General features: G+C 32.3%; 52 protein-coding genes, 3 tRNA genes and 1 other RNA gene (1 of these 56 only partly in view). 30 read left to right on the top strand and 26 right to left on the bottom strand.

What is annotated here, in order from left to right:
- Window positions 1-57 precede the first annotated feature (57 nt).
- The 3 genes from Q0739_RS07820 to Q0739_RS07830 are packed head-to-tail and all read left to right on the top strand — an operon-like array spanning window position 58 to window position 3,043.
- Window positions 58-603, top strand: coding sequence for a hypothetical protein (locus Q0739_RS07820; RefSeq protein ID WP_298238157.1), 546 nt, complete (start codon window positions 58-60; stop codon window positions 601-603).
- 25 nt (window positions 604-628) lie between these two features.
- A complete protein-coding gene (locus Q0739_RS07825; RefSeq protein ID WP_298238158.1) occupies window positions 629-2,503 on the top strand; it encodes a Xaa-Pro dipeptidyl-peptidase in 1,875 nt (624 codons plus the stop codon).
- A gap of 3 nt (window positions 2,504-2,506) precedes the next feature.
- Window positions 2,507-3,043: a pyridoxamine 5'-phosphate oxidase family protein gene (locus tag Q0739_RS07830; RefSeq protein ID WP_298238159.1), complete on the top strand. Its 537-nt coding sequence runs from the start codon at window positions 2,507-2,509 to the stop codon at window positions 3,041-3,043.
- Between the two features lie 27 nt (window positions 3,044-3,070).
- Here the strand turns inward: Q0739_RS07830 and Q0739_RS07835 are convergent, their stop codons facing one another.
- Complete coding sequence (locus tag Q0739_RS07835) at window positions 3,071-3,712, bottom strand: protein-L-isoaspartate(D-aspartate) O-methyltransferase (protein ID WP_298238160.1); 642 nt, start codon at window positions 3,710-3,712, stop codon at window positions 3,071-3,073.
- Window positions 3,713-3,869: 157 nt separating this feature from the next.
- Between Q0739_RS07835 and Q0739_RS07840 the strand changes: the two genes are divergently transcribed.
- The 7 genes from Q0739_RS07840 (at window position 3,870) to Q0739_RS07870 (ending at window position 10,479) form a co-directional block, all read left to right on the top strand.
- Window positions 3,870-4,829 carry a Gfo/Idh/MocA family oxidoreductase gene (locus tag Q0739_RS07840; RefSeq protein WP_298238161.1) on the top strand — a complete coding sequence of 320 codons (960 nt, stop codon included), beginning with the start codon at window positions 3,870-3,872 and terminating at the stop codon, window positions 4,827-4,829.
- 115 nt (window positions 4,830-4,944) lie between these two features.
- Window positions 4,945-5,835 carry a 3-hydroxybutyryl-CoA dehydrogenase gene (locus Q0739_RS07845; protein ID WP_298238162.1) on the top strand — a complete coding sequence of 297 codons (891 nt, stop codon included), beginning with the start codon at window positions 4,945-4,947 and terminating at the stop codon, window positions 5,833-5,835.
- Window positions 5,836-5,930: 95 nt separating this feature from the next.
- On the top strand, window positions 5,931-6,599 hold the full coding sequence (locus tag Q0739_RS07850) for a YggS family pyridoxal phosphate-dependent enzyme (protein ID WP_298238163.1): 669 nt from the start codon (window positions 5,931-5,933) through the stop codon (window positions 6,597-6,599).
- 80 nt (window positions 6,600-6,679) lie between these two features.
- Window positions 6,680-8,062 (top strand): exonuclease domain-containing protein, encoded by a 1,383-nt coding sequence (locus Q0739_RS07855; protein ID WP_298238164.1) that lies wholly within the window; start codon window positions 6,680-6,682, stop codon window positions 8,060-8,062.
- Between the two features lie 21 nt (window positions 8,063-8,083).
- Window positions 8,084-8,917: an ion transporter gene (locus tag Q0739_RS07860; protein WP_298238165.1), complete on the top strand. Its 834-nt coding sequence runs from the start codon at window positions 8,084-8,086 to the stop codon at window positions 8,915-8,917.
- Window positions 8,907-9,812 carry a tRNA (adenosine(37)-N6)-dimethylallyltransferase MiaA gene (gene miaA / locus Q0739_RS07865; protein WP_298238166.1) on the top strand — a complete coding sequence of 302 codons (906 nt, stop codon included), beginning with the start codon at window positions 8,907-8,909 and terminating at the stop codon, window positions 9,810-9,812. The genes Q0739_RS07860 and miaA overlap by 11 nt, the downstream gene beginning before the upstream one ends.
- Window positions 9,802-10,479, top strand: coding sequence for a GNAT family N-acetyltransferase (locus tag Q0739_RS07870; RefSeq protein WP_298238167.1), 678 nt, complete (start codon window positions 9,802-9,804; stop codon window positions 10,477-10,479). The genes miaA and Q0739_RS07870 overlap by 11 nt, the downstream gene beginning before the upstream one ends.
- Here the strand turns inward: Q0739_RS07870 and Q0739_RS07875 are convergent.
- The 5 genes from Q0739_RS07875 to Q0739_RS07895 all read right to left on the bottom strand — a co-directional run bounded on the left by Q0739_RS07875 (window position 10,476) and on the right by Q0739_RS07895 (window position 16,667).
- Entirely contained in the window at window positions 10,476-13,097 is a 2,622-nt protein-coding gene (locus tag Q0739_RS07875) for a DNA gyrase/topoisomerase IV subunit A (RefSeq protein WP_298238168.1), read from the bottom strand. The genes Q0739_RS07870 and Q0739_RS07875 overlap by 4 nt on opposite strands.
- Complete coding sequence (locus Q0739_RS07880) at window positions 13,097-13,582, bottom strand: hypothetical protein (protein ID WP_298238169.1); 486 nt, start codon at window positions 13,580-13,582, stop codon at window positions 13,097-13,099. The genes Q0739_RS07875 and Q0739_RS07880 overlap by 1 nt, the downstream gene beginning before the upstream one ends.
- A 49-nt stretch (window positions 13,583-13,631) precedes the next feature.
- On the bottom strand, window positions 13,632-13,775 hold the full coding sequence (locus tag Q0739_RS07885; protein WP_298238170.1) for a hypothetical protein: 144 nt from the start codon (window positions 13,773-13,775) through the stop codon (window positions 13,632-13,634).
- Between the two features lie 13 nt (window positions 13,776-13,788).
- Window positions 13,789-15,645, bottom strand: a complete 1,857-nt coding sequence (locus Q0739_RS07890) for a DNA topoisomerase IV subunit B (protein WP_298238171.1) — start codon at window positions 15,643-15,645, stop codon at window positions 13,789-13,791.
- 125 nt (window positions 15,646-15,770) lie between these two features.
- Window positions 15,771-16,667 carry a DMT family transporter gene (locus Q0739_RS07895; protein WP_298238172.1) on the bottom strand — a complete coding sequence of 299 codons (897 nt, stop codon included), beginning with the start codon at window positions 16,665-16,667 and terminating at the stop codon, window positions 15,771-15,773.
- A gap of 191 nt (window positions 16,668-16,858) precedes the next feature.
- Here Q0739_RS07895 and Q0739_RS07900 point away from each other — a divergent pair, with 191 nt between their 5' ends.
- Window positions 16,859-17,542 carry a hypothetical protein gene (locus tag Q0739_RS07900; RefSeq protein WP_298238173.1) on the top strand — a complete coding sequence of 228 codons (684 nt, stop codon included), beginning with the start codon at window positions 16,859-16,861 and terminating at the stop codon, window positions 17,540-17,542.
- A gap of 120 nt (window positions 17,543-17,662) precedes the next feature.
- Entirely contained in the window at window positions 17,663-18,613 is a 951-nt protein-coding gene (locus Q0739_RS07905) for a S41 family peptidase (RefSeq protein WP_298238174.1), read from the top strand.
- Between the two features lie 86 nt (window positions 18,614-18,699).
- On the opposite strand, the gene Q0739_RS07910 is transcribed toward Q0739_RS07905, so the two are convergent.
- Window positions 18,700-19,857 (bottom strand): class I SAM-dependent RNA methyltransferase, encoded by a 1,158-nt coding sequence (locus Q0739_RS07910; protein WP_298238175.1) that lies wholly within the window; start codon window positions 19,855-19,857, stop codon window positions 18,700-18,702.
- Window positions 19,858-20,094: 237 nt separating this feature from the next.
- On the opposite strand from Q0739_RS07910, the gene Q0739_RS07915 reads away from it, so the two are divergent.
- The 5 genes from Q0739_RS07915 to Q0739_RS07935 all read left to right on the top strand — a co-directional run bounded on the left by Q0739_RS07915 (window position 20,095) and on the right by Q0739_RS07935 (window position 24,407).
- A complete protein-coding gene (locus tag Q0739_RS07915) occupies window positions 20,095-20,826 on the top strand; it encodes a class I SAM-dependent methyltransferase (protein ID WP_298238176.1) in 732 nt (243 codons plus the stop codon).
- Window positions 20,827-20,871: 45 nt separating this feature from the next.
- The gene (locus Q0739_RS07920; RefSeq protein ID WP_298238177.1) at window positions 20,872-21,546 is read left to right on the top strand and encodes a ZIP family metal transporter; all 675 of its coding nucleotides are present in this window, start codon (window positions 20,872-20,874) and stop codon (window positions 21,544-21,546) included.
- 92 nt (window positions 21,547-21,638) lie between these two features.
- Window positions 21,639-22,067, top strand: a complete 429-nt coding sequence (locus Q0739_RS07925; protein ID WP_298238219.1) for a DUF4268 domain-containing protein — start codon at window positions 21,639-21,641, stop codon at window positions 22,065-22,067.
- A gap of 66 nt (window positions 22,068-22,133) precedes the next feature.
- Window positions 22,134-23,222: an AI-2E family transporter gene (locus Q0739_RS07930; RefSeq protein WP_298238178.1), complete on the top strand. Its 1,089-nt coding sequence runs from the start codon at window positions 22,134-22,136 to the stop codon at window positions 23,220-23,222.
- A gap of 9 nt (window positions 23,223-23,231) precedes the next feature.
- The gene (locus Q0739_RS07935; RefSeq protein WP_298238179.1) at window positions 23,232-24,407 is read left to right on the top strand and encodes a class I SAM-dependent methyltransferase; all 1,176 of its coding nucleotides are present in this window, start codon (window positions 23,232-23,234) and stop codon (window positions 24,405-24,407) included.
- A 41-nt stretch (window positions 24,408-24,448) separates the two neighbouring features.
- On the opposite strand, the gene Q0739_RS07940 is transcribed toward Q0739_RS07935, so the two are convergent.
- From Q0739_RS07940 to Q0739_RS07960, 5 genes are all read right to left on the bottom strand, one after another.
- A tRNA-Arg gene (locus Q0739_RS07940) sits at window positions 24,449-24,522 on the bottom strand.
- 29 nt (window positions 24,523-24,551) lie between these two features.
- Window positions 24,552-24,626: transfer RNA gene (locus Q0739_RS07945), tRNA-Pro, on the bottom strand.
- Window positions 24,617-24,757, bottom strand: a complete 141-nt coding sequence (locus Q0739_RS07950; protein ID WP_298238180.1) for a hypothetical protein — start codon at window positions 24,755-24,757, stop codon at window positions 24,617-24,619. Before Q0739_RS07950 ends, Q0739_RS07945 begins: the two co-directional genes overlap by 10 nt.
- Before the next feature lie 259 nt (window positions 24,758-25,016).
- Window positions 25,017-25,104 (bottom strand) — tRNA-Ser (locus Q0739_RS07955).
- A 99-nt stretch (window positions 25,105-25,203) separates the two neighbouring features.
- Complete coding sequence (locus Q0739_RS07960; RefSeq protein WP_298238181.1) at window positions 25,204-27,255, bottom strand: HDIG domain-containing metalloprotein; 2,052 nt, start codon at window positions 27,253-27,255, stop codon at window positions 25,204-25,206.
- A gap of 128 nt (window positions 27,256-27,383) precedes the next feature.
- Between Q0739_RS07960 and Q0739_RS07965 the strand changes: the two genes are divergently transcribed.
- Window positions 27,384-28,562: an acetyl-CoA C-acyltransferase gene (locus Q0739_RS07965; RefSeq protein ID WP_298238182.1), complete on the top strand. Its 1,179-nt coding sequence runs from the start codon at window positions 27,384-27,386 to the stop codon at window positions 28,560-28,562.
- A gap of 8 nt (window positions 28,563-28,570) precedes the next feature.
- Window positions 28,571-29,320 carry a C40 family peptidase gene (locus tag Q0739_RS07970; RefSeq protein ID WP_298238183.1) on the top strand — a complete coding sequence of 250 codons (750 nt, stop codon included), beginning with the start codon at window positions 28,571-28,573 and terminating at the stop codon, window positions 29,318-29,320.
- Window positions 29,321-29,476: 156 nt separating this feature from the next.
- On the opposite strand, the gene Q0739_RS07975 is transcribed toward Q0739_RS07970, so the two are convergent.
- A complete protein-coding gene (locus tag Q0739_RS07975) occupies window positions 29,477-30,724 on the bottom strand; it encodes a tetratricopeptide repeat protein (RefSeq protein WP_298238184.1) in 1,248 nt (415 codons plus the stop codon).
- A 17-nt stretch (window positions 30,725-30,741) separates the two neighbouring features.
- Window positions 30,742-33,282 carry a DNA gyrase subunit A gene (gene gyrA / locus Q0739_RS07980; RefSeq protein WP_298238185.1) on the bottom strand — a complete coding sequence of 847 codons (2,541 nt, stop codon included), beginning with the start codon at window positions 33,280-33,282 and terminating at the stop codon, window positions 30,742-30,744.
- Window positions 33,283-33,531: 249 nt separating this feature from the next.
- Between gyrA and Q0739_RS07985 the strand changes: the two genes are divergently transcribed.
- The 4 genes from Q0739_RS07985 to Q0739_RS08000 all read left to right on the top strand — a co-directional run bounded on the left by Q0739_RS07985 (window position 33,532) and on the right by Q0739_RS08000 (window position 38,076).
- A complete protein-coding gene (locus Q0739_RS07985) occupies window positions 33,532-36,081 on the top strand; it encodes an ATP-dependent Clp protease ATP-binding subunit (RefSeq protein WP_298238220.1) in 2,550 nt (849 codons plus the stop codon).
- Between the two features lie 117 nt (window positions 36,082-36,198).
- Entirely contained in the window at window positions 36,199-36,768 is a 570-nt protein-coding gene (locus Q0739_RS07990; protein WP_298238186.1) for an RNA polymerase sigma factor, read from the top strand.
- A gap of 3 nt (window positions 36,769-36,771) precedes the next feature.
- Window positions 36,772-37,308, top strand: coding sequence for a hypothetical protein (locus Q0739_RS07995; RefSeq protein WP_298238187.1), 537 nt, complete (start codon window positions 36,772-36,774; stop codon window positions 37,306-37,308).
- Window positions 37,309-37,350: 42 nt separating this feature from the next.
- A complete protein-coding gene (locus Q0739_RS08000) occupies window positions 37,351-38,076 on the top strand; it encodes a head GIN domain-containing protein (protein ID WP_298238188.1) in 726 nt (241 codons plus the stop codon).
- 56 nt (window positions 38,077-38,132) lie between these two features.
- On the opposite strand, the gene Q0739_RS08005 is transcribed toward Q0739_RS08000, so the two are convergent.
- The 3 genes from Q0739_RS08005 to Q0739_RS08015 form a co-directional block, all read right to left on the bottom strand.
- Window positions 38,133-39,116: a hypothetical protein gene (locus Q0739_RS08005; RefSeq protein ID WP_298238189.1), complete on the bottom strand. Its 984-nt coding sequence runs from the start codon at window positions 39,114-39,116 to the stop codon at window positions 38,133-38,135.
- A gap of 122 nt (window positions 39,117-39,238) precedes the next feature.
- A complete protein-coding gene (locus Q0739_RS08010) occupies window positions 39,239-40,573 on the bottom strand; it encodes an MFS transporter (RefSeq protein ID WP_298238190.1) in 1,335 nt (444 codons plus the stop codon).
- 67 nt (window positions 40,574-40,640) lie between these two features.
- A complete protein-coding gene (locus Q0739_RS08015; protein WP_298238191.1) occupies window positions 40,641-41,459 on the bottom strand; it encodes a M48 family metallopeptidase in 819 nt (272 codons plus the stop codon).
- 169 nt (window positions 41,460-41,628) lie between these two features.
- Here Q0739_RS08015 and msrB point away from each other — a divergent pair, with 169 nt between their 5' ends.
- Together msrB and Q0739_RS08025 are read left to right on the top strand one after the other, a co-directional pair.
- A complete protein-coding gene (msrB, locus tag Q0739_RS08020) occupies window positions 41,629-42,102 on the top strand; it encodes a peptide-methionine (R)-S-oxide reductase MsrB (RefSeq protein WP_298238192.1) in 474 nt (157 codons plus the stop codon).
- An 8-nt stretch (window positions 42,103-42,110) separates the two neighbouring features.
- A complete protein-coding gene (locus tag Q0739_RS08025) occupies window positions 42,111-42,662 on the top strand; it encodes a DUF1572 family protein (RefSeq protein WP_298238193.1) in 552 nt (183 codons plus the stop codon).
- Window positions 42,663-42,715: 53 nt separating this feature from the next.
- Here the strand turns inward: Q0739_RS08025 and Q0739_RS08030 are convergent, their stop codons facing one another.
- On the bottom strand, window positions 42,716-43,645 hold the full coding sequence (locus Q0739_RS08030) for a nuclear transport factor 2 family protein (RefSeq protein WP_298238194.1): 930 nt from the start codon (window positions 43,643-43,645) through the stop codon (window positions 42,716-42,718).
- A gap of 82 nt (window positions 43,646-43,727) precedes the next feature.
- Window positions 43,728-45,011 (bottom strand): NAD(P)/FAD-dependent oxidoreductase, encoded by a 1,284-nt coding sequence (locus Q0739_RS08035; protein WP_298238195.1) that lies wholly within the window; start codon window positions 45,009-45,011, stop codon window positions 43,728-43,730.
- 176 nt (window positions 45,012-45,187) lie between these two features.
- Here Q0739_RS08035 and lpdA point away from each other — a divergent pair, with 176 nt between their 5' ends.
- On the top strand, window positions 45,188-46,564 hold the full coding sequence (lpdA, locus tag Q0739_RS08040; protein WP_298238196.1) for a dihydrolipoyl dehydrogenase: 1,377 nt from the start codon (window positions 45,188-45,190) through the stop codon (window positions 46,562-46,564).
- Between the two features lie 157 nt (window positions 46,565-46,721).
- Here lpdA and aroQ read toward each other — a convergent pair whose 3' ends face one another.
- The 3 genes from aroQ to Q0739_RS08055 all read right to left on the bottom strand — a co-directional run bounded on the left by aroQ (window position 46,722) and on the right by Q0739_RS08055 (window position 48,626).
- A complete protein-coding gene (gene aroQ, locus Q0739_RS08045) occupies window positions 46,722-47,135 on the bottom strand; it encodes a type II 3-dehydroquinate dehydratase (RefSeq protein WP_298238197.1) in 414 nt (137 codons plus the stop codon).
- Between the two features lie 83 nt (window positions 47,136-47,218).
- Entirely contained in the window at window positions 47,219-47,716 is a 498-nt protein-coding gene (locus Q0739_RS08050) for an outer membrane beta-barrel protein (protein ID WP_298238198.1), read from the bottom strand.
- 301 nt (window positions 47,717-48,017) lie between these two features.
- Window positions 48,018-48,626 carry a porin family protein gene (locus tag Q0739_RS08055; RefSeq protein WP_298238199.1) on the bottom strand — a complete coding sequence of 203 codons (609 nt, stop codon included), beginning with the start codon at window positions 48,624-48,626 and terminating at the stop codon, window positions 48,018-48,020.
- A gap of 150 nt (window positions 48,627-48,776) precedes the next feature.
- Here Q0739_RS08055 and xerD point away from each other — a divergent pair, with 150 nt between their 5' ends.
- On the top strand, window positions 48,777-49,673 hold the full coding sequence (gene xerD / locus Q0739_RS08060) for a site-specific tyrosine recombinase XerD (protein ID WP_298238200.1): 897 nt from the start codon (window positions 48,777-48,779) through the stop codon (window positions 49,671-49,673).
- A gap of 92 nt (window positions 49,674-49,765) precedes the next feature.
- Here the strand turns inward: xerD and rny are convergent, their stop codons facing one another.
- The 4 genes from rny to Q0739_RS08080 form a co-directional block, all read right to left on the bottom strand.
- Window positions 49,766-51,340, bottom strand: a complete 1,575-nt coding sequence (gene rny / locus Q0739_RS08065) for a ribonuclease Y (protein WP_298238201.1) — start codon at window positions 51,338-51,340, stop codon at window positions 49,766-49,768.
- Between the two features lie 57 nt (window positions 51,341-51,397).
- Window positions 51,398-51,506, bottom strand: a non-coding RNA gene (gene ssrS / locus Q0739_RS08070) — 6S RNA.
- Between the two features lie 55 nt (window positions 51,507-51,561).
- Window positions 51,562-51,855: a cell division protein ZapA gene (locus tag Q0739_RS08075; protein ID WP_298238202.1), complete on the bottom strand. Its 294-nt coding sequence runs from the start codon at window positions 51,853-51,855 to the stop codon at window positions 51,562-51,564.
- A gap of 14 nt (window positions 51,856-51,869) precedes the next feature.
- A complete protein-coding gene (locus Q0739_RS08080) occupies window positions 51,870-52,160 on the bottom strand; it encodes a hypothetical protein (protein WP_298238203.1) in 291 nt (96 codons plus the stop codon).
- A gap of 176 nt (window positions 52,161-52,336) precedes the next feature.
- Between Q0739_RS08080 and Q0739_RS08085 the strand changes: the two genes are divergently transcribed.
- The 3 genes in view from Q0739_RS08085 to Q0739_RS08095 are tightly spaced (at most 12 nt apart) and all read left to right on the top strand, a layout consistent with a single transcriptional unit that may run on beyond the window.
- Window positions 52,337-54,022: a M23 family metallopeptidase gene (locus Q0739_RS08085; protein ID WP_298238204.1), complete on the top strand. Its 1,686-nt coding sequence runs from the start codon at window positions 52,337-52,339 to the stop codon at window positions 54,020-54,022.
- 12 nt (window positions 54,023-54,034) lie between these two features.
- Window positions 54,035-56,497, top strand: coding sequence for a TonB-dependent receptor plug domain-containing protein (locus tag Q0739_RS08090; RefSeq protein ID WP_298238205.1), 2,463 nt, complete (start codon window positions 54,035-54,037; stop codon window positions 56,495-56,497).
- Window positions 56,498-56,504: 7 nt separating this feature from the next.
- Window positions 56,505-57,671: the 5' portion of a retropepsin-like aspartic protease gene (locus tag Q0739_RS08095; RefSeq protein WP_298238206.1), read on the top strand. 21 nt of this gene lie beyond the right edge of the window; only the first 1,167 of its 1,188 coding nucleotides appear in the window; the start codon lies at window positions 56,505-56,507; the stop codon falls past the right edge of the window.

A 57,671-nucleotide genomic window follows, 5' to 3' on the forward strand; every position in this document is an offset into this window, starting at 1 on the left:
GTCTGTTAACGCTTATAATCTGTTTTAATTTCTATTTTTCAATTTTTATATAATAAGATGAAGAAACTATTAATTCTTTTATTTGTAAGCTCCCTTGCTACAAATTTAAATGGACAAAATAATACTGATGAGGAAGTTGTAGAATTTACTATTGATTCTTCAGCTGTACTAACTTTAGATAGTACATTAAAGAATTTATATGGGGTTATTTCAGGTGAAAAAGGCGAAAAAAGAAATTGGAAACAGTTTAAATTTCTCTTTAAACCTGACGCTAAGTTAATTCCTTCTGGAAAAAATAATGCGGGTGTTTATCAAGTCCGCTACATGTCTCCAGACGATTATATAAAAAATTCAGGGAAATGGTTAGTCGAAAATGGTTTTTTTGAAAAGGAAATTAGCAGACGTGTCAATAACTTTGGTGCTATTACACAAGTATTTAGTACCTATAAATCTTATTATAGTAAAAAAGATACCGAACCATTTATGCGTGGCATTAACAGTATTCAACTTCTAAATGATGGAGAACGTTGGTGGATCATCAACATATACTGGACCCAAGAAACCGATGAAAACCCAATTCCTAAAGCGTATTTACCAGACTAAAATTAAAACAAAATCATTTTTCAATATGATCAATAAACATTCATTATTATCTGCCTTCATATTCTTGCTAGCACTTTATAGCTACTCACAAACAAAAGCAAAACCCATTTTTAAAGATGGAGAAGCACAAATAGTTGAAGCTTTTAATACTCCAGAAAAATGGATTAGACATGACTTATTTGTTGAAACTGAATTTGACACAGATGGAGATGGAAAACTAGACCGTGTACATGTAGATGTTACCAGACCTTATCAAACTGATACCGAAGGTTTAAAGCTACCCGTAATTTATGAATCTAGTCCCTATTTTGCTGGAGTTGCTCCAAATGTTGCTGGTGTTTTTTGGAATGTAAAACATGAATTAGGAGAAATGGCAAAAGAACGCGTGCACCCAGAAGTAACCCGATTAGGTAAACGCCCAATTATTTCAAATTCAAAAATTCAAAAATGGGTGCCTCGTGGCTATATTGTAGTACATTCATCTTCTCCTGGCACAGGCTTATCACAAGGGTCTCCAACTGTTGGAGGCGATAACGAATCTTTAGCGCCTAAAGCTGTTATCGATTGGTTATGCGGTAGAGCAAAAGCTTATACTGAACCTTATGGAAATGAGGAAGTTAAAGCATTTTGGAGTACTGGAAAAGTAGGTATGACAGGTACCTCATACAACGGTACAATTCCTCTTGCAGCTGCAACAACTGGTGTTGAAGGTTTAGAAGTTATTATTCCTATTGCCCCAAACACATCATACTATCATTACTACCGTTCAAACGGATTAGTACGTTCTCCTGGTGGTTATTTAGGTGAAGATATTGATGTTTTATATGATTACATACATAGCGGTGGAGAAGAACCTCTTATTATTGGCAATTCAAAAAAAGTAAATGATTCTGATATACCTAAAGCTTTTAAAAACAAAAGAGCTTATAGTAATGCCATGGTTAGAGATTCTGAGATGAAAAATGGAATGGATAGAATTACTGGCGATTATAACAAGTTTTGGGCAGGTCGGGATTATTTAAACGATATGGCACCTATGAAGGCAGCGATGTTAATGTCTCATGGGTTTAACGATTGGAATGTGATGCCAGAACACAGTTACCGTATTTACAAAAAAGCTAAAGAAATGGGCTTAGAAACTGCGATTTATTACCATCAATACGGCCATGGTGGACCACCACCTGTGAGCATGATGAACAAATGGTTTACACATTATTTGCATGGTGTAAAAAACGGAATAGAAAATGAAGAAAACAAAGCTTGGATTGTTCGAGAAGAAGACAAAATGGAATCTCCAACAGGATATAAAGATTATCCAAATCCTGATGCAGAGTTTGTAACATTATACCTAACTTCTGGCACACCAGAAACTGGCGGTTTAACTACTACAAAGACATCAAAACAAGGCAAAGAAACAATAATTGATAATTACTCGTTTTCTGGTGAAGCCTTAGCACGAGCAGAAATTACAAATCACCGCTTATTATATGTAACGCCTAAGCTTAAAAAAGATGTTCATATATCTGGCGTAGCAAAAATTACTGTAAAACTAGCAAGTAATAAACCTGCAGCAAATTTATCAGTTTGGCTAGTTTCACTTCCATGGAATAATGGTAGAAAAACAAAAACTACTGATAATATCATCACACGCGGTTGGGCAGACCCACAAAATTATAAATCGTTAACAGAAAGTAAACCTTTAAAACCAGGTAAATTTTACGATGTTACTTTTGATTTACAACCAGATGACCAGATTATTGAAGCGGGACAACAAATTGGTTTGATGATTTTTTCAAGTGATAAAGAATATACTTTACATCCAGAACCAGGGACTGAGTTAACCATTGATTTGGATGGGACAAGCTTAACATTACCTGTTGTTGGTGGACTAAAGCTTTAAAATATGAGCAAATTTCTTCCAGAGATAAGTACAGCATTAAAAACCTTTATTGAAGCGCAACAAATTTTCTTTGTTGCTACAGCTGCTGCCGAAGGAAGAATCAATTTATCACCTAAAGGATTAGATACTTTTAGAGTTATCGATTCTAATAAAGTTATATGGTTAAACTTAACAGGAAGCGGTAATGAAACAGCGGCTCATTTATTAAAAAATGACCGAATGACTATCATGTTTTGTTCTTTTGAAGGAAAACCACTTATTCTTAGGCTCTACGGAAACGCAAAAATCTATCATGATAGAGATGCTAAATTTCAAGAATATATCCATTTGTTTCCTGAAATTGCAGGTACTCGACAAATTGTAGAAATGCATGTTGATTCTTTACAAACCTCATGCGGATACGCTGTTCCTTTTATGAATTTTAAAGAAGAACGACAACAATTAAATTCTTGGGCTGAAAAACAAGGAGAAGAACGTTTACAGAATTATCGCAAAGAAAAAAACTCTAAAAGTATCGATGGGTTCGATACTGGGCTTTAATAGATTGGTTATTAAAAACTAACAAATTTAATTTTTATCCTCCAACAAAGGCACAAACCTAAATTCACCATATTCATGCTGTTCAAATTCTTTTGGTCCTTTTCTAATAAATAAAGTCATCATTTGGACATCATCACCAACTGGAATCACTAATCTCCCTCCTATTTTTAATTGACTCAATAAAGGTTTAGGAACAAAAGGGGCACCTGCAGTTACAATAATACCATCAAAAGGTGCTTCTTCTTCCAGACCAATGTAGCCATCACCAAAAACAAACTTCTTTGCACGATACCCTAATTTTGGAAGAAATTTACTTGTTTTTTTAAACAACTCATTTTGGCGTTCAATACTATATACTATTGCGCCTAATTCACATAAAACTGCCGTTTGGTAACCACTACCAGTACCTATTTCAAGTATTTTATCTCCAGTTTTTATTTGAAGTAATTCTGTTTGAAATGCAACAGTATAAGGTTGCGAAATGGTCTGGTCTGCAGCAATAGGAAACGCTTTATCTTGATAAGCATGGTCTAAAAAACTAGAGTCCATAAACAAATGTCGGGGTATATGACCTATAGCTTTTAATACAGCTTTATTAGTTATTCCTTTGTTTATTAAAACTTTAACTAGCTTTTGCCTTAATCCTTTATGCTTAAAAGTATCGTTCAATTTTTATTGGTGTTTAGCTGGTTAAAATTAGGGAAACATTTTAAGTAAGAAACCAATTATTTAAAATTTATTTTTCCACAATTAAACCACAAAAAATTAGCTTGAAATAAACAAAATCGTCCTTTAAATATGTTATTTTTGTTGAAAACGTGATATTATGCTAAAAGCTGGTGTACTTGGTGCTGGCCACCTAGGGAAAATTCATTTAAGACTACTTAATCAATCTGAAAAATATAACCTTGTTGGTTTTTTTGATGCCGATGAAACTAACGGTAAAAAAGTTGAAGCTGAATTTGGATACAAATTTTTCAATTCTATTGACGCGTTAATTGATGCCGTAGACATGGTTGATATTGTAACGCCTACATTATCTCATTATAACTGCGCTAAACAAGCCATTGCAAAAGGCAAACATATTTTTATTGAAAAGCCAATTACAAATACGGTTGAAGAAGCAGAACATATTAGAGAACTTTTAGCAGAACATAATTTACGAGGTCAAGTTGGTCATGTAGAGCGTTTTAATCCTGCCTATATAGCTGTAAAAGATGAAATAAACTCACCTATGTTTATTGAAACCCATCGTTTAGCAGAATTTAACCCTAGAGGTACCGATGTCCCTGTGGTTTTAGATTTAATGATTCATGATATTGATATCATCTTAAGTGTGGTTAAATCAAAAGTAAAAAATGTTTCAGCAAGTGGTGTTTCGGTAATTAGTGATACTCCAGATATAGCCAATGCTAGATTAGAATTTGAAAACGGATGTGTAGCAAACTTAACAGCTAGTAGAATTTCGCTTAAAAAAATGCGTAAAGCCCGTTTCTTTCAAAAGGATGCTTATATCTCGGTGGACTTTTTAACTAAAAAATGTGAAGTAGTTAAAATGAAGGATGCTCCTGAAAACCCAGGTGATTTTGATATGATTTTACAAAATGCTGAAGGTGTAAAAAAACAAATTTATTTTGACAACCCTCCTATTCCTGATAATAATTCAATTTTAGATGAATTAGAAACTTTTGCTGATGCTATAAATAATAACACAACACCTATTGTTACGCTTCATGATGGTACAGAAGCACTTCGTGTTGCTACTCAAATAATAAATAGTTTTTGATAAAAAAGACAGGATACTGTTAACCGAAGACAAAGAGGTTCTTGAAAAATATTCGTGTATTCGTGGCAAAAAAGAAAATCTTCTTTCTATAAATGAATTATAAAAATAAGTTCTAATGAAAAATATAGCAGTCATAGGAGCTGGCACCATGGGAAATGGTATTGCTCATTCTTTTGCTCAAAGTGGTTTTAAAGTTAATCTTATAGATATTAGCGAAGCTTCTTTAGAAAAAGGCATAGCAACTATTACTAAGAATTTAGACAGAATGATTGCTAAAGAAAAGATTTCTGAAACAGATAAAACAGAAACTTTAGCAAAAATTACCACTCACATTACTATTGATAGTGGTGTTAAAAATGTTGATTTAGTAGTTGAAGCCGCCACAGAAAACATAGATTTAAAACTAAAAATTTTTAAAGAATTAGATAACATTTGTAATAAAAACACTATTCTAGCTACCAACACCTCCTCTATTTCCATTACGCAAATAGCAGCAGTAACTTCTAGACCAGACAAGGTGGTTGGGATGCATTTTATGAATCCAGTGCCCATTATGAAATTGGTTGAAATTATAAGGGGCTATAATACAAGTAACGACGTTACAAATACCATTATGGAACTCTCTAAAACTTTAGGTAAAGTCCCTGTAGAAGTAAATGATTATCCTGGTTTTGTGGCAAATCGAATATTAATGCCAATGCTTAATGAATCTATTGAAACACTATATAACGGCGTAGCTGGAGTAGAAGAAATCGACACTGTTATGAAATTAGGAATGGCGCACCCAATGGGACCGCTACAACTGGCAGATTTTATTGGTCTGGATGTTTGCTTGTCAATTCTAAATGTCATGTATGAAGGATTCAAAAACCCAAAATATGCGCCCTGCCCTTTATTAATTAATATGGTTAGAGCTGGTAAACTTGGTGTTAAATCTGGCGAAGGTTTTTACGATTATTCCGAAAGCAGAAAGGCTGAGAAAGTGGCTAAACAGTTTTTAAATTAAATAGTCGTAGTTACAATTAACTATAAAAATGTATTTTGTTAGTTGTTAAGCAGTTTAGAATAAACAACTAACAACTTAACAACAAACAATAATAAATGAGCATTCAACAAAATATTCAACATATAAAATCCCAATTACCAGAACACGTTACATTAGTAGCGGTTTCAAAAACAAAACCAGTGAGTGATCTAATGGAAGCTTACAATGCTGGTCAGCGTAGTTTTGGAGAGAATAAAATTCAAGAAATGGTTGAAAAACATGAAGTTATGCCTAAAGATATTGAATGGCATATGATAGGTCATGTACAACGGAATAAAGTAAAATATATGGCTTCTTTTGTTAATTTAATCCATGGTGTAGATAATATAAAACTATTAAAAGAAATTGATAAGCAAGCGAAAAAGCATGATAGAATTATTGATTGCTTACTTCAAATAAAAATAGCTTCAGAAGATTCAAAATTTGGTATGTCTTCAAGTGATGCATTAGAAATTATTCAATCTAATAGTCTTTCAGAATTAAAAAACATTAAAGTAACTGGTGTTATGGGAATGGCAACATTTACTAATAACAAATCACAAATAGAAAGAGAATTTCAGTTTTTAAAAAGCACTTTCGATGATTTAAAAGCTACGCAATCTAAAAACTGTACATTAGAGATTATTTCTATGGGCATGAGTAGCGATTATTTATTAGCTATAGAATTTGGTAGTAATATGGTTCGTGTAGGAAGCAGTATATTTGGTAGCAGAAATTATAATTAGAAAATTACAGATACCGCTTTCTTAAAAATTCTTCAATGATAATACAATATAACAAAAACAAATAAACGCATAAACACTTTTTGTACGCAATACTAGACATAGAAACTACTGGAGGCAAATATAACGAAGAAGGCATTACTGAAATAGCAATATATAAGTATGATGGTCATGAAGTAGTAGACCAATTTATTAGCTTAATAAATCCAGAGCGTGAAATTCAACCATTCGTAGTTAACCTAACAGGTATAAACAGTAATATGCTTCGTAATGCTCCTAAGTTTTATGAGGTAGCAAAACGCATAGTTGAAATTACAACAGAATGTATTTTAGTGGCACATAATGCTCAATTTGATTATAGAATATTATGCACAGAATTTAGGCGGTTGGGGTTTGATTACGAACGCAAATCGCTTTGTACAGTCGAGCTAGCAAAAGATTTAATTCCAGGACAACCATCTTATAGTTTAGGTAAATTAGTACGTTCTCTAGGCATTCCTGTAACAGATAGACATCGGGCTTCTGGAGATGCTTTAGCTACTGTTAAGTTGTTTAAAATGTTAATAGACAAAGACACAACTAAAAGTATTATTCAGCAATCTATTAGATTAAATCCAAAGCATCAATTAGAACCACGACACATAGATATTATTGCAAAACTACCAGCAATAACGGGAGTTTATTATATACATAAATCGGATGGTGAAATAATTTATATTGGTAAAAGCAAAAACATAAAGAAGCGCATCAATCAACACTTTACAGGAACAAACCCAAAGTCGAAAAAAATTCAAGTGTTGGTAGGCACAGTTACTTATGAAGCTACTGGTAGCGAACTTGTTGCTCTTCTTAAAGAAAGTGAAGAAATAAAACGAAACAAACCTATATTCAATCGAGCATTAAGGCGTACTACTTTTACACATGCTTTATATAGTTTTACAGACGAAAACAATTACATCAATCTAAAAATTGATGTAGCCGATTATAGAAAAAATCCGATTACCACCTTTAGTAACCGACAAAGCGGAAAGAGTTTTATTGAAAAATCTATTGATGATTTTAAACTTTGCCAAAAATTAACAGGTGTTTACAAAACTAAAACTAGTTGTTTTAATTATGACATTAAAACTTGCGAAGGAGCCTGTATTCAAGAGGAATTACCCGAAAATTATAACCAAAGGGTTTATGCTCTTATAGAGAAAAACAGCTATAAAAATAAAAACATGGTTATTATTGATAAAGGTCGAGAGGTAGATGAAAAAAGTGCCATCTTAATTGAAAACGGGCTTTTTAAAGGCTTAGGTTTTTTCAACTTAAATTATCAAATAAATAATATAGAAGTTTTAGAATCTATTATTACTCCAATGGATAATAATAGAGATACGCAACATATTATTCAGAGTTACTTAAGACGAAAAAAAGGGTTTAAAATAGTAGAATTAAATACCAATTCAACAAATACCTAATCTTTTATTACATTTGATAACATGGATAAACCCAAAAAACATAGTTGGAGATTTAGGCTTCATGAAATTATTTACGAAGCTGATACCCCTGCGGGTAAGGTTTTCGATATCATACTCTTTATTGCCATTATTGTAAGTATCATTTTTGTAATGCTTGAGAGTATAGAAGAAATTGATAACAAATATCATACACTTTTAAATACAGCAGAATGGGCAATTACAATCTTATTTTCAATAGAATATATTGCTAGAATTATAGCAGTTAAAAAACCTAGCAAATACATTTTTAGCTTTTATGGAGTTATTGATTTACTTTCTACAATACCAAAATACTTGTCGTTCTTTTTAGTTGGATCTCATTCTTTAGTAGCATTGAGAGCTTTAAGGCTTCTTCGAGTTTTTAGGATTCTTAAACTCACAAGATATATTGGGGAGTCTACTAATCTTATTAGAGCTTTAAAATTAAGCCGAGCGAAAATCATATTGTTTATGATGTTTGTTTTTATTCTTTGTGTAATTTTAGGAACCGTCATGTATTTGGTTGAAAGTGGACAGGATAGTGGTTTTACAAGTATTCCTAGAAGCGTTTATTGGGCTATTGTAACACTAACTACAGTGGGCTATGGCGACATTGCTCCAGCTACGGCATTAGGTCAATTAATAGCCTCGGTTATAATGTTAATGGGTTATGCAATTATTGCGGTGCCTACAGGTATAGTGTCTGCAGAAATGGTAAGAACAAATAAACGTTCAATTGAAACCAATACGCAAACTTGTCAATATTGCATGGCTAGAAAGCATCGCGACAATGCAAAATATTGTTACAATTGTGGTGAATTACTAAATGAAGACTAAATACCTTATTTCCATAGTTGGTCCAACCGCAATAGGTAAAACGGCACTCAGCATTAAGTTAGCGCAACATTTTAATACTGAAATAATTTCGGCAGATTCAAGGCAATTTTTTAAGGAAATGCATATAGGTACTGCCGCTCCAACTCCAAATGAGTTAGCAGGCGCAAAACACCATTTTATTCATCATAAATCTATTCATGATACTTATAATGTTGGAGCTTTCGAAAAAGACGCACTTCAAAAATTAAGTTTTTTATTTGAATTAAATGATACGATTATTATGGTTGGAGGTTCTGGACTTTATGTCGACGCAGTTACCCATGGTTTAGATGATTTTCCTGAAATTGACAAGAATATACGAGAGTCTTTAAATAAGGATTTAAAAACCAAAGGCCTTGAACATCTTCAGAATCAATTACAATCCCTAGACATTGAAGCTTTTAAAACCATAGCTATAGATAACCCACATCGTGTTATTAGAGCATTAGAAATTTCAATGGGTACTGGCAAGCCTTATTCTTCTTTTTTAAATCAAGGAAAAGCAAAGCGAAACTTTAAAACGATAACTATTGGCTTAACGGCAGAAAGGGAAGCGATTTATAATCGCATCAATGAACGCGTCGATATAATGATACGTGATGGCCTTATAAATGAGGTGAAAAATCTATTCGAATATAAACACCTGAATGCTTTAAATACAGTGGGTTACAAAGAAATATTTAATTATATTGATGGCTCATGGGAATTAGATTTTGCTATTTCAGAAATAAAAAAAAATACCCGACGTTTTGCAAAACGACAGCTCACTTGGTTCAAAAAAAACAACAACACTTTTTGGTTTGATTATAAAACTCCAATAAATAACATTATAAAAACTATTGAAGATGTTATATAATGAAACACCGCTTGACAATCCTGTTTGGTATGCATTAACAGAACACCAGTATAATGAAGCTATAGATTATGGGAATGTGAAGTTTTATCATCCAAATTATGCGCCATTTGGAGCTTTTATAAATAATGAAGATACCAGTGAAGCTATTGATGCCCATTCTAAACTAATTAAAGATTTTTTTATCGTAGGCGATAAACCAAAATTACCTTCACATATAAATTCTATTAAAGAATACATAGGATTGCAAATGATTGTGTATAATAAAATAGACTATGCAATTACAGAAAACATTATAGAGCTTACCAAAAAGCATTATGATGACTTAATGGTTTTAATAAAATTAGTATATCCAGATTTTTTTAAAGAGAAAACACAAAAATTAGGACAATACTTTGGTATTTATAAAGATGGAAAACTGGTAGCAGCAGCTGGTGAACGTATGCAAACCAAAAATTTTATTGAAATAAGTGCCGTTATAACTCATCCTGACTATACAGGAAATGGTTACGCTAAACAACTTATTACACATACTGCAAATGGTATTTTTACAAAGAGTAAAATACCGTTTCTACATGTTGACCAAACCAACATTAATCCTATTCAGCTTTATAAAAAATTAGGATTTCAACTAAGAAGAACATTTAGCTTTTGGAGAATTCGAGTTTAAAATAATGTAATCTGTCCCTCTTCATCAATTTCAAAATTATCACTAGAACCATTTTCTGAAGTAATCTCAGTTTCATCAATTACTTCTAATTCGTCAGCATGCACTACTTCTGGTGCTTCATAAGGCAAAGGATCTAGTAAGTTTACTTGATTTACTTTATCCTTAGTTAATTGATTTCCTAAAGCAGCAATACCCTTAACCGAAATAAATTCTTCTAGATTTATTTCTAGGTTATCTTTTCTCTCTTTACCGCGTTCTTTAGCATAAACTACTTCTGCCATTGGTTTCCAATCGGTAGAAACAATCTCTAATTGCGAATTAGGATGATCTGGGATAAAAGACTCTTCGCGTCCTTCATTATCAATTAAAAAACGTTTAACATAATACAGCGCCTTTTCTCCATTAAAATATACCGCAGAAATTGGTTTCTTAGGAACCCATTTCTCCAGAACTATCATATCATTATCAAAATGCATGGTAACTTCTGGTGTCACCGTTTTAACTATCCCAGATTGAGTGATAATAAGTAATTTGTCCTCACCTCGAAACTCGCCAACTAATTCCCCTCTCCCATCTACATTAAGTCTTTGTACGTTATCATCAAACCAGATTTTACGTGGTTTTAAAGTAGAAACACCTTTCTCCTTTAATTCTACACGCTTAATAGAATATTTAGTAACTAAATTTCCTTTGGAGGTACGACCTTTAATAAGAATATCTGCAAAATCAATATCCCATTTTAATTTTTTAATACTTCCTGCTTGTCGTAAATTAATACTAACGACTTCTGCTTCGCCATTAGGGTTTGCTGAAAAATATAAAGCGACGGATCCTTTGCTATCATTAGTTAAGTCGTATTCTCTGTCTCTTGTTATAGAGGTAACTGCAAACCTTTTAATATATGAAGGTCCAGATTTTCCATCGCGATAAATCATGTTATATATAGTACGCTTATCCTTCTTTTTAAAGACAGCTACATGGATAATATCCTTACCAATAAAGGTTTTAGAGTCTACTTTCGTAACCATCATTTTACCTTCTTTTGTAAAAACAATAATATCATCAATATCGCTGCAATCTCCAACATATTCATCTCTTCTAAGCGAGGTACCAACAAATCCTTCTGCTCTATTTACATAAAGTTTCGTATTTCTAATAACCACTTTAGTTGCGTCTACATCATCAAAAACTCTTATTTCAGTTTTGCGTTCTCGCCCTTCTCCATATTCTTTTTTAAGTCTTGTAAAATAAGCAATCGCATAATCAATTAGGTTTGCTAAATGATGTTTTATCTCTGCTATTTGATCTTCTAATGCATCAATTTTCTGCTGTGCTTTATCTATATCGAACTTCGAAATACGTTTAATTCTAATTTCAGTTAAACGGACAATATCATCTTCAGTTACGCCACGTTTTAAATGCTTTATGTGTGGCTGTAACCCCTTGTCTATAGCACTTATTACACCTTCCCATGTTTCTTCTTCTTCAATATCGCGATAAATCCTATTTTCTATAAAAATCCGTTCCAAAGAAGCGAAATGCCATTGTTCTTCAAGTTCGCTAAGCTTAATCTCTAATTCTTGCTTTAATAGTTGAACCGTGTTATCTGTACTTCTACGCAACATTTCGGTAACACCAATAAATAATGGTTTATTATCCTCAATAACACAACCTAAAGGTGAGATAGAGGATTCGCAACTAGTAAAAGCGTAAAGGGCATCAATTGTTTTATCTGGAGATAAACCAGAAGGTAAATGCACTAGAATTTCAACTTCTGCAGCTGTATTATCTTCAATTTTTTTGACTTTAATTTTCCCCTTGTCATTAGCCTTTAGTATAGAATCTATTAAAGATGATGTGGTTGTCCCGAAAGGTAGTTCGGTAATGACCAATGTATTCTTATCGAGCTGCGATATCTTAGCACGTACACGTACCTTACCACCTCGATTACCATCATTATAATTTGAGAAATCTGCAATTCCTGCTGTTGGAAAATCTGGAAGAATGGTAAACCTTTTTCCTTGTAAATGTTTTATTGAAGCATCAATAAGCTCTAAAAAATTATGAGGCAATATTTTTGTTGACAAACCAACAGCTATCCCCTCGCCTCCTTGTGCTAATAATAGTGGAAACATGACTGGTAAGTTAACTGGCTCTTTACGACGACCATCATAACTTGCTTGCCACTCCGTAATTTTAGGGTTGAAAACAACGTCTAATCCAAACTTAGAAATGCGAGCTTCAATATAACGAGATGCTGCTGCTCTATCCCCAGTTAAAATATTTCCCCAGTTTCCTTGGGTGTCTATTAACAAATCTTTTTGTCCAATTTGAACCATAGCATCTGCTATACTCGCATCTCCATGCGGATGGTACTGCATAGTATGCCCAACAATATTGGCTACTTTGTTATAGCGTCCATCATCTAAATCTTTCATGGAATGCATGATACGACGCTGTACTGGCTTAAAACCATCTTCAATTGCAGGTACCGCACGCTCCAAAATAACATAAGACGCATAATCTAGAAACCAATCTTTATACATACCTGTTACGCGGGTAATGGTTTCTTGTGGTTCGTCTTGTTGGTTTATTAAATCGTCGCTTTCTTCTGTCATTAAATAGTTTCTTTATTTCTATTAGCTTTTACCATTTTTCGTAAAGACTGTCTTATATATTTTCTTTTTTTTCTATTAACTAGTGTCACATTAAAATTTGCTCGTTTTGTATTACCAGAAGGTTTTTTAATATATAAAGTCAAACTTTTGTATACCAAATAATTGCTAAACTTATAGGAAATTAAATCTGCTTTTTCAAATTCTACTTTGTATTCTCTATAATTTAAATAATCGGTTAAAAGTAAGCCGCGATTTATCAAAACCACTTTCATTCCATCGCTATCATATTCGAAATATTTGGCAATCCAATGTACTAGAAACAATAGGCCAACAAATCCAAGTAAAAGCATTAAAAAAGTATAGGTAGCATTCCCTGTTAAATCTTTGAAAGCACTAAAAACTGTTGCCATAATAATGGCTATAACAATAAGAATAAAATATACCGAAATAATTACATTTCGAATTTTACCATTATTTGTTCTCATAGATTTTTCTAATTATTTACTCTATACTTTGAAGCCATAAAATTCTCTTTTAAGTAACTCTTTTTTTTGGTTTACCGTTAAGCATTACTCTTCCTTTTTTAGGGCGTTTTTTTGCATTGTCTTTCACATTGTGGGCATGCAAATAATCATAAGATCTTTTTTTTGCCACTTTCTTGTCTTTATTATACAACATATCTAGTTTAATTTTAGTTTTCTTCTATTAAGTCCAATTCAACTTTAAGATTATCAATTATAAATTCTTGACGTGATGGTGTATTTTTTCCCATATAAAATGCTAATAACTCTTCAATGGACATATTATCGTCTAGCATTATTGGATCTAAACGAATATCGTCCCCTATAAAATGTTTGAACTCATCTGGCGAAATTTCACCAAGTCCTTTAAATCGTGTTATTTCTGGTTTTGGTTTTAATTTTTCTATGGCATTACGTCTTTCTTCTTCAGAATAGCAATAAATAGTTTCCTTTTTATTTCGAACTCTAAAAAGTGGTGTTTGGAGTATGTAGAGGTGACCTTCTTTAATTACTTCAGGAAAAAATTGAAGAAAAAATGTAATGAGCAGTAGACGAATATGCATTCCATCTACATCAGCATCTGTAGCAATTACAACATTATTATAGCGTAAATCTTCTAATGTTTCTTCAATATTTAATGCAGCTTGTAAAAGATTAAATTCTTCGTTTTCGTAAACTATTTTTTTGCTTAAACCGTAACAATTTAAAGGCTTTCCTTTTAAACTAAAAACAGCTTGTGTATTAACATCGCGCGATTTGGTTATGCTTCCAGACGCCGAATCTCCCTCGGTAATAAACAAAGTTGTTTCTAGGTTACGTTCGTTTTTAGTATCTCCAAAATGAACACGACAATCGCGCAATTTTTTATTATGTAAACTCGCTTTTTTTGCCCGATCTTTTGCGAGCTTTCTAATTCCAGAAAGTTCTTTACGCTCTCTCTCGGCTTGTAATATTTTACGCTGAATCCTCTCTGCTGAATCTGGATTTTTATGTAAAAAATTATCTAAGTTTCTTTTTATAAAATCATTAATATAGGTTCTTACGGTTGGCAAATCACCTCCCATATCTGTTGAACCTAGTTTTGTTTTTGTTTGACTTTCAAAAACAGGCTCCATTACTTTAATTGCTATGGCACTTACAACCGATTTTCGAATATCTGAAGCATCATAATTTTTTCCATAAAACTCTCGAATGGTTTTAACCAAAGATTCTCTAAAGGCATTTAAATGTGTTCCCCCTTGGGTTGTATTCTGCCCATTTACAAAAGAATGATACTCTTCGCTATACTGCGTTTTACTATGCGTTAAGGCTATTTCTATGTCGTCGCCTCGTAAATGTATTATTGGGTACAACCTGTCTGATTCATTAATATTTTCACTTAATAAATCTTTTAGTCCGTTTTCGCTATAATATTTTTCGCCATTAAAAACTATGGTTAAACCTGGGTTTAAATACACATAGTTTTTAAGCATCTTAACAATGTATTCACTTCTATATTTATACTTTTTAAAAATGAGATCATCTGGAACAAAAGATACTTTGGTTCCTTTACGGCGAGAGGTATCATCAAGTAAATCTTGACTCATTAAATTACCTTGCTCAAATTCCGCAGAAGCACTCTTGCTATCACGGGTTGATTCTACCCTAAAATAAGATGACAAGGCATTAACTGCCTTTGTACCCACGCCATTTAATCCTACAGATTTTTTAAATGCTTTGGAATCGTACTTTCCACCAGTATTCATTTTAGAAACAACATCTACCACTTTTCCTAATGGGATACCACGACCATAATCGCGTACAGTAACTTTAGTACCTTGAATAGAAATTTCAATGGTTTTACCAGCACCCATAACATACTCGTCAATCGAGTTGTCAATTACTTCTTTTAGAAGAATATAGATACCATCATCTGGGGACGATCCATCTCCGAGTTTCCCAATATACATACCTGGTCGCATACGAATATGCTCTTTCCAATCGAGTGAACGTATATTATCTTCGGTATAATTAGATTGTACAGCCATAAAAACTCGTAAAAATTTGTGATAGAATGCTAATATAGTATTTCAATAGAAAAAATGAAATAGCTCCTAAACAAAGTAATTAACAATAAAAGTACAATAATGTTGAGAACATTTAGTTGCCTTTTCTACTTTTTTTTAACAGACACAAAAAGAATCCCAACTATTACCAGTAAAGCTCCAAAAAGCTGCATTAGCGTTAATATTTCATCTAACAATATGGCCGCAAGGATAATAGTAGATATAGGCCCGATGCCTGCAATAATTGCAAAGTTTGATGAGTCAATCATTTTAATAGAAAGCGATACCAAATACGATGGAATTACGGTTGCTACAATTGCAATTAAAAAGCCAATAAAATATACTTGCCACGGATATCCATAAAGATTAGTTTGTGTTACAAATCCGTAATGAATAAAAACACAAAAACAAGAAACCAACATAGCATAAGTTGTAAATTTAACAACACCAAATTTTGGTATCAACCAGCCACTTCCAACAAGATAAGATGCGTATGTTATGGCGCTCAACAAAATAAAAGCACCCCCTATGTATGTTTCAAGACCAGAAATAGCAACTTCATCCCAAAAGGCAAATACAATTCCCAAATAAGTTAATAATATAGCCGCACATTGCAGAAAACTTATGCTTTTCTTGAAAAAAAGCTTGTTTAAAACGAGTACTATGGTTGGATACACAAATAGAATAATACGCTCTAAACTTGCCTTAATATATAAGAGACCAATAAAATCGAAATAACTAGCTAAATAATAACCAACTATACCAAAAAACACAACCCACAAATAGTCTTTTTTTGTTACTTTAATTATGGTATCATGCTTGCTTTGATATACTAAAACACCTATATAAAATGGAAACGAAAACAGCATACGTAATAACAAAACACTTATAGCATCAATGTTATACTTATAAGCCAATTTAACCATAACCGCTTTTGAAGAAAATAGAACAATACCTAAAATACCTAAAAGCACACCATAAATAAATGTTTTGGAGTTTTGCATGAAACGAATATAGCCTTGTTGTATTTGTATGGAACATTTTAAAAATAACTATTACGATGTTCAAACGTTATTTCTAAAAACTTTATTGAAACATATATTGTTTATAATTACTTACAATAATGTATTGCTTTTCTGATATTTTTATATAGTTTTAACATTAGCTATTAACCTTAAAACTAGTATCATTTATTATGAAACAATTTATTAAAAACACTATTCTTATTACTATTTGTATTTTTCTTGTTAACTGCAGCAGCGATAGTAATTCAGATAAAGATGGACCAAAAACAGTAAACACAGATAATTATTTATACTTTATCTCTGGAGAAGTTGATGGAGAATCCTTTTTATATGGGTTAGAAACAGAACCTACCTCTATCGAATATACAAATGTGTTCGGAAAATCTGGGGTTTGTACGTCAGACAATACAAGCTATGGAGGTATTAATTATAATTCCGGTGTTTATCCATCCTTTTCAGGAGGTTCAAGTATATTTTTCGATTTTGTGCGGTTCTATTTATGCTCAAGTTCTCAATCAAAACTAGAATTATTTAATGATTCATTTCCAGTAAAGTCTTATCCCCTTTCAGTTTCAGACAACACCATTTCGGGTACGAACGGCAGCATAGCTATTTCTTATTCACCAAATGTAAACAACGATTTGTATTACACTTCCTTTAATGGATCAAGTATAAATGGGTCTTTTACGATTACAAAGTCTACAGAAAAAAATCAGTTTTTATTAAATCAACTTATCGATGCATATCAAGAAATTGAAGGAACATTTTCAGGCACTTTGTATAATGTAGAAGATTCATCAGACACTGTAGAAATTACAAATGGTGCATTTAAATTACAGGTGAAATTATTATAATCACTTAAGTAACTATTGCTTTTCTGCATATTAAAAGCGAACTTCGCTTATCGGCTGATATAAGTCACCTGTACTAAACTTGTTTCAGTATTAAAATTGGTAATGACTAAAACAAATACTATGCGAAATATAATACTATTATTAATCATTTCTTTTCAAGGGTATTCACAAAGTTTGACAGAACAGCAAATAGATTCAATTATTTCACCTATTCCTGATTTAATTAGTAATAATTATGTAGATAAAGAGAAAGGAAAAAAAATTGCCTTTCAATTTCTAACTAATATTAATTCTAGAAAATATCATCAAATTAAACATCCAGACACTTTAGCTTTAGCCCTCACAAAGGATTTAAAAAAGATTAGTAGCGATGGACATATGTATGTTACTCTTTTAACCAAAAATGCAAAAAAAGCAACAGGTACAACAGATTGGGAAACAGAAGAGAAAGCACTTGAGATAAAGCTTAACTACGGTTTTACCGAAATTCAAATTTTAGATAACAATACTGGATATTTAAAGATAATAGAATTTATGCATCCCAAACGTTCTATGCAAACTGCTGTAGCTGCTATGAAGATTGTCGAAAACACAGATAATTTAATTATTGATATTCGAGATAATGGTGGAGGATATCCAGGTATATTAGAGTATATAATGAATCATTACTTCGAAGGCCCGCCAACATTACTTTCTACAACTTATTTTTCGGACCCAAAAATGACACCCTATACAAATTACACTTCTGATTTGATCTATGGAAAATTGAGAATTGGAAAACCATTGTATATTTTGATAAATGGCAATACAGGCTCTGCTTCAGAATATTTTGCATATACTTTACAAGCTTTTGGAAAAGCTATACTTGTTGGAGAAAAATCAGCTGGTTCTGCACATAACAATGAGTACTTTTCATTGACAGATGATTTCAGAATTTCTATTTCAACCGCTATGCCAATAAATGAAAAAACTAAAACAAATTGGGAACAAAAAGGCGTTATACCTGATGTACATGTTATAAGTGAAAATGCTAAGAAAAAAGCACTCGAAATTATTTTGAATGAAAAATAACCCTAAATTTAGCTAAATGCTAAACCCAAAAAGCACCTTTTAATCCCATACTATTCTTATACAAAGCAAGAAACACAACATAAAACCTACTTCATATATTTTCCCTTCTTACTCCCCTCATACATCACATATTTAACAAAACGTGCTTCTAACTTAGCGTTGAATAATTGTATTTTTCGAGAAGGTCTTAATCCTACATGCTTTAGTGCATCCAGATTAGAGGTAATAAACCAAGCATCGGTGCCTGGGTAGCTTTGTTTTAGGGTATCGCCTATGCTTTTGTAAAACTCTTGCATATCGATATTTAAACGCTCACCATACGGCGGGTTAAATACCATGTGTAGTTTATCTTCGCCTCCTTTTTGGGTTTTAAAGAAATCTTCGTGTTGCACATGTATAAAATCATCTAACTGTGCATGCTTTACATTTTCTTTTGCTTTGCTTACGGCACTCGGTGCTTTGTCGTATCCCGTAATTTTATAATGAAAATCGCGTGTTTTTTTAAGAAGTGATTCTTCAATTTTTTCAAATAAATCAACATCCCAATCATGCCAACGTTCGAAAGCAAATTCTTTACGCATCAAATTTGGTGGAATATTACAAGCGATCATCGCTGCTTCAATAAGCATGGTACCAGAGCCACACATAGGATCCATAAAATCGCATTGTCCATCCCAACCAGAAAGCATCACTAAACCTGCTGCCAACACTTCGTTTATGGGCGCAATGTTAGTTGCTGTTTTATAACCACGTTTATGTAATGAATCTCCAGAAGAATCTAATGAAATAGTACATTGTCGCCTATCGATATGGACGTTTATTTTAAGGTCTGGAAATTTTAAATCGACGTTAGGACGCTGCCCTACAGTATCCCTAAACTTATCAACAATGGCATCTTTGGTTTTTTGAGCTATGTATAGAGAATGTGAGAACAAATCGGAATGGATAGTAGCATCAATAGCTAAACTTCCTGTAGGTTTCAGGTAATTTTCCCAATTCATATTGTAAATTTTATCATACAAATCTTTTTCGCTATTAACTCTAAAAGAATGAATGGGTTTTAATATTTTAATAGCGGTACGTAACCCCAAATTAGATTTATACATAAAGCCTTTATCCCCAGTAAAAGATACGTTACGCACACCTTTTTTTATATCTCGAGCACCTAATTGTAAAAGTTCGTTTTCTAATAAGTCTTCAAAGCCAAATAATGTTTTGGCTACCATCTTGAAATTTTCTTCCATTTTTTTCGTCTAATACCTTGCAAAAATAACGTAATTTTGCGGCAAACGTTAAAGTTTATTGACAATTAGGTTAGGGATTGTAGTGGCATCCTTTTTGTGCTTTCTAAAAGTTTTTGGTGGAAAAGAAAATCATAATGTATACGCCATACTTAATGAGATACTGAAACAAGTTTAGCACAAGAAAGATATAGCGAAAAGCCCGACCACGCCATAGCGTGGGAACCACCAAAAAAGTATATGAGCACAGACACCACAAAATGGTTTACTTCTTGGTTTGATACACCATTTTATCATATTTTATATAAAAATAGAAACGATAGTGAAGCGCATGCATTTATGGATACGCTTACAACATACCTAAATATTCCTGAGGCTGGAACTATTTTAGATTTAGCTTGTGGTAAAGGAAGGCATGCACGATATTTAAATAAAATTGGTTATGATGTTACGGGTGTAGATTTAAGCGAGAACAGTATTAAATTTGCTAAACAATTTGAAAATCACAGGTTGCACTTTGAAGTTCACAATATGTGCAAACCTTATAATAAGGAATTTGATGCCGTTTTTAATTTATTTACCAGCTTTGGATATTTTGATAATGATGAAGATAACTTAAACACAATTAAAGCAATAAAAGCTAATTTGAATGAATTTGGTTTTGGAGTTATCGATTTTATGAATAGTGAATTTATAATTGATAATTTAGTTTCCGAAGAACTCAAAACAGTTGAAGGCATCAATTTTAATTTAAAACGCTATGTTGAAAATGGTTTTATAATTAAAGATATAAAATTTAAGGCGCTAGGTGAAGATTTTGCTTTTATTGAGCGTGTTAGAGCTTTTACTTTAAAAGATTTTGAATTGCTTTTTAAAAAAGCCGATGTACATTTGCTAGAAATTTTTGGTGATTACAAATTACATAAGTTTGATGCCAAAACATCTGAACGTTTAGTAATGATTTTCAAATAGATAACTAATTAACTATTCTCACGGTTGTGAATACTATTTTTTTGAATGAATAAATACCTTTTTCCTATATACGCTGTTATTTTGGGGGTTGTTATTGCACAATTCTCTAAAAACAAAAAAAATTGGAACACAAAACTCCTACTCTCTTTTAGTGGAGCATTTTTATTGGCTTTAACACTTTTTGAGTTATTACCCGAAGTTTACAATCATTTAGACACGAAACTAACAGGACTGTTTATTATGTGTGGTATTTTGCTTCAAATTGTTTTAGAATTATTCTCTAAAGGCGCAGAACACGGACATGTGCACATACATAAAAATGAAAAAACATTTCCTTGGTTGTTATTTATTAGTTTATGTATTCATAGTTTTTTGGAAGGTTTTCCAATTCATGAACATAACGATATGGTTTATGGTGTCTTAGTACACAAGATTCCTATTGCTACCATTGTGAGTTTATTTTTGTTTCAATCTAAATTTAGTATCACTAAAATTATTGGCTTCTTAGTGGTATTTGGCTCAATGACCCCTCTTGGAACTTATATTTCGAATACAGTAGACTTAAGTGCCCAATTAGCCCATAGTATTAATGCGATTGTTATTGGTATTTTTTTTCATATTTCTACCACTATTTTGTTTGAGAGTGGCGAAGGTCATAAATTCAATCTATCGAAGTTTATCTCAATTATTTTAGGAGTTGGAATTGCTTACTTTATATAATTTATTCTTCCTGCGAGGGAGGAATTCTATTAAAACAAATGTTTTTTAAAATGGATTCCAGTCTTCACGGAAAAGACAAAATGTTCAATTTTATGTTTAGTAAAGAAGAATCACGCTTATTACGACAAGAGTTTTGGACTAGTTTTGGGAAGTCATTTCCTAAAAAATGGATTCTATATAATACTAAACTTAAAGGGTTAAATTTTAAATTTCATTTTGATAATAAAAAAGCCATGGTTGCTTTAGATCTAGAGGACAGCCTCGAACATCGTATTAAACATTGGGAAAAGCTTCTAGCCTTAAAATCTATTCTTTTAGAGGATTACCTACCTGAAGCTATTTTTGATGAAAGCTATATTTTAGACAATAGTAAAGAACTATCGAGAATTTATGTTCCTCTTGCACAAAAAGTTTCTATTCATAATAAAGACACATGGCGTGATGTTATGGAGTTTTTTAATAAAAATATGACTTTATTTGAAGCCTTTTTTGAAGAATACAAACATGTTATTGACGGTTGATTAATTTTTGAATTTGTTTTCAAATGAAACTTGAATTGACTAGATTTACTTGCAAAACCACAACAATTGAATTCTAACACCATATCTAACGGTATTTTAAGAGCAGTTGCTATTATTTTAGGAGTTGCTTTAGTTCTATATTTTCTATATCAAATACAATCTGTTATAGGCTATATTGCTATAGCTGCTGTTATATCGTTAATTGGGAGACCTATTGTACTTTTTTTAGAGCGCCGATTAAAGTTTAAAAACACCATTGCCGTTATTGTAACTATGGTTTTATTGCTGGGTATTTTTATTGGTTTGGTTGGCTTATTTATTCCTTTAATTATTAAGCAAGGGCATAACCTTTCATTGCTTAATATTAATGAATTACAGCGTAATATAGAGAATTTATATAGTGAAATAATCACCTATTTCGATTTACACCAAATAGATGTAGAACAATCTTTAAAGAAATCGGACTTACTATCTAAAATAGATTTTGGATTAATTCCTAATTTTTTAAACTCTGTAGTTAGTGGTTTAGGTAGCTTTAGCATTGGCTTGTTCTCTGTTCTGTTTATTTCTTTTTTCTTTTTGAAAGACAGCAGACTATTTGAAAATGGTTTGCTCACTTTTATACCGGACAACAAAGAGTCTCGTTGGAAAAACTCATCTAATAAAATAAAGGATTTACTATCAAGGTATTTTGTTGGGTTAATTTTTCAAATTTTTATTCTTTTTATAATTTATACTATCGGGCTTTTAATTATTGGGGTTGAAAATGCTATTGTTATTGCTTTTTTGTGTGCACTTCTCAATTTAATTCCCTATGTAGGGCCTTTAATTGGTGCGTTTTTAATGATTACCTTAACAATGACCAGCAACCTTGGACACTCTTTTAGTGATATTATTTTACCAAAAACATTTTGGGTATTTATAGTTTTCATCATTGGACAATTAGTAGATAATTTTGGTAGCCAACCCATCATATTTTCTAAAAGTGTCAAGTCGCATCCTCTTGAAATATTCCTAGTTATTTTAATTACTGGTATTCTATTTGGCGTTATTGGATTAATAATTGCGGTACCTGCTTATACAGCAATAAAGGTGATTTTAAAGGAGTTCTTATCTGAAAATAAGATTGTGAAAAAACTCACCAAAGGCCTGTAATTTTTAGTTTTGAATAAGTCTATTTTAAATATTGACATTCAAGAATTTATAAATGTCAATTTAAATTCTAATATAAATACTTTACTACTAAAAGGAAGTGTATTTCCTGATGTTGACATTAAAGGTGTTGTTGAACAAATTGAAGCAAAAAAACGCTGTCAAAAAAAGCTCCCCACTTGGTTTACTACCAAAAATATTTACTACCCAAACAAATTAAACATAGAACAAACGTCCTCTGAAATTTCAGCAAAATACAAATCGAGTTTAATAAGTGGTAACTCCATAATTGATTTAACAGGCGGATTTGGTGTGGACTGTTTTTATTTTTCAAAGTTGTTTAAAAAAGTAACCCATTGCGAAATAAATGAGGAACTTTCTAAAATTACATCACACAATTACCAAAAGTTGAAAGTTAAAAATATTCAATCTATTTCTGTTGATGGGATTGAACATATTAAAGCAAACAAAATTCATTATGACTGGATTTATATAGATCCATCACGCAGGCATGAAGCCAAAGGAAAAGTTTTCTTTTTAAAGGACTGCTTACCTAATGTTCCTGTGCATTTGAATATGCTTTTTAAATATTCAACAAACATACTCATCAAGACCTCTCCGTTATTAGATTTATCGATTGGTATTAATGAATTAAAACACGTTAAAACCATTCACGTTGTTGCTGTTAACAACGAGGTAAAAGAATTACTTTGGGTTCTTGAAAAAAATTTTAATGGAAGCATTACTATTAAAACTGCTAATTTAAAAAATCAAGACTGCGAGTATTTTGATTTATACATTAACGAAGAAAAAACAACTAGTGCATCTTTTTCTGAACCACTCACCTATTTATACGAAGCAAATTCTGCAATATTAAAAGCAGGTGCATTTAATACAGTTTCTAATAAATTAAAAGTTTTCAAACTACATAAACATTCACATTTATATACAAGTAATAACCCTATCGATTTTCCTGGAAGGGTTTTTAAAATTGAAAAAATTATTCCGTACAATAAAAAAGAATTTAAGAAACTTAGAATTACTCAAGCAAACATAACTACACGAAATTTTACTGAGTCTGTACAAAGCATTAGAAAGAAATTTAATATTAAGGATGGTGGAGACACTTATTTGTTTTTTACCACCAATATTAAGAATAATAGAATTGCAATTATTTGTACTAAGTAACGCAAACAAAAAAGCCTCACTATTTCTAGTGAAGCTTTAAGTGAGCCCTGAAGGATTCGAACCTTCGACCGCCTCCTTAGAAGGGAGGTGCTCTATCCAGCTGAGCTAAGAGCCCGTAGTTTTTATGTTTCTACGAAAACAGTGTCGGGGTGGCAGGATTCGAACCTGCGACCTCCGCGTCCCAAACGCGGCGCGATAACCGGGCTACGCTACACCCCGAAATGGTTATCTAAATATCTTTTCGCACCTCTTTTCTTAATTTTCTTTTCAAGAATTAGTGCTTCTCTTCTACTAAGAACTTCAATCTTTAAAATCAATTCCCATGGTAAACCATGTTTTGTTGATTTCACATAACCTAAATTAGGTTTTTCAAGCCTTTTATCAAAATATGCTGTTTTATCTACATAATATTTCGATAAGCTTTAACTAAAAAGAAAATATACAAACATAATAATGTTTCTTTTTAGTTGTGGTGGTCACGCTTCAAGCGTGACGACCTCCGCGTCCCAAACGTGGCGCGATAATAACTCTTTCAGCAGCATCTTCGACTAGGCATAGACCTTTCACACCTTATCGTGATAGACACCGAAATAGTTATCTTTTATCTTGCGGAGAGACGGGGATTCGAACCCCGGGTACCCTTTTGGGGTACGACGATTTAGCAAACCGTTCCTTTCGGCCACTCAGGCACCTCTCCTCTTATTTTGTATGAACTTAGCACTTAAAAATAAATGCGGATGCAAATGTAGCTTTTCATCTTAAAGAACACAAGCATTTTTTTTGATTTTTTTTGATTTTATTCTGGATATTCTATTCGTAAATGGTAAATATTTGCAAGCTTGTGTTTTAGTATCTTTTTTATAGATTCAATTTCTTTAAACGTAATATTAGCATTTAAAAACTGTTCCTCTTCAATTTGCTTATTGACTATGTTTTCAACAAAGGCATCAATCTTAGTAGAGGTTGGTTCTTTTAAACTTTTTGATGCCGCCTCAACGCTATCGCACATCATCAAAATAGCAGTTTCTTTACTAAATGGTTTTGGCCCTGGATAACTATAATCTGCTTTATTAACCTTCTTATCTAAAAGGTTTTTTTCTTTCATATAAAAGTAATACACCGTACTTGTGCCATGGTGTGTTCTTATAAAATCAATAACCCTATCTGGAAGGTTGTTCTTTCTTGCTATTTCAATACCATTTATAACATGATCTGTAATAATTCTTGCACTCTCTTTTGAAGATAACTCGTCGTGTGGATTTATTCCTGTGGATTGGTTTTCTGTAAAATATGCTGGGTTTTTCATTTTCCCAATGTCATGATATAATGCTCCTACACGTATAAGCATAGAATTAGCACCAATTTCATTAGCACAGGCTTCAGCTAAATTAGCTACGTTTAAGGAATGATGAAAGGTTCCTGGGGCTTTATTCGACAACTCTTTAAGCAATTTTGTATTCGTATCAGACAATTCTAAAAGTGATACATCCGAGACTAATCCAAAAATTTTCTCATAAGCATAAATTAATGGTTGAACAAATAAAGTAGCTAGCCCACATAGTACAAACCACATAAATGTTTGCCATTCAATAGTCTCTATACTGCCCTCATGTATAACAAAAAAAGCAAAATAAGCAACAATATAAATAATCGTAATCTGTCCTACAGAGATAAAGAGGTTTGCTCTTTTATAAAGCTCTGAAACTGTTAAAATAGTTACAATTCCTGCTATTATTTGAAGAAACATGTACTCGTAACTATTTGGCACAATAAAACCGAGTAATAATACGGTAATTACATGAGCAAATAGACCTAAGCGTGCATCAAAAAACGCCTTAAAAACTAATGGCAAAATACAAATAGGCACTACATAAATGTACTTAGCATTATAATTTACAACCAAAGTTGTAAGCAATATAATTAGAAATATATTGAAGAAAATAAATGTAACTTTGGTATTGTTCTCATAAACTTCAACTCTATATTTTCTTAAAAACAGTAAAAGCATCAATAATGCCAAAGCAACCAATAATGTATAAGCAAATAAAATCCAATTATAATTAGCTTCGCTCCAAACTTGCGATTCGTATTCAGATTTTAATGACTGAAGAATTTGAAATTTACCCCCTTCAACTATTTCTCCTTTAGAAATAATTAATGTTTCCTTTTTAACACTACCACGAGAATATGAAATACTATGCAATTCATCCTGCAGAACTTTGTCGGTAAAAGATTTATTAAACTCTAAGTTTGGCTTAATTAAATCGAAAAATAATGAGATATAGCTAGTCTTATATTTCCCAAGACTCCTGTTATCTATAGAATTACTAATTCTTGTAGATATCTGGTCTACTCTTACTAAGCTTGAAAACAACGTTTTTTGAATCGTTCTTCTACCACTTAAAATGACTACCGATTTATCATCCTTAAAACTATAATTTTCTTCTAGGACACCATATCGATAAAGATCGTTAATTATCTGCTTTCCAACCACATAAAGCAATTCAAAATCCTTTTTAGGAATAGTATCTTTAAAAACCTTAGAGAACTGAATATCAAATAGATTATCGACTTCATTATAAACTAGACTATCTAAATTAAAATAAGCTAAAGCATTTTCTGAAATTGTTTCTTTTTCCTTTGTTATTTCAGCATCAGATTTTTTAATAGCAAAATCAAAAGGTGCATATAAGTTTTCAGACTGCCATGGTTTTCCTTTTTCAAAATTGTACTTAAACTTGCCACTCTTAGGAAATAAATATACTATTAGAAAAGTAGTACATACTAACAGCAAACCTTTATAAATTAAGGAATGATTTCTGTAAAATTTGTTTATAAAGTCTTTCATTAAAGAATTTCAAGTTTTTCAAATGTAGTAAAATTATAGATTTTAAGACGGTTTTATATTGAATGAATCATTGAATTTTCTACTAAAAATTGATTATTTTCGCAAGAACTAAACTTAAGAAATAAGTAATGAACAAAGACGTAGTTATCGTTTCAGCAATAAGAACTCCAATTGGTAGTTTTTTAGGTTCTTTATCGACCATTTCTGCTCCAAAATTAGGTGCTATTGCAATAAAAGGAGCACTTGATAGAATTAACCTTAAACCAGAATTAGTTGATGAGGTTTTAATGGGACATGTTGTTCAAGCTGGAACAGGACAAGCTCCTGCTAGACAAGCAGCTATTCTTGCCGGCATCCCAAATACGGTACCTTGCACAACAATAAACAAAGTATGTGCTTCGGGTATGAAATCTGTTATGCAAGCAGCACAAGCTATTGCTAATGGAGATGCAAATATTGTTGTAGCTGGTGGTATGGAGAATATGAGTTTAATACCTCATTATTTATATACACGTACAGCTAACAAATTTGGGTCATCCACTTTAATTGACGGTATGCAAAAAGATGGTTTAGTAGATGCTTACAATCAAAACGCTATGGGTGTTTGTGCAGATGCTTGCGCAACCGAATATAAATTCTCTAGAGAGGATCAAGATGCTTACGCCATTCAATCGTATTTACGTTCTGCAACTGCGTGGAAAGCGGGTAAATTTGATAATGAAGTCGTACCAGTAGAAATACCACAGCGTCGAGGAGAACCAATAATAGTTTCTAAAGATGAAGAGTACACAAACGTTAAAATTGAAAAAATTCCTAACCTTAGACCAGCGTTTACAAAAGATGGCACCGTAACAGCGGCAAATGCGTCGACTATAAATGATGGTGCTGGTGCTATGATTTTAATGAGTAGAGAAAAGGCTGAAGAATTAAATTTAAAAATATTAGCTACAATAAAAAGTTATGCTGATGCTGCACATGAACCCGAATGGTTTACTACTGCTCCAGCTAAAGCACTGCCAAAGGCTTTAAATAAAGCTGGTATAAAAATTGAAGATGTGGACTATTTTGAGTTTAACGAAGCATTTTCTGTAGTAGGATTAGCTAACATGAAAATTCTTGGTCTTAACGACAGTAATGTTAATGTTAATGGTGGCGCAGTATCTCTGGGACATCCATTAGGTTGTTCTGGTGTTAGAATCCTTATTACTTTACTTAACGTACTAGAACAAAATAACGCTAAAATAGGAGCTGCAGCTATTTGTAATGGCGGTGGTGGTGCCTCAGCAATGATAATTGAACGTAATTAGTCTTTTTAATGCAATACGGAATTTGTAACTTAAGTATTGTTCCTTTAAGGTTAGAGCCTTCTGACAAAAGCGAATTAGTTTCTCAAATACTTTATGGAGATTTCTTTAAAGTCTTAGAATGTCGTAAATCTTGGAGTAAAATCCGTCTTGCCTTTGATAAATATGAAGGCTGGATTGATAACAAACAGTACATTGAAATTTCTGAAGGCAATTACGATAGCCTTGATAAATCTCCCCTAAAGTTATCATTGGATTTAGCTGAATTTATTCAAGATAGCAATCAGCAATTACATTCCATATTACTAGGCTCTTGCCTAAATGGTTTGTCTTTATTAAAACACACCTTCGACGGTAATATTTTTGAAGGAGAATCCAATAAAAGTAACCTTGTTAAAACTGCCTTTTTATACTTAAACACACCTTATCTCTGGGGAGGCAAAACACCTTTTGGCATTGATTGCTCTGGCTTTACACAAATGGTATACAAACTTAATGGCTATAAACTTTTAAGAGATGCTTCTCAACAAGCAACTCAAGGAGAAGCTCTAAGTTTTATTGAAGAAAGTGAACCAGGAGATTTAGCGTTTTTTGATAATAATGAAGGACAAATTATTCATGTTGGAATTATAATGAAGGACAATTACATTATTCACGCACACGGTAAAGTGAGAATTGATAGACTTGACCATTCAGGAATATATAATGGTGAAAAAAGAACACACACGCATAAACTTCGAGTTATTAAAAAAATAGTATAAGAGGCTGTCTAAAAAGTAAGTTCGATGTCATATTGAGCTTGTAGAAATGTTTTTAACTACTGGTAACCAATATCGGTTTCGACAGGCTCAACCTGACAAATCAAATTATAAAGACTTTTTAGACAACCTTTTATATAACTGAAGGGGTAAATAATTTTAATTACTTAACTCATCTACTTTGGCTTTCATCGCTTTATACTTATCAGTTTCACCAAGAACACTGTAAATATTCATTAAAGTTGTGGCTGCACTAACATTTTTAGAGTCTATTTCTAAAGCTTTAGACAAAAATGGAATGGCATCTCTATAAAGCTGTTGACGTTGCTCTTTTAGCTCATCATATCTTTTATCATCTGCGGCAGAACTTCCTAAACCATTCATTTCTTCTATTAATGCAGTTTCCTCACCAAGAACTAAAGCTGCCATATTAATATAGGCGTTAATATAATTAGAATCCAACTCGATAGCTTTGTTATAATACTTTTTAGCAGCTTCAAAATCTTTAGACTCCGCAGCTACAACTCCTAAATTATATTGTAATTCAGGATTTTTTGGATCCATTTTAGTGGCTTCTTCTAATAACTTTTTAAATTCATCTGTATTACCCATTTTAAAATGTACATTCGCTTCGGTAAGAATTAAATTTATGTCATCAGGACTTTCTGCTCTAGCATCTTTCATAGCTTCAATAGCCTTCTCATTATCACCATTTGAAACATAAATAAGTGCAACGTTTTTAACTATTTCGGACTTTTTAGATTCAGATTTTTTATTGGTTGGTTTAATATGCGTTCCAGATTTTACCGAAATATCTCTTAAGCTTTTATTAGAAAAAGCTTCTTCTTCACTAGTTTCCTTATTAACAGCAAAATACTGTTGTTCAATTCCTGTATAGCCTAACTTTTTAAGTTTATCATAAAGCACTAATGCGCGATCGTAATCAGGTATACTTACAGCTGTAGCAGCAGCGTAATAAAGATATGCTGTATCCTTTATGTTCATGTTATAAACACGTTCAAAATTAGATGAGGCTATTTTATAATTTTTACTTTCGTATGCCTTATTCCCTGAAGTTATTAAGCTATTAACCATTTCTTGTTTTACAGCAGCTATTTCTGTTTTATAAGCTCCTTTAACTTTACCAAAGCTCTCTATTGCAGCATCAATATCTTCTGCATTTCCTTTACCTGAGGCATATAATGCTTGCCCTTTTAAATAATAAAATTTTGCTTTTAATTTATCGTCCATAGTAGACATTAACGTCTCTGCTTGATTCAAAGCAGCTACAGCTTCAGCGTAGTTGTTGTTTTTAATCGCCTTCTCAGCAGATTTCAATTCCTTTTTTTGAGCAAAAGAAAATGCACTTATTGAAAAAGCCAACGCTATAATAATTTGTTTTTTCATTTTAAATAATATTAAGTTTAATCTTTAGTGTTATTATCGTCTGTATTATTATCAAGGGTTGTGCCATCTTTTAAAGCATCAGTGTTTTCAGCACCTTCAACATCCTCTACTTCATCTTCATCATGCATTACTTTGGCAACTGCTGCAATAGAATCGTTTCCTTTTAAATTAATTAATTTTACACCTTGAGTAGCTCTTCCCATCACTCTTAAATCTTTAACAGCCATTCTAATAGCAATTCCAGATTTATTGATAATCATTAAATCATCATCGTCTGTTACATTTTTAATAGACACTAAGTTACCTGTTTTTTCTGTAATAGAAATGGTTTTTACGCCTTTTCCTCCACGATTAGTTATACGATAGTCCTCTAAACTTGAACGTTTCCCATAACCGTTTTCTGAAACAACAAGGACATTGCTTTCCATATCATCTACAGCTATCATACCAACTACTTCATCAGTTTTTTCATCTTGTAAGCGTATGCCACGAACTCCTGAAGCTCCACGTCCCATAGGTCGTGTTTTTGCTTCTTCGAAACGAATGGCTTTACCAGACTTTAAGGCTAACATTACTTGACTTTCTCCTGTGGTTAATTTAGCTTCTAATAAAACATCATCATCTTTAATTGTTATGGCATTAATTCCATTTGTTCTTGGACGTGAATATTGTTCTAGAGAGGTCTTTTTAACCTGACCTTTCTTAGTTGCCATAATTACATAATGACTATTAATATAATCTTCATCTTTTAAATCTTGAGTACAAATAAACGCCATGACTTTATCGTCTTGCTCAATATTTATTAAATTCTGAATTGCTCTACCCTTCGATGTTTTACTACCTTCTGGTATTTCGTATACACGCATCCAGAAACATTTCCCTTTTTGAGTGAAAAACAACATGTATTGGTGGTTAGTACCTACAAATAAATTTTCTAAGAAATCTTCGTTACGCGTAGTTGATGCCTTTTGACCTACTCCACCTCTATTTTGAGTTTTATATTCTGTTAAAGATGTACGTTTAATATAACCTGCATGAGAAATAGTAATTACTACTTTTTCGTTAGGAATCATATCTTCAATACTTAAATCGCCTCCTGCATATTCGATTATTGAACGACGCTCATCTCCATATTTATCTTTTATAACAATAAGTTCGTCCTTAATGATGGCCATACGGCGCTCTTTCTTATCTAAAATATCTTTTAAATCTTCTATGGTAACCATTAAATCATCATACTCTGTGCGTAGCTTATCTTGTTCTAATCCTGTAAGTTGACGCAATCGCATTTCAACTATGGCTTTTGCTTGTATTTCAGATAATTTAAAACGTTCAATTAAATTATTTCTAGCTTCATCTGCATTAGACGATGCTCTTATAATTTTTATAACTTCATCTATGTTATCTGAAGCAATAATTAAACCTTCTAAAATATGTGCTCGTTCTTCCGCTTTGCGTAATTCATAAGTAGTTCGTCTTACTACAACATCATGTCTGTGCTCAACGAAATAATGAATTAATTCCTTTAGGTTTAACATCTGCGGACGACCATTCACTAAAGCAATATTATTCACGCTAAATGATGACTGTAATGCAGTATACTTATATAGTTTGTTTAATACAATATTTGGGATTGCATCACGCTTTAAAACGTATACAATACGCATGCCGTTTCTATCAGATTCATCTCTAATAAGCGAAATACCTTCTAATTTTTTATCGTTTACCAAATCAGCAGTTTTCTTAATCATATCTGCTTTATTAATTTGGTATGGAATCTCTGTAACAATTATGCATTCACGTCCAGCGACTTCTTCAATAATCGCTTTACCACGCATAACAATACGTCCGCGACCAGTATGGAAAGCTTCCTTTACACCATCGTAACCATAAATAATTCCACCTGTTGGGAAATCTGGTGCTTTAACATGAGTAATTAACTCATCAATTTCTATATCATTATTTTCAATATAGGCTATAGTACCATTTACAACTTCTGTTAAATTATGTGGCGGCATATTTGTAGCCATACCAACTGCAATACCAGATGCACCATTTACTAAAAGCCCAGGAATACGGGTTGGCAAAACAGTTGGCTCCTGTAAAGTGTCATCAAAATTTAATTTGTGATCTACAGTTTCTTTATCAATATCTGCCAACATATCTTCAGATATCTTACGCATTCTTGCCTCTGTATAACGCATAGCAGCAGGACTATCGCCATCTATAGACCCAAAATTCCCTTGTCCATCTACCAACATATATCGCAAACTCCACTCTTGTGCCATACGCACCATGGCATCATAAACAGATGTATCTCCATGTGGGTGGTATTTACCCAAAACTTCTCCTACTATTCTTGCAGATTTTTTATGTGCTGTATTAGCCCGAACACCTAATTCATGCATACCGTAAAGTACACGTCTATGAACTGGTTTTAAGCCATCTCTTACATCTGGTAAAGCACGTGACACAATGACTGACATTGAATAATCAATGTATGCCGATTTCATCTCATCCTCAATATTAATAGGGATCAATTTTTCTCCTTCTGCCATAAATAATTTAATTAAGTTTTATGTGATTTTCAAAACATGCTAATATAAGTATTTCATCAGTCATAGTAAGACTATTAGCTATACTTTTTCGTGTTTTTTATTAACAATTTAAGGGTTATTTTTAGTTAATAAGTAAGCGTTGAAAAGTTTTGATTTTATAAAGATTTTTTCGTCAATTAGCATTTTAAGGTATAGTTTTTGCCTTTAGTAAAATGTTTTAGTATTTTTAATGCAGATAAGGAAAGTATTATGGATGATAATTTTTCACCGAGAGTAAAAGATGTAATCGCTTTTAGTAAAGAAGAAGCATTGCGCCTTGGCCATGATTTTATAGGAACCGAACATTTAATGTTGGGGCTTCTAAGAGATGGTAATGGTAAAGCTATAAATATACTTAATGCCTTAGAAATTGATTTGAATCATTTAAGACGTAAAGTCGAAATATTAAGCCCAGCAAATCCCAATATTGCTGTGGCATCAAACCAAAAGAAAAATTTACATCTTACACGGCAAGCCGAACGCGCTCTTAAAACAACTTTTTTAGAAGCAAAACTATTTCAAAGTACGTCCATAAATACGGCACATTTACTACTTTGTATTTTAAGAAATGAAAACGACCCAACTACTAAACTTTTAAACAAATTAAAGGTTGACTATGACAATGTTAAAGAACAATTCAAACTTATGATTACTAACGACAACGATTATATTGAGCCAAAAGCGGAATCTTTTCAAGATGATGAAACAAATTCTGATGACAACACCTCAAAGGATAATATTTTTAATGCTCCTGCAGGTAAAGCTAATAAGAAGTCTAAAACCCCTGTTTTAGATAATTTTGGACGTGATTTAACCGCACTTGCCGATGAGGGCAAGTTAGACCCTGTTGTTGGTAGAGAAAAGGAAATACAGCGTGTGTCTCAAATTTTAAGTAGACGCAAAAAGAACAATCCACTTTTAATTGGCGAACCTGGGGTTGGTAAATCTGCCATCGCTGAAGGATTGGCTCTTAGAATTACAAAACGAAAAGTATCACGAATTCTATTCAACAAACGTGTTGTTACACTGGATTTAGCAAGCTTAGTTGCTGGCACAAAATACAGAGGGCAATTTGAAGAACGAATGAAAGCTGTGATGAATGAGCTTGAGAAGAATGATGATGTTATCTTATTCATTGATGAAATTCACACCATTGTTGGCGCAGGAGGAGCTACTGGAAGTTTAGATGCTTCCAATATGTTTAAACCTGCTCTAGCACGAGGTGAAATTCAATGCATTGGAGCAACAACTCTAGATGAATACAGGCAGTATATTGAAAAAGATGGTGCCTTAGAGCGTCGTTTTCAAAAAGTTATTGTTGAACCAACTACCGTTGAAGAAACCATTGAGATTCTAAATAATATTAAAGGAAAGTACGAAGAGCATCACAATGTTGATTATACACCCGAAGCTATTGAAGCCTGTGTGAAATTAACAAATAGATACATGACCGAACGCTTTTTACCAGACAAAGCTATTGATGCTTTAGATGAAGCAGGTTCACGAGTTCACATAACTAATATAGATGTTCCTAAACAGATTCTAGAACTAGAAAAAAAGCTTGAAGATGTTAAAGAAACCAAGAATTCGGTTGTTAGAAAACAGAAATATGAAGAAGCGGCAAAACTTAGAGATGACGAAAAACGCCTAGAAAAAGAACTAGCAATTGCACAAGAAAAATGGGAAGAGGATACTAAACAACATCGAGAAATTGTAACAGAAGATAATGTTGCAGATGTTGTGTCTATGATGACAGGTATTCCTGTGAATAGAATTGCTCAAACCGAAATAAACAAGCTTTCTGAACTCCCTAATCTAATTAAAGGCAAAGTTATTGGTCAAGACCAAGCTGTTGCAAAAGTGGTTAAAGCTATTCAGCGTAACCGTGCTGGATTAAAAGATCCTAATAAGCCGATTGGTTCATTCATATTTTTGGGGCAAACTGGTGTAGGTAAAACACAATTAGCAAAAGTACTCTCCAGAGAATTATTTGATAGTGAAGATTCACTTGTTAGAATAGACATGAGTGAATACATGGAGAAGTTTGCTATTTCAAGACTTATTGGAGCACCTCCAGGATATGTAGGTTACGAAGAAGGGGGTCAACTTACCGAAAAAGTAAGGCGCAAACCTTATGCAGTTATTCTTCTTGATGAAATTGAAAAAGCACATCCAGATGTTTTTAATATGCTGCTTCAAGTTCTTGATGATGGCTATTTAACAGATAGCCTTGGAAGAAAAATTGATTTCAGAAATACAATTATTATAATGACATCAAATATTGGTGCTCGCAAGTTGAAAGATTTCGGAGCTGGAATTGGCTTTGGAACAGCATCACAAAAAGCGCAGGAAGATGCAAATGCCATTAAAGTGATAGAAAATGCCCTTAAAAAATCCTTTGCTCCAGAATTCTTAAATCGAATCGATGATGTTATTGTTTTTAATCCTTTAGAAAAAGAAGATATTGATAAGATTATTGATATTGAACTAGATAAACTACTTAATCGAATTAAAGGATTGGGGTATACTCTTAAACTTAGTAAGAGTGCTAAAGATTATATTGCAGAGAAAGGCTTCGATAAGCAATATGGGGCAAGACCATTAAATCGAGCCATTCAAAAATATGTAGAAGATGCTTTAGCTGAAGAGATTATAAGCTCACAATTACAAGAAGGCGACAAAATTCTTATCGATTTAGACAAGAAATCTGATGAACTAAAAATTAAGATTGAAAAAGCAGAAAAACCTGCTGAGTCATAGTTTTTCAAGGTCGTAACAAATATTAAACCTACATTCTAAAAAGATTGTAGGTTTTTTTTGTTATAAACTGTAACAAAACAAAACATTTCTAATCTTTAATTATAACAATTTGATTTTTTGACCACAAACCAACTAAATACCGAGCAACTAATTGGACTCTGTATATCTGGAAACCAATCTGCGCAATTGGAAATTTACAACAGATATTATGAAGCCATGTACAATACTTCTTTTAGAATTGTAAAAAATTCTTATGAAGCTGAAGACATTATGCAAGACTCTTTTCTATTGGCGTTTACAAAATTAAAAGAGCTTAAAGATGTAAAAACTTTTGGTTTATGGTTAAAGCGAATTGTTATTAATAATAGCATATGTCACTATAAGAAAACCAGAAAAATTCAGAAAGTTTCAATTGACGATGTTTTATACAAAGTAGAAGACCACAGTAATGATTTTAATTCGGATCAAGAATTAACAAATTTAAAAGCAAGAAAGATTTTAAATGCACTAAATACATTAAAAGATAATTATAGAATAGCACTAACCCTAAATCTAGTAGAAGGTTATGATTACAATGAGATAAGTGAAATTATGAATATAACAAATGTTAATTGCAGGACAACCATCTCTAGAGCCAAGGAGAAATTAAGGCAAAACTTGCAACCAGTAATTAATTTTAAACAATGAATAATGAATACTAAAAATAGGTTTGATATAGAAAACCCCAATCTTGGTCATGAGCAACGCTTTTTGAAGAAATTAAAAACGCAGAACAAACAAGCATCTAATAATACTAGAAAGTCCAAACGTAACTTATGGAATCCCTTAATAGGAGTAGCTGCATCAATTGCTTTATTAATATCAATTTTCATTTTTAGCAGAACAAATAATTCTGAAAAAAATGTTGCAGAGACATTACCCGATATAGTCAAGACAGAAAGTCTTTTTGCTTCTGCTTTTGCAAAAGAAATAAGCAAACTTAATAGCGAGGAAATGCCAGAATATCAAGAATTAATTGTTGAGGCAATGTTTAAAATTAAAGTCGTTGAAGAAGATTATAATCAATTAGTTATTAGTCTAAAAGAAAACCCAAACGATCAACTCATTATTTCTGCCATGATGCTAAATTTTCAAGATAGAATTGATGTTTTGCATGATGTGATGGAAGAAATAAAAGAAAAAGAAGCAGCAATTAAACAATCAAATAACGAAGTAAATACTATTTAAAAACAACCTTTCCTAATAGAGGAAACATTAAAACTACAAACAATGAAAAAAACAATTACATTATCAATTATCACATTATTTTTTATTGGACTTACCAATGCACAAGACTGGGGAAAGAAAAAAATAAAAGGCAATGGAAATGTTACAACAGAAACTCGAAATACTGGCAACTATGATGGCATTAAGTGCGCAGGAGCTATGGATTTTATTTTGGTTGCAGGAAAAGAAGGAAAAATAACTTTAGAAGGAGAATCGAATTTACTTGAATTTATTTCAACAGAAGTAAAAGATGACAATTTAATAATTAAAGTAATAAAGGGTAAGAATATTAGTTCTTCTAAGGGTAAGTCAATTAAAATAACCATTCCTTTTGAAAAAATAAGTTCTATCTCTTTAGCTGGATCTGGCGATTTAACAACAAATGCCACAATAGATACAGATAAATTAAGTGTTTCTTTAGCTGGATCTGGTGATATAGATCTTGACATTAAAACTAACTCGGTAAAAGGCGCTATAGCTGGCTCTGGTAATTTAAAGTTAAGCGGAAACACAGATAATTTAGAAGCTAAAGTTGCAGGGTCTGGAGATTTTCATGGTTTTAATTTGCAATCTGAAAATACAGAAGTAGCTGTTGCTGGTTCAGGAAATGCAGAGGTTCATAGTAACAAAAAACTAAAAGCCCGAGTAGCAGGTACAGGAGATATTGTCTACAAAGGTAATGCAGAAGTAGATAAAAAAGTTGCTGGATCTGGTAGTATATCGAACTAAAACCTATCCCTGTCTAATAAAATAGCCACTGGTTGAGTGGCTATTTTATATGAATATTAATTAATCGTATACGATGTAAGCTCTTGCAATACATTACTTGTAACATTACTATCTGCATCTAAAATCGAACCTTCAACTTTCACTACTCCAACATCTTTAGCAAAATAATATTTATAATCTACTGTTGCTGAACTCGCAGGAAACCCTTCAACCGAGGTCTCTTGCTTAAAACTTATTTTTATAACATCTGGAAATGTTTCACTGCCTACTACTAACGATATATTTTTTTCCAAAATTTCACAATCTATTTTATAGTTCGATGTTATATTAGGTATAGCTGGTATTGCATCATCTAAAGGTGTATAAGTTGTTATAACATCAAAACTCGTTGTCCATGTGCTACCTACTGGTAAATAATCTTTTAGAATAATATATTCATACGCACTTTGGTCTATACTATATAAACCTGTTAATTCTGCAGTTAATTCACTTACTAAAACATGGTAATCTCCATTATTCTTCCTACTATAATACTTTATGCTTAAATTTTCAAACCCAGTACCATCTGTAGCTTGGGCTGCACCCAAAAAATTATTATAGTAATAGCTTGATACCCCTTGATAATTTTCTACTCCACCTATCTCCATAGATGTTTCTTCTTGAGGGATATTATTAATTTGTTGACTAAATGTCCATTTATTACCTATTGTCATAGGCCAATAATCGCCATCTTCAATTATCGTACCTCCACAATCCCCTAGCCCATCAATAACTAATTGAAATGCACCACCTTCATCACCACAAATGGCAATTTGAGCTTCTAATGCCGCTTTATAATTTGCACATAGTTCAGCATAGTTTTCAACTGTAGCATTATTAAATGCTAATACAGCTTCAGTTGTATTTTGCAAAGCTTCAGGACAACTAACAGGATTTGGATTCTCTGGTATCTCACCTTCAAAAGGTTCTATGTTACATCCAGTAATCAGAAATAATAAAAAAATACCGATAAAAAAATAAAATTGTTTAGTAAATATCATTGCGGGGTAATTATCAAAATTTTTAAAACTCAAACATAATGATTAATTCTGTTCATAAAATAATTCTTACTTTTAAAAGATGATTTTTTAGGTAAACGGAAAAATATGGTTTAAAATAAAATTTAGTTATTATTTTTTGGAACTCTATACAACAAAATAATACCAGCTAAAAAGAAAACAAATAAGAAAAGAATTCCGTTTCGCATACTACCTGTTATTTGATCTATAAAAGCAAAAACAACCATACCAATTACAATACCTATTTTTTCTGCAACATCATAAAAACTAAAGTAGGAGGTTGTATCTTCTGTTTCGGGTAAAAATTTTGAATATGTAGAACGTGCTAAAGATTGCACACCCCCCATAACCAAACCAACAAAACAAGCTGCTATATAAAATTGAACAGGTGTTATCATAAAATAGGCATAAAAACACAATGCCATCCATATAAAATTAACAACAATAAGAGTTTTTATATTGCCATATACAGAAGAAGCTTTAGATGTTAAAAAAGCACCTAAAATAGCAACTAATTGAATAATTAAAATGCTCCCTATTAAACCAAAAGTTTTACCATCTTCATCTGCCCATGCTATTTCTTCTTCACCAAAATATACAGCCACTAACATGATGGTTTGTACTGCCATACTAAACACAAAAAAAGCATATAAGTATCGTTTTAAACGGAAATTCTGTTTTAAATCTTTCCAAACTAATTTTAACTCTTTAAACCCATTAAATATAACAGCTTTAGTTACTTTATGGCCGCTTGAAGCACCTTTTGGTAACCAATAAAAAGAATATTGACTAAATAATGCCCACCATATCCCAACTGTAACAAACGATATCTTCATAGCTACTTGAGCAGCTGTATCATTTTCGGTAGCTTCAATAAAAAATGTACTAGGAAACATAACCATGGATAAATTCAAAACTAACAACAATACACTACCTAAATATCCTAACGAAAACCCTTTTGCGCTTATGCTATCTTGTTGTTCAGGAAAAGCAATGTCTGGCAAATAGGAATTATAAAAAACTAAACTCCCCCAATACCCTATTAAACCCATAAAATAAAATAGTAAGCTTAGATGAATTCTTTCAGGCGAAATATCAAACCAATACAACCCAATACAACCAGTGCTACCAACATAGCAGAAAAACTTTAAAAAATTCTTTTTGTTACCAACATAATCAGCAATACCAGAAAGAATTGGAGATGTAAAGGCTACCACTAAAAACGTAAAAGCCGTAACAAATGTAATAAGAGCAGTACTTTTAAACTCAAAACCAAAAGCCCATACTGTTTTTATTTCTGAAGTAGTTTTTATAAATAAAGCAGAATAAAATATTGGAAATATAGATGATGCGATTGTAAGTGTGTAAACAGAGTTTGCCCAATCGTAAAATGCCCAAGCATTCAGTAATTTTTTACTTCCTTTATCTAATACTGCCATAATAAAAAAGCTGCTTATTTATAAGCAGCTTCTAATGTAATCAAATATTTTAATTCTAGGCAATAAGTTATTTTCTAAATGATGTAACTCCATATTTTGCAGCTTCTGCTTTCGCTTTTGGGGCTAAAGCTGTTAGATTTGCTATTCGAGAGTCGTTAGATGGGTGTGTGCTTAAAATTTCTGGTGGTGCTTGCCCTCCACTATTAGCTTTCATTCGTTTCCATAATTCAGCAGCTTCGTCTGGATTATATCCAGCAATTGCCATTAAATAAAGACCAATTTTATCTGCTTCAGTTTCATGACTTCTACTAAATGGTAACATAAGTCCTACCTGTGTGCCAACTCCATAATATTGGTTGAAGGCATTTCTAGATTTATCGTCTTTAATAGCAATATTACCAGCAACTGCCAACCCTTGTTGTACCAAACCAGCACTCATACGTTGCTGCCCATGATTTGCTAATGCATGAGCAACTTCATGTCCCATAATAGCGGCAACTCCAGTTTCTCCATTAGCAATAGGTAAAATTCCAGTATAAAAAACAATTTTACCACCAGGCATACACCAAGCATTTACAGTTTTGTCTTCAACTAAATTATACTCCCATTTATAATCTTTTAAATAACCTTCATGGCCATTTGCATTTAGCCATCTTTCTGCAGCAACAGCAATACGCTGTCCTACTCTAGTTATCATAGCCGCATCACTAGTTCCTTTCACTATTTTATTCTCTGTTAAAAATTGATCATATTGTGCAAAAGCTGTTGGGAACAACTGCGAATTTGGAACTAATGCCATTGTTTTTTTTCCTGTAAAAGGGTTTTCTGCACAAGAAAAAACTATTGCAACAAATGCAAACGCCAAAAATATATTCTTTACTTTCATTTTTTATCGAGGTTAAATTTATAAACACTAAAAGTACAAAAATTGTACCTTTATATAAATTAGACACAACTAATTTTTAGTAGTCACATATTTCTATAAATGTATTTCGTACAAGTTGTTATATTTTATTAATACTTACGACTTATTCTATAAATTATAATTTATCAAAATGAAAAATTTATTAATCGCTTCGTTATTTATTTGTTTGTTTTCATGCAATGGTTCTGCTCAAAAAGAAGCAAAAAAGACATACAAAGTTTCAAAAACAGAGGCAGAGTGGAAATCGCAACTTACTGAAAAAGAATATTATGTATTAAGACAGGCTGGAACAGAACGCCCAAATTCAAGTGCCTTGAATAAAAACTACGATTCTGGCATTTACGTCTGTAAAGCATGTGAAACCCCACTATTTAAAAGTGAACATAAATTTGATTCTGGGAGTGGCTGGCCTAGTTTTGATCGTGAAATTAAAGGCAATGTTGCATTTTCAACAGATAATAATCTAGGCTATACCCGAATTGAAGAACATTGTGCCACGTGTGGTGGCCACTTAGGTCATGTTTTTAATGATGGGCCTAGAAAAACAACAGGCAAGCGCCATTGCATAAATGGGGTTGCTTTAAAATTTATTCCTAAAAATTAGAATCTCTAATGAAAAGTTACTTAACAAGCATAATTAAACAATTTCAATATTATAAAACCCTAGGCGATAAAACTTTTAAACAATTAACTTTTGATGAATTACAAAATGAAATTGACGAAAATTCGAATTCTATTTCTATAATTACTAAGCATCTTGTTGGTAATATGTTGAGCAGATGGACTAATTTTTTAACTGAAGATGGCGAGAAAACATGGAGACAACGCGATTTGGAATTTCATAATACTTTTGAAAATAAAGAAGAAGTTATTTCCTATTGGAATAAAGGATGGCAATGTTTATTTGAAGCTATTGAGCCATTAGAAAATAAAGATTTAGAACAAATTATTTACATTCGCAATCAAGGTCATACAGTTATAGAAGCAATAAACAGACAATTAGCACATTACTCATATCACGTTGGGCAAATCGTATTTTTAGGCAAACTTTTAAAAGGAAAAGATTGGGAGTCGCTATCGATACCTAAAGGTGATTCTTCAAAATATAATAAAGATAAATTTAGTAAAGAGAAAAGTAGACGACATTTCACAGATGATGTATAAAAAAACCCGTTAGAGTTAACTAACAGGCCTTTAAGTTTTTATATTATTATTTTTTATTTAGCTTCTAATACTTTAGTGCTAAAGTAACCTATGGATCGCGATATTAAACCTTCATCATTAAAATCGTGAGTGTACATAGCAGGCATAACAATCTTTTTGTTATCCGATTTTCTTACGAGTCTAAAATTCCACCAAGATTGAACTGTAAATCCGTTTCCTATTTCGTATTCTAAACCATCAGGATATCCAACTACATCAATACTTTCAATTTCAAAATTTTCAAAAAACTCTTGATGTCTTGTTTTCAATTCATCCAAATCAATGCTTTCACCTAGTCCCATTTCAAGATTACTAATAGACACATTTTCATCAAAATAGCTATAAGCTTTTTCTAAATCCTTATTTTCAAAGGCAGCAACCATACGTCTTACTTTATTGATATATTTATGTTCGTTGTAAAGCACGCCATTTTTTCTTGTTGAATATGCGCTTCGAATATCGTTGCCAACTGGGTAATTATAGTAGATTGCCATTTCAATTTTACCATCATCATTTAACTTGTAAAGATTATGAACAGGCATTTCAATCTTGACCCCAGTAGCATCGTTAACTCCTTTTAAGTAATCCCATGTTTGAACCCAAGTTTTACCGTCTTTGTATTCAATGGCATCTGGGTAGGCTTCTCCATGTCTAGAGAGACTCCTGTACGCCGTCCATTTACTTCTGTTTTCCACCCATTTTAGATAATCCTCTTTATTGGTTCCTTTAGCATCCTTGTTTCTAGAAGTTCCATTGTAGGCTTTAAAATCATCGGCTAAATATGAGGATACAGCGTCAACGTCTCCTTTTACATCGGCCTGTTGAAATGCTTCAACTGTTACTATTGCTGGATGTTCTTTATAAACTGTGCCGTTTTTTTCTTTTTTCTGTGAATACATTAGTACTACGGAAAGTAGCATGACAATTAGAACATGTTTTTTCATAATAATAAATTTTGGTTAGTTAATATTTCTAAATATAACCAAAATAGCTGATAATTAACCCGTTAATTCTTACCTGATTAATTTATAACTTCATTTTCTTCTTAAATGGCCTTATAATTAACCGTGCTTCTCTATCAAAACGCACATAATTATAAACCCAGTTTACAAAAACCACCATTCGGTTTCTAAATCCTATTAAAAAGAATAGATGCACAAACATCCAAACATACCATGCAAAAATGCCTTGGAATTTAAAGTTTTTTAAATCTACTACAGCTTTGTTTCTTCCAATAGTTGCCATAGATCCTTTGTCTTTATAACTAAAAGGCTTCATGGGTTTTTCTTCTATTAACTTCAAGATATTATCGCCTAATTGGTCTCCTTGTTGAATAGCTGGTTGCGCCATCATTGGTAAGCCATAAGGGAATTCTTTATTTATCATACATGCTATATCTCCAATAGCAAAAATATTTTTAAACTCTTTAACTTGGTTAAATTCATTCACCAAAAGTCTATTACCTCTAGTTATAAACTTTTCAGCCTCTAATCCTTTAATTGTTGCGCCTTTTACACCCGCAGCCCAAACTACGGTAGCTGTTTCAAAAGTTAAATCGGTATTAGTAGTTACAATTTTTCCATCGTAATTAGTTACTCTAACATTTTTCCAAATATTAACACCCAGTTTTTCTAAGAAGTCCTCCGCCTTTTCAGAAGCCTTTTCACTCATACCTTTTAAAATACAATCGCTTGATTGAATGATATTAATTTGAGCCAATCGTGTATCTAAATCTGGATAATCTTTTGGTAAAATACCTTTTTTAATTTCAGCTAAAGCACCAGCAAGTTCTACTCCTGTTGGACCTCCTCCCACAATAACAAAATTCATTAATGCGTTGCGCTCGTTTAAATCTGAAGTCAATAATGCTTCTTCAAAATTTTCAAGTATTAAGCTTCTTAAATTTAAAGATTGTGGTATGGTTTTCATCGCCATACTATACTTTTCAATATCAGAATTCCCAAAAAAGTTAGTTTTAGAACCTGAAGCAACCACTAAATAATCAAATTTTAAATTGCCAATATTGGTTCTAACTTTATTTTTATCAACATCAATTTCATTAACATTGGCTAGCCTAAAATAGAAATTAGGGAAATCTTTCAATATTTTTCTAATAGGATAAGCTATGGAGTCTGGTTCCAAACCACCTGTGGAAACTTGATATAATAATGGTTGAAACGTATGGTAATTATTCTTATCTAAAAGTACTACTTGCACTTCTTGCTTCGATAATTTTTTTGCTAAAGCTACGCCAGCAAAACCACCACCAATAATAACAATTCGGGGATAACTCGTTCTTGGTATATTCATACAATAATTCTTGCTCAACAAAGGTAGTAAAACAACTAGATATTGCTTTCTACAAGTCAATAACAAATTCTTCAAAAACAATGTTATTATGCCTCTAGCATTTTTTTTCGATTTAAAGGTTTCTAAATTTATTATTCAAAATCGATTTCGTAAATTCGTAGCCTAAAATTTAACACATGAGTAAATACGATATTATAGTTCTTGGAAGTGGTCCTGGTGGTTATGTTACAGCTATTAGAGCGTCACAATTAGGTTTTAAAACTGCCATTGTTGAAAAAGAAAATTTGGGAGGTGTCTGTTTAAATTGGGGTTGTATTCCAACAAAAGCCTTATTAAAATCTGCTCAAGTATTCGAATATTTAAAACATGCTGAAGATTATGGGTTAAAAGTAAAAGATGTAGAACATGATTTTGATGCTGTAGTAAAACGCAGTCGTGGTGTTGCAGATGGTATGAGCAAAGGTGTTCAGTTTTTAATGAAGAAGAATAAAATTGATGTTATTGAAGGTTTTGGAAAAATTAAACCTGGCAAAAAGGTTGATGTTGACGGAACTGAGTATAGCGCAGATAACATTATTATAGCAACAGGTGCTCGCTCTCGTGAATTACCAAGCTTACCACAAGATGGTGAAAAAGTTATTGGTTATAGACAAGCCATGAGTTTAAAGAAACAACCCAAGAAAATGATTGTTGTTGGCTCTGGAGCCATTGGTGTAGAGTTTGCATATTTCTATAACTCTATGGGAACCGAGGTTACTATTGTTGAATACTTACCTGGCATTGTTCCTGTTGAAGATGAAGATGTTTCAAAACAATTAGAGCGTTCGTTTAAAAAATCTGGGATTAACATCATGACTTCTGCCGAAGTAACTTCTGTAGATACTTCTGGAAAAGGTGTTAAAGCTACAGTAAAAACTAAAAAAGGAGAAGAGGTTCTTGAAGCAGATATTATATTGAGTGCTGTAGGTATTAAAACTAATATTGAAAATATTGGGTTAGAAGATGTAGGTATTGTAGTTGATAGAGATAAAATTATAGTAAACGATTTTTATCAAACTAATATCCCTGGTTATTACGCTATTGGCGATGTGACTCCTGGTCAAGCGCTTGCGCATGTCGCTTCTGCTGAAGGTATTTTATGTGTTGAAAAACTTGCTGGACAACATGTTGAAGCGTTGGACTATGGTAACATTCCTGGATGTACGTATTGCTCTCCCGAAATTGCTTCTGTTGGTTTAACTGAAAAACAAGCAAAAGATAAAGGTATTGATATTAAAGTTGGCAAATTCCCATTCTCTGCATCTGGTAAAGCCAGTGCTGGAGGGAATAAAGATGGATTTGTTAAAGTGATTTTTGATGCCAAATACGGCGAATGGTTAGGTTGCCATATGATTGGCGCTGGTGTTACCGATATGATTGCTGAAGCCGTTTTAGGTAGAAAATTAGAAACTACTGGTCATGAAGTTTTAAAAGCAGTGCATCCGCACCCTACAATGAGTGAAGCTGTTATGGAAGCAGTTGCCGATGCTTATGATGAAGTGATACATTTGTAGAAAGCCTCACCTAGCCTCTCCAAAGGAGAGGAACTTTAACTGTTCTGAATAAACATTTATATAAAAAAAGCGGTTCTTAAATTTAAGAACCGCTTTTTGTTTTTATAGATTCGAATAAGTACTCCTCTCCTTTGGGGAGGCTAGATTGAGCTTTTCTTTAAAAACTTTGAATCGCCAACTCGTAACTCTGTAAGCCAAATCCTAGGATAACCCCTTTAGCATTTGGAGAAATATAGGAATTATGTCTAAACTCCTCTCTTCCAAAAGTATTTGAAATATGCACTTCTACTACAGGTGTTTCAATCGCTTTAATGGCGTCACCTATACCTATAGAAGTATGTGTGTATGCCGCTGCATTTAAAATAATTCCATCATAAGTAAAACCTACTTCGTGCAACTTATTAATAAGTTCTCCTTCAATATTAGATTGAAAATAATCAATTTCTACATTATTGTATTTACCTTTAATCTCTTCTAAAAATTCTGTAAACGTAAGACTACCATATATATTAGGTTCTCGTTTTCCTAATAAATTAAGATTTGGACCGTTGATGATAATGAGTTTTTTCATAAAACAAAGATATTTAAAAAAAGAGCATAAAAAAACCAGAGCATAAAACTCTGGTTTCTTGATTATTTTAATTTCTAAGTGAATTATAATCCAAACTCAACACCTAAGGTTAATACATCAAAAGAGCCGCCGTCTAAACTTACGCCTCTATAAGCTAATACAATATCCATAGACTCGCTAACTCCATACTGTGCTCTTGGTGCATAATAAAAACCACCGTCATTACCATCGTTTATCCCTATAGTATAACCAACATCAGCTCCTAAGGTAAAGTCCTCAGAAAGTCCAAAACGTGCAGCTCCAGCTAAAGGAATAAATTGAATATCGTCATACTCAACGGTAATTGAACCAACTGACATTTCATCACCAAAAGAATGAGAATATCCAGTAGCAATTCCAGCATCAAAATTTTCACCTGCTTCCCATAGAAAATTTAAATCAAGTGAAACATTAAAAGTCGAGATATCTCCAGCATCACCCAAAGGTAATCCAGCATTTATACCTCCTTTAAAACCACCTTGAGCGTTAACACTCACGAATCCGAATACCGCAATAGCGGTAAATAATAATAATTTTTTCATAATTAAAAAATTTAGTTTGATTGTATTTACAAATTAAAAGGTTTTTTTATAATCAACTAAAATTCTTACATAGTTATTAACAATTTTATAAACAAAAAATAATAAATATCTATTAATCAGATATTTAATAATTTAGTTATTAACAATTTTACTTAAAAATACGAAGAATATCGTAGAGTGAATCTCCAAATAAATCAAGGATTATTTTAATTTTTGTATATCACTTTTTCAGGACGGGACAGGATAATAAATAAAAAAAGGAAACCTTTTGGTTTCCTTTTTTTTGATTCTATAATATTCTCTAGAAGAAATAAGCTAAATAAAATTGAAAAACACCATTTTTCCAATTCCCTCCTTCAGAATCTTCAGGCAGTTCACTTAATCCTAAATTATAACGTGTTCCAATTCCTAATCCAGATTCCATAGTATAATTTATGCCTACATTTAAACCAAAGTCTGTACCTTTAACATCGTCCTTGATGTCATCCTCCCCAGAATCGCCAGAAGAACTATATTGATCTTCTGCACATAAAAGAAACCCTATCTGCGGTCCAGCTTCTAAATTTAATCCTTGAGCTACTCGTAACTGTGCCATCACAGGAATATTAAGATAGCTTAAAACAAATTTTCCATCATAACCTTCACTCATGGTATACTCTGCTCCTTGATCAGAATATAATACTTCTGGTTGAACAGAAAAAGCATCAGAAATTGGAATATTTACTATACCTCCAAAATGAAAGCCCGTACGGCTACTTAAATTATCAGTGTCATCTCCAGTAAAATTAGCGAAGTTAACACCTGCTTTAACCCCAAAGCGAATATCTTCACTTGCTCTAGTTTGGCTTGTTTGCGAATAAGCAGAAAACACAAAAATGTTGACTGCTAAAAACAGTAATAAATTTCTCATAATTATTTAGTTTTAAGTTAGTTAATTGATTAAAGTTATGAAAAATAACAAAAAAAAGCAAAAATCAGTATTTCAAATAATTTCATACATATACTAATACAAGCGCTCTATTTGCCTTTAACATTCCCAATAAATGTTATTTTTGTTTTAATGAAATGGAAAAATGCACTTAAAGATTACCAACTTTATTTAAAGATAGAACGCGGGCTATCTGATAATTCTATTGATAATTATTCTCGAGATGTTAAGAAATTAATTGATTATCTAGAAGACAACAAAATTGTGGTTTCCCCAATATTAATAAAACCCTATGCTATTCAACAATTTATTTATGAAGCTGCTAAAAAGGTTAATGCGCGTTCTCAATCGCGCTTAATCTCTGGATTGCGAAGTTTTTTTAGTTATCTGGTTTTTGAAGATTATAGAAAAGATAATCCCTTAGAGTTAATTGAGTCTCCTAAAATTGGTCGAAAATTACCAGACACATTAGAAGAAGTTGAGATAGACCAACTCATCACTGCTATAGATTTAAGTAAACCAGAAGGTGAACGCAATCGAGCAATTCTTGAAACTTTATATGGCTGCGGATTACGAGTTAGTGAATTAACCAATTTAAAAATTTCAGATCTGTTTTTTGACGAAGGCTTTATTAAGGTAACTGGTAAAGGGAATAAACAGCGATTTGTACCTATTGTTAGTTCTACTCAAAAATACATCAATATCTATCGTAAAGAAATAAGATTACATTTGAATATACAAGCTGGTCATGAAGATACCTTATTTCTAAATAGACGAGGCAAACAACTTACTAGAGCCATGATTTTTACAATCATAAAACAGCTCGCTGAAAAAATAGGACTTAAAAAGAACATCTCTCCGCACACCTTTAGACATTCATTTGCTACTCATTTATTGCAAAACAATGCTGATTTAAGATCTATTCAGCTTATGTTAGGTCATGAAAGTATAACTACTACCGAAATATATGTGCATCTCGATAAAAGCCATCTAACGTCCGTTATAGAGAAATATCACCCTAGGAAATAGTTATTGGTTATTGGTTAAAAATAAAAAAATCCAGCTAACGCTGGATTTTTATCTAATTTTGTTTATAAGATTCCTTTTTTTAAAGGAATATGTTACTTAGCTATATTAACTGCTCGTGTTTCACGAATTACAGTAACTTTAACCTGTCCTGGATACGTCATATCCGTTTGTACCTTTTGTGAGATACTAAATGATAAATCCGCAGCTTTTTGGTCATCAACTTTTTCACTTTCTACTATAACACGAAGCTCTCTTCCTGCTTGAATAGCGTAAGCTTTTTTCACTCCTTGAAAACCAAATGCTATATCTTCTAAGTCTTTAAGTCTTTGAATATAACTATCTAACACTTGACGTCTAGCTCCTGGTCGAGCACCAGAAATAGCATCACAAACCTGTATTATTGGTGCTAACAACGACTTCATTTCAATTTCATCGTGATGCGCTCCAATGGCATTACAAACATCTGGTTTTTCGCCATGTTTCTCTGCCCACTGCATACCTAAAATAGCATGTGGTGTTTCCATATCTGCTTCAGCATCTGGTACTTTTCCTATATCGTGCAATAAACCTGCACGTTTTGCTAATTTTGGATTTAATCCTAATTCGGCAGCCATTACACCACATAGTTTAGCAACTTCGCGTGAATGTTGTAATAAGTTTTGCCCATAAGAAGAACGGTATTTCATTCTACCAACAACTTTAATAAGTTCTGGATGCAGATTATGAATACCTAAATCGATAACCGTACGTTTTCCAACCTCAATAATTTCCTGATCGATTTGCTTTTTTGTTTTCTTTACAACCTCTTCAATTCGTGCAGGATGAATTCTACCATCTGTTACTAACTTATGTAAAGATAAACGTGCAATTTCTCGACGTACAGAATCAAAACATGATAAAATAATAGCTTCAGGTGTGTCGTCAACAATAATTTCTACACCAGTAGCAGCTTCAATTGCACGAATATTACGTCCTTCTCTACCAATAATACGCCCCTTAACGTCATCTGATTCAATATTAAAAACAGATACACAATTATCGACAGCTTCCTCGGTTCCTATTCTTTGAATGGTATTAATAATAATTTTTTTAGCATCTTGCTCTGCTGTTAGCTTCGCTTCTTCAAGTGAGCTTTGTATAAAAGCCATAGCATCATTCTTAGCTTCTCCTTTTAAAGATTCTACCAATTGTTCTTTAGCATCTTCTGCCGAAAGACTAGAGATAACTTCTAGCTGTTCTACTTGACTTTTATGAAGTCTATCAAGCTCTACTTGTTTTTTTGCTAGAATCTCTTGTCGGTGATTATAATCTTTAATTTTATTCTCAATATCAGCATTCAGCTTTTTGTTTTTAGATAATTCGCTCGAGATTTGAGACTCTTTATCACGTGTTCGCTTTTCAGCCTCTGCCATCTTTTTATCTCGAGACAATATAACTTTTTCATGTTCTGCTTTAAGCTCAAGAAATTTTTCTTTAGCCTGAAGAATTTTATCTTTCTTCAAGGCTTCACCTTCATTATTGGCCTCTTTTAAAATAGCCGTAGCACTTCTTTTTGCATCTTTAATAAGTTTTGATGCATTATTTTTCTCTAAAGATTTGGCTATAATAAAGCCAATTATAAGTCCAAGCAGTACGCCTCCGATAATTAATATAATAGGGTTCTCCATTATGTTTAGTTGATTTGTATATATAAAAAAAGCCTACACCAGTATAAAGTTTTGTATAAACTCCTTAAAAACAAGTTTAGGGCTAACAAGCTGATCAAGGATCTGCGACTAAGGCAGCATGCTTTTACAACTTAAACTCACCCTTTTTAAAGAATTAACGTTGAGTTTATCAAAAAAAATAACCAATGTAGGCAGTAACTTTTAGTTTATTTTAAAGAACGTTAAGAGACTAAATGTGAATGTAGCAAATCGTTAAGCGCATTTAATTTTACTTCTAAATGCTCGCTCACATGCTCTTTATCTATAGACTTCTGTTCAACTTGAGAAGCAAACTGTAAGGCACACATGGCCAATACATCTTGTTTATCTCGAACAGAATAACTTTGCTCAAATTGCTTTATCATAACTTCAATGTTCTTTGCAGCTTTACGCAACCCTTCTTCTTGAGTTGCTTCAATAGTTAAAGGATATACCCTATTAGCTATAGATAGCTTTATTTTAAGCTTTTCTGACATTGAGTTTATTTTCATTAATTTGATAATTGTCCAATACAATGGTCAATATCTCGTATTAATGCATTTATTTTAAGCTTAGTTTCTCTTTTATTATCGTCACTACCAAGCATTGAATTAGCAATTTTTAAAGCCTCATATTTTTCTTCCCAAGATGCCACTTGCATTTTTTGGGTTTTTATTTCTTGCTTAGAATTATGTAATTCTTCATTCAATTTAGAATTAGCAAGCTTTAAGGCCTCTAGTTTGTGTAATACTTTACTAATTTTGCTTTCTAAAGAATCTACAATATCTTCAATATTACTCATTTACTAAAATCAATACTTATCACACAAAGTTAACATACCTAGCTATAAATTACAATTGTTTTTCAATAAAATTTCTATTGCTTCATTTATGACTGATTATTAGCGCTATGGCTTGATTTTTGAAGAATACTTTGCAAATTCGAATCAAATTAATATTTTAGCTTTAATACTTTTCTATGAGAATAATCCTTATTGTTTTATATTTTTCATCAGTATTCACAAATGCTCAAAACAACTATCCTCAAGAATATTTTGGAAGCCCTTTAGAAATCCCTTTAATTTTATCTGGCACATTTGCAGAATTGCGATCAAATCATTTTCACTCTGGACTAGACATAAAAACGCAGCAACGTGTTGGTTTAAACGTTCTTGCATCTGCAGATGGTTTTGTAAGTAGAATTAAGGTATCTCATTATGGCTATGGTAAAGCATTATATATTACACACCCTAATGGTTACACAACTGTTTATGCACATTTATTAAAATTCTCACCAGAAATTGAAGCCTATGTTAAAAAACTGCAATATGAAAATGAATCTTACGAAATTGAATTATTTCCAAAAGCTGAAGAGTTAGTTGTTAAAAAAAATAGTATTGTTGCTTTTAGTGGTAATACTGGGGGTTCTGGAGGTCCGCATCTGCATTTTGAAATTCGCGATAAAGCAGAACGCCCTATAAACCCAATGCTTTTTGGTATAGACATAAAAGATACTATCCATCCATTTGTAACAGCAGTTTATGCTTATCCTTTAAATGAACATGCACACATAAATAATACAACTTCCAAACAGAAATTGCGTTTAATTCCTTTACAAAATGGCGATTATACACTTGAAAATATTAAAGCTTTTGGCAAAATAGGTTTTGGTATAGTAACTAACGACCGCCAAGATATGGCTGCCAATAAAAACGGCGTTTATAATATTCAAACTTTTTTTAATGGTAGTAAGTATTTTGAGTTAGATTTTAAACGTTTCTCTTTTGATGAGACAAAGCACATTAATAGGCTAGTAGATTATGAGCACTATAGAACAAAAAAACAACGCATTCAAAAACTATTTAACGATAACAACCCTTTAAGTATTATAAACACAGAGCCTCATAATGGTTATTTATCTATTGAAGACAGCACCTACTCTGTTTTCAAAATTAAAGTTAATGACTATAAGAATAATGCCTCTTGGATTACTTTAAATATAAAAGGAAGTAAAAACGATTCTTTAAAACCTTCAGAAAAAAAAGTTACACCATATTTTATTAAAGCAGACCAAAGCACAAACTTAAATGAAGGTAATATATCTGTCGATATATATCAGAATACTTTCTACGAAGATTTCTACCTAGATTATAATGCTAAGAATGACACACTAATACTCCATAAAGATATTATACCAACACAAAAAAGCTTAAAAATTAGTTACAATATAAATAACTATCTAGATGCTGATAAAAACAAGCTTTACATTGCAAAATTAATAGGTTACAAAAAGTACCCTTCATATATGCCAACAAAAAGAGAGAACAATATACTATCAACCTATACAAAAACGTTAGGGACTTTTGCGCTTGCCTTAGATTCTATTAAACCTAAAATATATAGTCCAAATTTTAAAGATGGGAATTGGTTAAGCAAGTACAGATACTTAAAAATAAAAATTAGCGACAAACATTCTGGTATTTCGAATTACAGAGCCACAGTAAATGGAAAATGGATTTTAATGGAGTATGATTATAAAAAAAAGACTTTAACACATGATTTTAACGATGGCATTATCACAGATACCAAAAATAATTTAAAGCTAATTGTAACAGATAATGTTGGAAATAGTTCTACTTTTGAAACACAATTCTACAGAAAATAAATTTATTGACTTTTGAATACAAAACACTTATTAACAATTGTCCTTACAATCATTCTCTCCTTTGTTGGATATTCTCAAACAGCAACAATTAAAGGTGTTATTCTAGATGAACAAAATAAAGCTGTAGTTGGTGTAAGTGTAAAAGCAGGCTTAGATGGAACCGAAACAAATGAAAATGGTTTTTACATTATTAAAGTACCAGCAAATCAAGATATAGAAATTGAATTTTCTCATATTTCTTATAAAAAAATCGTGAGTGTTTTTAACCTTAAAAATGGAGAAGAATATGAGTTCAATCCTGTTATGAATACTTCAATTGAGCAAATTGCACCAGTGGTTATAACTAGTAATAGGCAAAAGGAAGTTGAAGGTATTACCACCTTAAAACCAGAAACTATACGAAAAATACCTGGTGCTAATGCAGGAGTCGAAAACCTATTATTAACACTTCCAGGAGTAAGTAATAATAATGAATTAAGCACCCAATATTCTGTTCGTGGGGGAAATTACGATGAGAATTTAGTCTATGTAAATGGCATAGAGGTCTATCGTCCTTTCTTAATTCGTTCTGGACAACAAGAAGGATTGAGCTTTGTAAACACCAATTTGGTTCAGAATGTCGATTTTTCATCTGGTGGTTTTCAAGCAAAATACGGAGACAAACTTTCGTCTGTTTTAGATATTACCTACAAAACGCCATATCAATTTGAAGTTAATGCAGATTTAAGTTTGTTAGGCGGAAGTCTGTCGGTTGAAAACATTAGTAAAGATTCTAAACTCTCAAGTATTGTTGGCGTTCGCTATAGAGATAATGGGTTATTAGTAAACGCCAAAGAAACCGAAACTAATTACGATGCAGCATTTGCTGATGCACAAGCATTTTTTACATACAAGTTTACAGATAAATTTCACTTAAGTTTTCTGGGGAATGCTTCTTTAAACAAATATGGGTATGAGCCTCAAACTAGACAAACTAATTTTGGCACATTGTCAGACCCAATTGCACTCTTAGTCTTTTACGAGGGGCAAGAAAAAGATCAATACCAAACCTTATTTGGCGCTTTTAAAGGAACTTATTTCGTTAACGACAATCTTAATTTAAAACTTATTGCTTCTACTTACCATACTACAGAAGAAGAGTATTTCGATATTTTAGCACAGTATCGTTTAGGAGAAGTAAACTCAAATATTGGAGATGAAAATTTGGGAGAAGTTGAATTTAGCGAAGGTATTGGAAGCCAACTTAACCATGGTCGAAACGACTTAGACGCCCTAATAACCAATATTGAGCATAAAGGTGATTTCAAAATCGATGACAATCGTATAGAATGGTCGGTTAAATACACCAATGAAAATATTCGGGATCGGCTAATAGAATGGGAAGTTATCGATTCGGCAGGTTTTTCTATAAGACCGCCAAGAACAACACCAATAAATGAACAACCATACGAACCTTTTAGCGGGCCCATAGAACCTTTCCAAAATGTTAGATCAACTAACAATGTAAAAATTGATAGACTCCAAGCCTATGCACAATGGAGCAAACGATCTACTTTAGGCATTAGTGATGTTTGGTATAACGCAGGTGTTCGAGTTCATAACTGGTCTGTTAGTGGAGATGGTGTATCATCTTCAAATCAAACTGTTTTTAGTCCGCGAGCACAATTTGCAATAAAACCATATTGGCAAAAAGACATGCTGTTTCGTTTAGCTGCAGGTTTATATTACCAACCACCCTTCTATAGAGAATTAAGAGATTCTTTTGGAATGGTTCAACCTAATGTGAAGGCGCAAAAATCCATTCATTTAGTTTTAGGGAATGACTATAGTTTTAAAATGTGGGATCGCCCCTTTAAACTCACCACAGAAGCTTACTATAAAAACCTAAGCGATGTGAACCCATATACGCTTGAAAATGTTAGAATTAGATACAGAGCAAAGAATAATGCCAAAGCCTACACTTATGGCTTAGATATGCGTTTAAATGGTGAATTTGTTCCTGGAACAGAATCGTGGTTTAGTTTTGGATATTTAAAAACAGAAGAAAACATTGATAATAGAGGCTATATAGCAAGACCAACCGACCAACGTTTAAAGTTTGCTGCTTTGTTTCAGGATTATGTACCTAACATTCCTAGCATGAAAATGTATTTAAACTTAGTTTACAATACAGGCCTTCCTGGAGGCTCACCAAGTTATGCAGATCCTTATGTATACCAAACTAGATTACCAGATTATAAACGTGCCGATGTAGGTTTTCAGTTTGTTTTAGTTGATGAAAACAAGCAATTTAATAGTGGCTGGAAAAAACCATTTAAAGAGCTTTCCTTTGGTGTCGAAATATTCAACATGTTCGACGTTCAAAATTCTATCACAAATACTTGGGTTAGAGATGTATATAGTAAGCGACAATATGCTATTCCAAACTATTTAACCCCTAGAGTTTTTAATGTAAGAACCACCATGAAGTTTTAAAATTAAAATGCACAAAACAATACTAAATATTTTCTTCTGTATTTGTTTTATCAATGCTTCTCTTGGTCAAAAATCAATATTTAAAACTGGCAACGCCACATCTAAACGTTATTATTCTGAAATTAAATACAAGAATTTAAACGGTAAAATCATCATCCCTGTAGTTATAAAGGGAGAGTCATACCAATTTCTTTTTGATACAGGTGCTCCAAATCTAATTTCAGAAAACTTATGGAAAAAATTAAATTTTGAAAAAGGCAAAGACATATCAGTATCTGATGCGAACCAAAAAAAGGAGCAAATGAGACTTACCACACTACCACTAATAACAATTGGAGGTGTCTCTTTTAAAAATACCAGTGCTTTAGTATTTAAAAATAACGATAACTTAGTATTTGATTGCTTTAAACTCGATGGGATTATTGGAAGTAATTTACTAAGAAAGTCTGTAATTCAAATAAAATCGAAACAAAGTAAGCTAATAATAACTAACGATTACAAAAAATTAAATCTTAATAAAGAAAATGCATCAAAACTAACATTAGTTGGTAATCAAAGTAGTCCATACATAAACATTAAACTTAAAGGAGAACAAACAGCAACAGAACTGCTTTTATTTGATACTGGAGCAAGCGGGTTTTATGACTTAAACAAGAAAAGCTACAAAGTTATGATGCTCAAAAACGTAGTTAAAACAATTTCAGAAGGAAAAGGAACATCAAGTATTGGCATGTTTGGTAATGCAAACAATAGCATACAATATCGAATACAAGTACCCGAACTTATTATCAATAGTCATTCATTCAAAAATGTTATAACATTAACTGGAGATGATGACAATTCCAGAATAGGCTCTGATATTATCAAATACGGAAACCTAACCTTAGACTTTAAAAAAGGTAAGTTCTATTTTGATCCTTTTAAAAGAATAACAGACCTAAATGAAAAATTATTAGGTTTCACTCCTACTATTCAAAACAATAAGCTTGTAGTTGGAATTGTATGGGATAAAAAATTAAAAAACAAATTGAATTTTGGTGATGAAATTTTAGCAATAAACGGTGTAGATTTTTCAAAGATAGATTTATGCGGTTTAATTACTGAAGAATCCATCTTTAAAAAGGCCGATTCACTTAATATTTCAATAAAAAATGATAAAGGAGAAATTAATGAT

Origin of the sequence: uncultured Algibacter sp. (genome assembly GCF_947487605.1) — a bacterium.
Lineage (GTDB): Bacteria > Bacteroidota > Bacteroidia > Flavobacteriales > Flavobacteriaceae > Algibacter_D.

Bases quoted from the DNA above. Each gene is read 5' to 3' on its own strand.
- Q0739_RS07820 (WP_298238157.1), top strand. From the start codon at position 58: ATGAAGAAACTATTAATTCTTTTATTTGTAAGCTCCCTTGCTACAAAT.
- Q0739_RS07825 (WP_298238158.1), top strand. From the start codon at position 629: ATGATCAATAAACATTCATTATTATCTGCCTTCATATTCTTGCTAGCA.
- Q0739_RS07830 (WP_298238159.1), top strand. From the start codon at position 2,507: ATGAGCAAATTTCTTCCAGAGATAAGTACAGCATTAAAAACCTTTATT.
- Q0739_RS07840 (WP_298238161.1), top strand. From the start codon at position 3,870: ATGCTAAAAGCTGGTGTACTTGGTGCTGGCCACCTAGGGAAAATTCAT.
- Q0739_RS07845 (WP_298238162.1), top strand. From the start codon at position 4,945: ATGAAAAATATAGCAGTCATAGGAGCTGGCACCATGGGAAATGGTATT.
- Q0739_RS07850 (WP_298238163.1), top strand. From the start codon at position 5,931: ATGAGCATTCAACAAAATATTCAACATATAAAATCCCAATTACCAGAA.
- Q0739_RS07860 (WP_298238165.1), top strand. From the start codon at position 8,084: ATGGATAAACCCAAAAAACATAGTTGGAGATTTAGGCTTCATGAAATT.
- miaA (WP_298238166.1), top strand. From the start codon at position 8,907: ATGAAGACTAAATACCTTATTTCCATAGTTGGTCCAACCGCAATAGGT.
- Q0739_RS07870 (WP_298238167.1), top strand. From the start codon at position 9,802: ATGTTATATAATGAAACACCGCTTGACAATCCTGTTTGGTATGCATTA.
- Q0739_RS07875 (WP_298238168.1), bottom strand. From the start codon at position 13,097: ATGACAGAAGAAAGCGACGATTTAATAAACCAACAAGACGAACCACAA.
- Q0739_RS07880 (WP_298238169.1), bottom strand. From the start codon at position 13,582: ATGAGAACAAATAATGGTAAAATTCGAAATGTAATTATTTCGGTATAT.
- Q0739_RS07885 (WP_298238170.1), bottom strand. From the start codon at position 13,775: ATGTTGTATAATAAAGACAAGAAAGTGGCAAAAAAAAGATCTTATGAT.
- Q0739_RS07890 (WP_298238171.1), bottom strand. From the start codon at position 15,645: ATGGCTGTACAATCTAATTATACCGAAGATAATATACGTTCACTCGAT.
- Q0739_RS07895 (WP_298238172.1), bottom strand. From the start codon at position 16,667: ATGCAAAACTCCAAAACATTTATTTATGGTGTGCTTTTAGGTATTTTA.
- Q0739_RS07900 (WP_298238173.1), top strand. From the start codon at position 16,859: ATGAAACAATTTATTAAAAACACTATTCTTATTACTATTTGTATTTTT.
- Q0739_RS07905 (WP_298238174.1), top strand. From the start codon at position 17,663: ATGCGAAATATAATACTATTATTAATCATTTCTTTTCAAGGGTATTCA.
- Q0739_RS07910 (WP_298238175.1), bottom strand. From the start codon at position 19,857: ATGGAAGAAAATTTCAAGATGGTAGCCAAAACATTATTTGGCTTTGAA.
- Q0739_RS07915 (WP_298238176.1), top strand. From the start codon at position 20,095: ATGAGCACAGACACCACAAAATGGTTTACTTCTTGGTTTGATACACCA.
- Q0739_RS07920 (WP_298238177.1), top strand. From the start codon at position 20,872: ATGAATAAATACCTTTTTCCTATATACGCTGTTATTTTGGGGGTTGTT.
- Q0739_RS07925 (WP_298238219.1), top strand. From the start codon at position 21,639: ATGTTTAGTAAAGAAGAATCACGCTTATTACGACAAGAGTTTTGGACT.
- Q0739_RS07960 (WP_298238181.1), bottom strand. From the start codon at position 27,255: ATGAAAGACTTTATAAACAAATTTTACAGAAATCATTCCTTAATTTAT.
- Q0739_RS07965 (WP_298238182.1), top strand. From the start codon at position 27,384: ATGAACAAAGACGTAGTTATCGTTTCAGCAATAAGAACTCCAATTGGT.
- Q0739_RS07970 (WP_298238183.1), top strand. From the start codon at position 28,571: ATGCAATACGGAATTTGTAACTTAAGTATTGTTCCTTTAAGGTTAGAG.
- Q0739_RS07975 (WP_298238184.1), bottom strand. From the start codon at position 30,724: ATGAAAAAACAAATTATTATAGCGTTGGCTTTTTCAATAAGTGCATTT.
- gyrA (WP_298238185.1), bottom strand. From the start codon at position 33,282: ATGGCAGAAGGAGAAAAATTGATCCCTATTAATATTGAGGATGAGATG.
- Q0739_RS07985 (WP_298238220.1), top strand. From the start codon at position 33,532: ATGGATGATAATTTTTCACCGAGAGTAAAAGATGTAATCGCTTTTAGT.
- Q0739_RS07995 (WP_298238187.1), top strand. From the start codon at position 36,772: ATGAATACTAAAAATAGGTTTGATATAGAAAACCCCAATCTTGGTCAT.
- Q0739_RS08000 (WP_298238188.1), top strand. From the start codon at position 37,351: ATGAAAAAAACAATTACATTATCAATTATCACATTATTTTTTATTGGA.
- Q0739_RS08005 (WP_298238189.1), bottom strand. From the start codon at position 39,116: ATGATATTTACTAAACAATTTTATTTTTTTATCGGTATTTTTTTATTA.
- Q0739_RS08010 (WP_298238190.1), bottom strand. From the start codon at position 40,573: ATGGCAGTATTAGATAAAGGAAGTAAAAAATTACTGAATGCTTGGGCA.
- Q0739_RS08015 (WP_298238191.1), bottom strand. From the start codon at position 41,459: ATGAAAGTAAAGAATATATTTTTGGCGTTTGCATTTGTTGCAATAGTT.
- msrB (WP_298238192.1), top strand. From the start codon at position 41,629: ATGAAAAATTTATTAATCGCTTCGTTATTTATTTGTTTGTTTTCATGC.
- Q0739_RS08025 (WP_298238193.1), top strand. From the start codon at position 42,111: ATGAAAAGTTACTTAACAAGCATAATTAAACAATTTCAATATTATAAA.
- Q0739_RS08030 (WP_298238194.1), bottom strand. From the start codon at position 43,645: ATGAAAAAACATGTTCTAATTGTCATGCTACTTTCCGTAGTACTAATG.
- Q0739_RS08035 (WP_298238195.1), bottom strand. From the start codon at position 45,011: ATGAATATACCAAGAACGAGTTATCCCCGAATTGTTATTATTGGTGGT.
- lpdA (WP_298238196.1), top strand. From the start codon at position 45,188: ATGAGTAAATACGATATTATAGTTCTTGGAAGTGGTCCTGGTGGTTAT.
- aroQ (WP_298238197.1), bottom strand. From the start codon at position 47,135: ATGAAAAAACTCATTATCATCAACGGTCCAAATCTTAATTTATTAGGA.
- Q0739_RS08050 (WP_298238198.1), bottom strand. From the start codon at position 47,716: ATGAAAAAATTATTATTATTTACCGCTATTGCGGTATTCGGATTCGTG.
- Q0739_RS08055 (WP_298238199.1), bottom strand. From the start codon at position 48,626: ATGAGAAATTTATTACTGTTTTTAGCAGTCAACATTTTTGTGTTTTCT.
- xerD (WP_298238200.1), top strand. From the start codon at position 48,777: ATGAAATGGAAAAATGCACTTAAAGATTACCAACTTTATTTAAAGATA.
- rny (WP_298238201.1), bottom strand. From the start codon at position 51,340: ATGGAGAACCCTATTATATTAATTATCGGAGGCGTACTGCTTGGACTT.
- Q0739_RS08075 (WP_298238202.1), bottom strand. From the start codon at position 51,855: ATGTCAGAAAAGCTTAAAATAAAGCTATCTATAGCTAATAGGGTATAT.
- Q0739_RS08080 (WP_298238203.1), bottom strand. From the start codon at position 52,160: ATGAGTAATATTGAAGATATTGTAGATTCTTTAGAAAGCAAAATTAGT.
- Q0739_RS08085 (WP_298238204.1), top strand. From the start codon at position 52,337: ATGAGAATAATCCTTATTGTTTTATATTTTTCATCAGTATTCACAAAT.